49 protein-coding genes, 5 tRNA genes and 3 pseudogenes (1 of these 57 running past the window's edge) are annotated in these 57,167 nt (G+C 59.4%); 24 read left to right on the top strand and 33 right to left on the bottom strand.

Translation table 11 applies throughout. The annotated features are described in order from the left end of the window. The 8 genes from truA to leuC form a co-directional block, all read right to left on the bottom strand. A protein-coding gene (gene truA, locus AC1DRN_RS17980; RefSeq protein WP_095943676.1) for a tRNA pseudouridine(38-40) synthase TruA crosses the window boundary here: on the bottom strand, positions 1-407 show its 5' end (the start). The gene continues 418 nt to the left of window position 1, outside the view; 407 of the gene's 825 nt are visible here — the first part of the coding sequence; it begins with the start codon at positions 405-407; its stop codon lies off the left edge, out of view. Positions 408-716: 309 nt separating this feature from the next. Next, positions 717-3,320, bottom strand: a complete 2,604-nt coding sequence (locus AC1DRN_RS17975; RefSeq protein WP_223457084.1) for a motility hub landmark protein FimV — start codon at positions 3,318-3,320, stop codon at positions 717-719. 205 nt (positions 3,321-3,525) lie between these two features. Beyond that, positions 3,526-4,536: an aspartate-semialdehyde dehydrogenase gene (locus AC1DRN_RS17970; protein ID WP_223457082.1), complete on the bottom strand. Its 1,011-nt coding sequence runs from the start codon at positions 4,534-4,536 to the stop codon at positions 3,526-3,528. 259 nt (positions 4,537-4,795) lie between these two features. Then, positions 4,796-5,908 (bottom strand): aspartate-semialdehyde dehydrogenase, encoded by a 1,113-nt coding sequence (gene asd / locus AC1DRN_RS17965; protein WP_007975660.1) that lies wholly within the window; start codon positions 5,906-5,908, stop codon positions 4,796-4,798. A gap of 66 nt (positions 5,909-5,974) precedes the next feature. Continuing rightward, the gene (gene leuB, locus AC1DRN_RS17960; RefSeq protein WP_223457080.1) at positions 5,975-7,057 is read right to left on the bottom strand and encodes a 3-isopropylmalate dehydrogenase; all 1,083 of its coding nucleotides are present in this window, start codon (positions 7,055-7,057) and stop codon (positions 5,975-5,977) included. A gap of 79 nt (positions 7,058-7,136) precedes the next feature. Continuing rightward, entirely contained in the window at positions 7,137-7,904 is a 768-nt protein-coding gene (locus AC1DRN_RS17955) for a class I SAM-dependent methyltransferase (protein WP_223457078.1), read from the bottom strand. 144 nt (positions 7,905-8,048) lie between these two features. Beyond that, positions 8,049-8,693, bottom strand: coding sequence for a 3-isopropylmalate dehydratase small subunit (leuD, locus tag AC1DRN_RS17950; RefSeq protein ID WP_157711688.1), 645 nt, complete (start codon positions 8,691-8,693; stop codon positions 8,049-8,051). Between the two features lie 11 nt (positions 8,694-8,704). Further along, complete coding sequence (leuC, locus tag AC1DRN_RS17945) at positions 8,705-10,123, bottom strand: 3-isopropylmalate dehydratase large subunit (protein WP_223457076.1); 1,419 nt, start codon at positions 10,121-10,123, stop codon at positions 8,705-8,707. Between the two features lie 147 nt (positions 10,124-10,270). Between leuC and AC1DRN_RS17940 the strand changes: the two genes are divergently transcribed. Continuing rightward, positions 10,271-11,161 (top strand): LysR family transcriptional regulator, encoded by an 891-nt coding sequence (locus AC1DRN_RS17940; RefSeq protein WP_223457074.1) that lies wholly within the window; start codon positions 10,271-10,273, stop codon positions 11,159-11,161. A 67-nt stretch (positions 11,162-11,228) separates the two neighbouring features. Further along, on the top strand, positions 11,229-14,507 hold the full coding sequence (locus AC1DRN_RS17935) for a sensor domain-containing protein (RefSeq protein ID WP_223457072.1): 3,279 nt from the start codon (positions 11,229-11,231) through the stop codon (positions 14,505-14,507). 171 nt (positions 14,508-14,678) lie between these two features. Here AC1DRN_RS17935 and AC1DRN_RS17930 read toward each other — a convergent pair whose 3' ends face one another. From AC1DRN_RS17930 to gltX, 10 genes are all read right to left on the bottom strand, one after another. Beyond that, positions 14,679-15,125, bottom strand: a complete 447-nt coding sequence (locus AC1DRN_RS17930; RefSeq protein WP_223457069.1) for an Hsp20 family protein — start codon at positions 15,123-15,125, stop codon at positions 14,679-14,681. Positions 15,126-15,254: 129 nt separating this feature from the next. Further along, complete coding sequence (locus tag AC1DRN_RS17925; protein ID WP_108217793.1) at positions 15,255-16,214, bottom strand: tRNA dihydrouridine synthase; 960 nt, start codon at positions 16,212-16,214, stop codon at positions 15,255-15,257. Between the two features lie 129 nt (positions 16,215-16,343). Beyond that, positions 16,344-16,805: an acyl-CoA thioesterase gene (locus tag AC1DRN_RS17920; RefSeq protein ID WP_223457067.1), complete on the bottom strand. Its 462-nt coding sequence runs from the start codon at positions 16,803-16,805 to the stop codon at positions 16,344-16,346. A 48-nt stretch (positions 16,806-16,853) separates the two neighbouring features. After that, positions 16,854-17,687, bottom strand: coding sequence for an alpha/beta fold hydrolase (locus AC1DRN_RS17915; RefSeq protein WP_223457065.1), 834 nt, complete (start codon positions 17,685-17,687; stop codon positions 16,854-16,856). Between the two features lie 29 nt (positions 17,688-17,716). Further along, positions 17,717-18,256: a TetR/AcrR family transcriptional regulator gene (locus tag AC1DRN_RS17910; protein WP_223457063.1), complete on the bottom strand. Its 540-nt coding sequence runs from the start codon at positions 18,254-18,256 to the stop codon at positions 17,717-17,719. Between the two features lie 184 nt (positions 18,257-18,440). After that, positions 18,441-18,516, bottom strand: a tRNA-Glu gene (locus AC1DRN_RS17905). Between the two features lie 80 nt (positions 18,517-18,596). Beyond that, positions 18,597-18,672 (bottom strand) — tRNA-Ala (locus AC1DRN_RS17900). Between the two features lie 53 nt (positions 18,673-18,725). Beyond that, positions 18,726-18,801 (bottom strand) — tRNA-Glu (locus AC1DRN_RS17895). Between the two features lie 79 nt (positions 18,802-18,880). Continuing rightward, a tRNA-Ala gene (locus AC1DRN_RS17890) sits at positions 18,881-18,956 on the bottom strand. Positions 18,957-19,159: 203 nt separating this feature from the next. Next, positions 19,160-20,641: a glutamate--tRNA ligase gene (gltX, locus tag AC1DRN_RS17885; protein ID WP_223457061.1), complete on the bottom strand. Its 1,482-nt coding sequence runs from the start codon at positions 20,639-20,641 to the stop codon at positions 19,160-19,162. 219 nt (positions 20,642-20,860) lie between these two features. Between gltX and AC1DRN_RS17880 the strand changes: the two genes are divergently transcribed. Both AC1DRN_RS17880 and AC1DRN_RS17875 read left to right on the top strand, forming a co-directional pair. Further along, entirely contained in the window at positions 20,861-21,949 is a 1,089-nt protein-coding gene (locus tag AC1DRN_RS17880) for an HlyD family secretion protein (RefSeq protein WP_223457059.1), read from the top strand. Further along, on the top strand, positions 21,939-23,489 hold the full coding sequence (locus AC1DRN_RS17875) for an MDR family MFS transporter (RefSeq protein WP_263289519.1): 1,551 nt from the start codon (positions 21,939-21,941) through the stop codon (positions 23,487-23,489). The genes AC1DRN_RS17880 and AC1DRN_RS17875 overlap by 11 nt, the downstream gene beginning before the upstream one ends. A gap of 103 nt (positions 23,490-23,592) precedes the next feature. Here the strand turns inward: AC1DRN_RS17875 and uvrB are convergent, their stop codons facing one another. Beyond that, the gene (gene uvrB / locus AC1DRN_RS17870; RefSeq protein WP_223457057.1) at positions 23,593-25,608 is read right to left on the bottom strand and encodes an excinuclease ABC subunit UvrB; all 2,016 of its coding nucleotides are present in this window, start codon (positions 25,606-25,608) and stop codon (positions 23,593-23,595) included. Positions 25,609-25,943: 335 nt separating this feature from the next. On the opposite strand from uvrB, the gene AC1DRN_RS17865 reads away from it, so the two are divergent. Both AC1DRN_RS17865 and AC1DRN_RS17860 read left to right on the top strand, forming a co-directional pair. Next, positions 25,944-27,140: an amino acid aminotransferase gene (locus tag AC1DRN_RS17865; RefSeq protein ID WP_223457055.1), complete on the top strand. Its 1,197-nt coding sequence runs from the start codon at positions 25,944-25,946 to the stop codon at positions 27,138-27,140. A 238-nt stretch (positions 27,141-27,378) separates the two neighbouring features. Further along, a complete protein-coding gene (locus tag AC1DRN_RS17860) occupies positions 27,379-27,588 on the top strand; it encodes a hypothetical protein (RefSeq protein WP_223457053.1) in 210 nt (69 codons plus the stop codon). Here AC1DRN_RS17860 and AC1DRN_RS17855 read toward each other — a convergent pair. Then, positions 27,585-27,815, bottom strand: coding sequence for a hypothetical protein (locus AC1DRN_RS17855; protein ID WP_223457051.1), 231 nt, complete (start codon positions 27,813-27,815; stop codon positions 27,585-27,587). The two genes, AC1DRN_RS17860 and AC1DRN_RS17855, sit on opposite strands and share 4 nt — an antisense overlap. Before the next feature lie 227 nt (positions 27,816-28,042). On the opposite strand from AC1DRN_RS17855, the gene AC1DRN_RS17850 reads away from it, so the two are divergent. Beyond that, positions 28,043-28,118, top strand: a tRNA-Asn gene (locus AC1DRN_RS17850). A 98-nt stretch (positions 28,119-28,216) separates the two neighbouring features. Here the strand turns inward: AC1DRN_RS17850 and AC1DRN_RS17845 are convergent. Together AC1DRN_RS17845 and AC1DRN_RS17840 are read right to left on the bottom strand one after the other, a co-directional pair. After that, a complete protein-coding gene (locus AC1DRN_RS17845; RefSeq protein ID WP_223457049.1) occupies positions 28,217-31,366 on the bottom strand; it encodes an efflux RND transporter permease subunit in 3,150 nt (1,049 codons plus the stop codon). Continuing rightward, complete coding sequence (locus AC1DRN_RS17840; protein WP_223457047.1) at positions 31,363-32,472, bottom strand: efflux RND transporter periplasmic adaptor subunit; 1,110 nt, start codon at positions 32,470-32,472, stop codon at positions 31,363-31,365. Before AC1DRN_RS17840 ends, AC1DRN_RS17845 begins: the two co-directional genes overlap by 4 nt. A 217-nt stretch (positions 32,473-32,689) precedes the next feature. Here AC1DRN_RS17840 and AC1DRN_RS17835 point away from each other — a divergent pair. Further along, positions 32,690-33,746, top strand: a pseudogene (locus tag AC1DRN_RS17835) (TolC family protein). Positions 33,747-33,799: 53 nt separating this feature from the next. Here the strand turns inward: AC1DRN_RS17835 and AC1DRN_RS17830 are convergent. From AC1DRN_RS17830 to AC1DRN_RS17820, 3 genes are all read right to left on the bottom strand, one after another. Continuing rightward, complete coding sequence (locus AC1DRN_RS17830; RefSeq protein ID WP_457266245.1) at positions 33,800-35,071, bottom strand: OmpP1/FadL family transporter; 1,272 nt, start codon at positions 35,069-35,071, stop codon at positions 33,800-33,802. 199 nt (positions 35,072-35,270) lie between these two features. Beyond that, a complete protein-coding gene (locus AC1DRN_RS17825) occupies positions 35,271-35,897 on the bottom strand; it encodes a TetR/AcrR family transcriptional regulator (protein WP_223457043.1) in 627 nt (208 codons plus the stop codon). A gap of 115 nt (positions 35,898-36,012) precedes the next feature. After that, complete coding sequence (locus AC1DRN_RS17820; RefSeq protein WP_223457041.1) at positions 36,013-37,530, bottom strand: nucleobase:cation symporter-2 family protein; 1,518 nt, start codon at positions 37,528-37,530, stop codon at positions 36,013-36,015. Positions 37,531-37,786: 256 nt separating this feature from the next. On the opposite strand from AC1DRN_RS17820, the gene AC1DRN_RS17815 reads away from it, so the two are divergent. Together AC1DRN_RS17815 and AC1DRN_RS17810 are read left to right on the top strand one after the other, a co-directional pair. Beyond that, a complete protein-coding gene (locus AC1DRN_RS17815; RefSeq protein ID WP_223457039.1) occupies positions 37,787-38,068 on the top strand; it encodes a BrnT family toxin in 282 nt (93 codons plus the stop codon). Between the two features lie 3 nt (positions 38,069-38,071). Beyond that, on the top strand, positions 38,072-38,377 hold the full coding sequence (locus tag AC1DRN_RS17810; protein ID WP_477786765.1) for a BrnA antitoxin family protein: 306 nt from the start codon (positions 38,072-38,074) through the stop codon (positions 38,375-38,377). A 55-nt stretch (positions 38,378-38,432) separates the two neighbouring features. Here the strand turns inward: AC1DRN_RS17810 and AC1DRN_RS17805 are convergent, their stop codons facing one another. Continuing rightward, positions 38,433-39,263, bottom strand: coding sequence for an arylamine N-acetyltransferase family protein (locus tag AC1DRN_RS17805; protein ID WP_223457035.1), 831 nt, complete (start codon positions 39,261-39,263; stop codon positions 38,433-38,435). 175 nt (positions 39,264-39,438) lie between these two features. On the opposite strand from AC1DRN_RS17805, the gene AC1DRN_RS17800 reads away from it, so the two are divergent. Then, positions 39,439-39,777: a hypothetical protein gene (locus AC1DRN_RS17800; protein ID WP_223457033.1), complete on the top strand. Its 339-nt coding sequence runs from the start codon at positions 39,439-39,441 to the stop codon at positions 39,775-39,777. 35 nt (positions 39,778-39,812) lie between these two features. On the opposite strand, the gene AC1DRN_RS17795 is transcribed toward AC1DRN_RS17800, so the two are convergent. Both AC1DRN_RS17795 and AC1DRN_RS17790 read right to left on the bottom strand, forming a co-directional pair. After that, the gene (locus AC1DRN_RS17795; protein WP_223457031.1) at positions 39,813-41,219 is read right to left on the bottom strand and encodes a DUF1254 domain-containing protein; all 1,407 of its coding nucleotides are present in this window, start codon (positions 41,217-41,219) and stop codon (positions 39,813-39,815) included. A 112-nt stretch (positions 41,220-41,331) separates the two neighbouring features. Continuing rightward, a complete protein-coding gene (locus AC1DRN_RS17790; protein WP_411740681.1) occupies positions 41,332-42,930 on the bottom strand; it encodes a sensor domain-containing diguanylate cyclase in 1,599 nt (532 codons plus the stop codon). A 179-nt stretch (positions 42,931-43,109) separates the two neighbouring features. Here AC1DRN_RS17790 and AC1DRN_RS17785 point away from each other — a divergent pair, with 179 nt between their 5' ends. Next, positions 43,110-43,577, top strand: coding sequence for a hypothetical protein (locus AC1DRN_RS17785; protein WP_223457027.1), 468 nt, complete (start codon positions 43,110-43,112; stop codon positions 43,575-43,577). 410 nt (positions 43,578-43,987) lie between these two features. On the opposite strand, the gene AC1DRN_RS17780 is transcribed toward AC1DRN_RS17785, so the two are convergent. Then, on the bottom strand, positions 43,988-45,742 hold the full coding sequence (locus AC1DRN_RS17780; RefSeq protein WP_223457025.1) for a L,D-transpeptidase family protein: 1,755 nt from the start codon (positions 45,740-45,742) through the stop codon (positions 43,988-43,990). An 85-nt stretch (positions 45,743-45,827) separates the two neighbouring features. Between AC1DRN_RS17780 and AC1DRN_RS17775 the strand changes: the two genes are divergently transcribed. The 8 genes from AC1DRN_RS17775 to AC1DRN_RS17740 all read left to right on the top strand — a co-directional run bounded on the left by AC1DRN_RS17775 (position 45,828) and on the right by AC1DRN_RS17740 (position 52,222). Next, on the top strand, positions 45,828-46,529 hold the full coding sequence (locus AC1DRN_RS17775) for a murein L,D-transpeptidase catalytic domain family protein (RefSeq protein WP_223457023.1): 702 nt from the start codon (positions 45,828-45,830) through the stop codon (positions 46,527-46,529). Positions 46,530-46,636: 107 nt separating this feature from the next. Further along, complete coding sequence (locus tag AC1DRN_RS17770; protein ID WP_223457021.1) at positions 46,637-48,358, top strand: copper resistance system multicopper oxidase; 1,722 nt, start codon at positions 46,637-46,639, stop codon at positions 48,356-48,358. 10 nt (positions 48,359-48,368) lie between these two features. After that, positions 48,369-49,232 (top strand): copper resistance protein B, encoded by an 864-nt coding sequence (locus tag AC1DRN_RS17765; protein WP_223457019.1) that lies wholly within the window; start codon positions 48,369-48,371, stop codon positions 49,230-49,232. 52 nt (positions 49,233-49,284) lie between these two features. Further along, entirely contained in the window at positions 49,285-49,668 is a 384-nt protein-coding gene (gene copC / locus AC1DRN_RS17760) for a copper homeostasis periplasmic binding protein CopC (protein ID WP_223457017.1), read from the top strand. Positions 49,669-49,671: 3 nt separating this feature from the next. After that, the gene (gene copD / locus AC1DRN_RS17755) at positions 49,672-50,595 is read left to right on the top strand and encodes a copper homeostasis membrane protein CopD (protein WP_223457016.1); all 924 of its coding nucleotides are present in this window, start codon (positions 49,672-49,674) and stop codon (positions 50,593-50,595) included. A 219-nt stretch (positions 50,596-50,814) separates the two neighbouring features. Then, positions 50,815-51,054 carry a type II toxin-antitoxin system RelB/DinJ family antitoxin gene (locus AC1DRN_RS17750; protein WP_223457013.1) on the top strand — a complete coding sequence of 80 codons (240 nt, stop codon included), beginning with the start codon at positions 50,815-50,817 and terminating at the stop codon, positions 51,052-51,054. Further along, positions 51,044-51,331, top strand: a complete 288-nt coding sequence (locus tag AC1DRN_RS17745; protein WP_457266246.1) for a type II toxin-antitoxin system RelE family toxin — start codon at positions 51,044-51,046, stop codon at positions 51,329-51,331. The genes AC1DRN_RS17750 and AC1DRN_RS17745 overlap by 11 nt, the downstream gene beginning before the upstream one ends. A 105-nt stretch (positions 51,332-51,436) precedes the next feature. Then, positions 51,437-52,222: a transporter substrate-binding domain-containing protein gene (locus AC1DRN_RS17740; RefSeq protein ID WP_477786764.1), complete on the top strand. Its 786-nt coding sequence runs from the start codon at positions 51,437-51,439 to the stop codon at positions 52,220-52,222. A gap of 266 nt (positions 52,223-52,488) precedes the next feature. Here AC1DRN_RS17740 and AC1DRN_RS17735 read toward each other — a convergent pair whose 3' ends face one another. Then, entirely contained in the window at positions 52,489-52,710 is a 222-nt protein-coding gene (locus AC1DRN_RS17735; RefSeq protein WP_223462689.1) for a hypothetical protein, read from the bottom strand. A 105-nt stretch (positions 52,711-52,815) separates the two neighbouring features. After that, positions 52,816-53,196: a DUF6124 family protein gene (locus AC1DRN_RS17730; RefSeq protein ID WP_223462688.1), complete on the bottom strand. Its 381-nt coding sequence runs from the start codon at positions 53,194-53,196 to the stop codon at positions 52,816-52,818. 594 nt (positions 53,197-53,790) lie between these two features. On the opposite strand from AC1DRN_RS17730, the gene AC1DRN_RS17725 reads away from it, so the two are divergent. The 3 genes and pseudogenes from AC1DRN_RS17725 to AC1DRN_RS17715 all read left to right on the top strand — a co-directional run. Then, the gene (locus AC1DRN_RS17725; RefSeq protein ID WP_223462687.1) at positions 53,791-53,937 is read left to right on the top strand and encodes a hypothetical protein; all 147 of its coding nucleotides are present in this window, start codon (positions 53,791-53,793) and stop codon (positions 53,935-53,937) included. Positions 53,938-53,943: 6 nt separating this feature from the next. Beyond that, positions 53,944-54,363, top strand: a complete 420-nt coding sequence (locus AC1DRN_RS17720) for a type II toxin-antitoxin system YafO family toxin (RefSeq protein WP_223462686.1) — start codon at positions 53,944-53,946, stop codon at positions 54,361-54,363. A gap of 1 nt (position 54,364) precedes the next feature. After that, positions 54,365-54,559, top strand: a pseudogene (locus AC1DRN_RS17715) (transporter substrate-binding domain-containing protein); the annotation flags it as partial. 69 nt (positions 54,560-54,628) lie between these two features. On the opposite strand, the gene AC1DRN_RS17710 reads toward AC1DRN_RS17715, so the two are convergent. Then, positions 54,629-54,850 (bottom strand): hypothetical protein, encoded by a 222-nt coding sequence (locus tag AC1DRN_RS17710; RefSeq protein ID WP_223462685.1) that lies wholly within the window; start codon positions 54,848-54,850, stop codon positions 54,629-54,631. Positions 54,851-55,315: 465 nt separating this feature from the next. On the opposite strand from AC1DRN_RS17710, the gene AC1DRN_RS17705 reads away from it, so the two are divergent. Beyond that, positions 55,316-55,585, top strand: coding sequence for a short-chain dehydrogenase (locus AC1DRN_RS17705; protein ID WP_115947664.1), 270 nt, complete (start codon positions 55,316-55,318; stop codon positions 55,583-55,585). Between the two features lie 287 nt (positions 55,586-55,872). Here the strand turns inward: AC1DRN_RS17705 and ltrA are convergent. After that, a pseudogene (ltrA, locus tag AC1DRN_RS17700) lies at positions 55,873-56,731 on the bottom strand (group II intron reverse transcriptase/maturase); the annotation flags it as partial. Between the last annotated feature and the right edge of the window lie 436 nt (positions 56,732-57,167).

Here is a 57,167-nt window from a genome sequence, read left to right as displayed (position 1 = left end):
CAGGTCACTTCTTCGTTCAGGTGTGCGGGGCGGATCTGATCGTTGTAGATCACATAGCGATAACGCCGGGCAATGGCCTTGAACCGCGCATGGAAATGCGCTGGCATGACCTTGGCCCAACTGACACTGACGTCGTGGGGCAAGTTGATGTTGGCGCCCATGGTCCAGGCCTTCATCGAACGCTCGACCTGGGTGTCGAAATGCACCACCTGTCCGCAGGCATGCACCCCGGCATCGGTACGCCCGGCGCACATCAGCGAAACGGGTGAATCGGCGACTTTGGACAAGGCGTTTTCGAGGGTTTCCTGCACGGTGAGCACCCCGGACGCCTGGCGCTGCCAGCCGCGGTAGCGCGAGCCCTTGTATTCGACGCCCAGCGCGATGCGGAAAAAGCCGTCGGCTGCCATTTCGGCGGCCGGGTTATCTATATTTGCCAAGGAGGGACAGCCTGCTGATGTACCAAAGGCGGGCATTATAAGGCCGACTGGAGGGGATGCCAGTACAACTGAGGGACTGGAGTGAATGTTAGGGCCTCATCGCGAGCAAGCTCGCTCCCACAGGGGATCTTTAGTGGATGCACATTTTGTGGTCAACACAAAACCATTGTGGGAGCGGGCTTGCCCGCGAAGGGGCCACCGCAGACGACATCAATTCATGGACCAAACAAAAACGGCAGCCTCAATAGGCTGCCGCTCTGTTTACAACCTACCGAACACTCAAGCCAGGCGCGAAAGCATTTCCTCGGCTTCACTCTTCTGCTCGGCACTGCCTTCGCTTACCACTTCATTGAGGATGTCGCGGGCACCGTCGCTGTCGCCCATGTCGATATAGGCCTGAGCCAGATCGAGCTTGGTGGCGGCTTCGTCAGTGCCCGAGAGGAAGTCGAAGTCATCATCGTCGCCCAGCGCGGCATCTGCTTCGGTGAAGGTCGGCTCGCCGATGCTGTTGGACAGGCTCTCCAGCTCGGCGTTGACATCATCCAACTCTGCTTCGAACGCATCCGGCGCGTCCATTTCATCGGCCAGCGACAGGTCGAAATCGGCCGGTAATTCCAGATCATCCAGTGCAACCTCGGGAACAGCCGGGGTTTCGGCGACCGGAAAGTCCTTCACGCCTTCGTCCAGATCCAGCAGGAAATCATCTTCAGCCAGTATCGCCGGCAACGGTTCTGCACCGAGATCCAGGTCCAGGTCGAAGTCCGACAGATCATCGAGGTTTTCCTTGATTTCAGTCTGTTGCTGCAACACCGACTCAAAACTCAGATCGTCATCCAGCGGGAATTCATCCAGGTCTGCCAGCGCCGCCACTTCAGGCTCCGGCGCAGGTGCCGGCGCCACAGGCGTGATCGCGTCCAGATCATCCAGGCTCAGGTCGAAGGCGCTGTCGAGGTCATCCTCGAACGTCGCCGGTTCTGGCTCTGGCGCCGGTGCTTGCGGCTCATCGAGCAACAGATCCTTGACGTATTGCGCGTCCAGCTCGGCGGCAACGGCGGCTGCGGCGATACCACCGGCAGCCACCAGCGCCATGGCCGGGAAGCGGCTTTTGAGCTTTTCAACCTGGGCAAAGTTATCGCCATTGGCCACCAACTGACGCTCCTGGCCGACGAACGCATCGCGATCGCCTTGCTGGCCGTAGACTTCCATCAGTTTCAAGCGCAGGTCACTGCGCTTGGGCTCCTGCTTGACGCCGTCCTCCAGCAACGCGGCAGCCTGGTTCAAGCGACCGGCATTGATGTGCGACTGGGCCTGGCCCAGCACGTCGTCGGAACGCTCGGCAGCCGGCGCCACCAATGGCGCGGCGATCGGCGTGGTCATCACGACTGGAGCAACGACCGGCGCTGGCGCGGGAGCAGGCGTCGGTGCAGTCGCCAGCTTCACGCTCGGCGACGGAACTTCCAGGCCTTCGAAGCTGGTTTCCGGCAAGTCGAAATCGGCCGAGAACGGCTGTTCTTCGGCCAAGGCACGCGCCATGCGCATATGCTTTTCGGCTTCTTGCAGGGCTTTGCGGCGGCGCGCCAGCAACAGCAGCAAGAGCAGTAGAATCACCGCACCGCCACCCACCAGGCCCAGGAGCACCGGATTGGTCAGCAACTCATTGAATTTCTGATCGTCGGATGCTGCCGGTGTTGCCTCAACGGGCTTCTCGGCCGACGCCGGAGTTGCCTCGGACGCTGGTGCAGTGTCAGCCGGAGCAGGCGCTGCGGCCGGGTTGGCAGCAAGTTCGGCCGACATTGCCGGAGCCGTCGCAGCAGCCGGGGCGCCATTTGCGCCCTCGGCCTGCAACTTGGCCAATTGGTTGTTCTTCAGCTCGATCAGGCGCTGCAGCTTGTCCACCTGGCTTTGCAGGTCGGCCATGCGGCTCTTCAGTTCGGCATTATCACGACGACTGGTGTCGAGGCTTTCCTGGGTCACCGCCAGCTTGTTGCCGAGGGCCTTGGCATCGCCGACAGGACCTTTGCCACGGTTCTTGCCGGACTCGGCAGAAACCAGGCTCAGCTTGTCGGTGGCCGCTTGAGCCGGAGCACCATCGGTGCGTGCGCGATTGGTGGCGTCGAGCTGCTGCTGCCCTGCCCCGGGTTTCGCCACATAACGACGACCCTGACGCCAGGCCTTGTTTTGCGCGGCTACTTCGGCAATGGCCTTGGGTTGCGGCAGGCCGGCGCTCTGCGCCTGGTCCGGCAGGCGCAGCACCTGGCCGGTTTTCAAGCGGTTGATGTTGCCGTCAATGAAGGCGTCCGGGTTCAGCGCCTGGATGGCGAGCATGGTTTGCTGGATCGAACCGCCATTACGCGCCTTCGCGGCGATTTCCCACAGGGTATCGCGCGGTGTGGTGGTGTATTGGGACGCCTTGGTCGCACCGGTTACGGGTGCGGCAACCGTTGACGTCGGTTGCGCAGCCGCTTCAGCGGTTTGCGGCGAGAATTTGGACGGATCGAGCAGCACACTGTAGTCGCGCAGCAAACGACCGTTCGGCCACATGACCTGAACCAGGAACTTCACCATGGGTTCGGAGAGTGGCTTGCTGGAGGTCACGCGCAGGATGCTTTTGCCGCTGGCGTTTAGCACCGGGGTGAAGGTCAAGTCGTTCAGAAACGCCTGGCGGTCGACACCGGCCTTGGCGAAATCGTCTGGTGAGGCCAGGCTCGGCACCACTTCGGCAGCGGTGAGATCCTTGACATCGAGCAGCTCGATTTCCGCTACCAGCGGCTGGTTGAGCGTCGATTTCAGGGTCAACTCCCCGAGCCCGAGGGCATGCGCCATACCGGAGGACAGCGCCGAGGCGGCCGCTATTGCTAACACCAGTTTGCGAACTTGAACCATTAGCTCATCCTTAGTTTGAACATTCCTCGGCCAGCGAGAAGGTATTGATAGTCGCTGCCGTAAGGCATTGCGCGCAACGGCGAGAGTCGTCGCGCGCGGTCATTTCATTAATGCCCGGCAAAGCCCCGCAGAGCGGCTCGCCTTCAGCACTCCGGCAAGCATAGGCTCGCCCGGAATCAATCGACAAATTGTTGCAAAGTATCTTTTACAGCAGGTCTTTAAGCAACAACTCAGCCAGCTGCACAGCGTTGAGCGCCGCGCCTTTGCGTACGTTATCTGACGTCAGCCACAGATTAAGTTCCGACGGGTCGTCGATACCCTGGCGAACCCGACCGACGTAGACCACATCCTGCCCTACCGCATCGCCCACCGGGGTCGGGTAATCGCCGGCTTCCACCAGCTCGATGCCGGGTGCGTCTTCCAGGGCCGCATTGATTTTCACCAGGTCGATTTCACTCGCGGACTGCAGGGTCACGCTATAGCTATCGCCAAAAAACACCGGGGCTTGAATGCAAGTGACAGAAATCTTCAATGACGGCCGCGCCATGACCTGACGCAGCTCACGCACCAGGCGCTTTTCCAGCAACGTATGGCCTTGCTCATCCGGTTTGCCGACCTGGGCCAACAGGTTGAAGGCCATCTGCCGATCAAAGAATTTCGGCTCCAGCGGCCGCACATTCAGTAGCTCGGCGGTCTGCCGCGCCAGCTCGCTCACGGCTTCGCGGCCCTGGGCCGATACCGCCAGGCTGGCGGTCAAGCTGATGCGCTGCAAATCGAGCAAATCCATCAGCGGCGCGAGCACCACCGCCAGCGTGGTGGCCGACGGACTTGGACTGCTGACCTGAAACGGTTTTTTCAAGCCAGCCAACACCTGAGCGTTCGCCTCAGGCACGACCTGCGGCGCCTTTTCGGCCGGCAAGGCACCGGAGAGATCGATCACCGAGCATCCGGCATCGGTCGCGCGGGAAGCAAAACTCAACGAAACCGCCGGGCCGGCCGCGAAAAACCCAAGCTGCACCTTGCTGAAGTCGAACTCATCGACTTCCCGCACCCGCACGTTCTTGCCGCGAAACGGTACGGAACTGCCGGCCGATTCGCTGCTGGCCAACAGGTGAAGGGTGCCGATCGGGAAATCGCGCTCTTCGAGAATCTGCACGAGCGTTTCGCCGACAGTACCGGTGGCGCCGATCACGGCAATATCAATGGACTGGCTCATGGGTTTTACCTCTGGCGAAACGGGGGGAGCGGCACTTTACCGGGTGACTGGCATGCAGGCAATTCTGTGGTGCCTGACCTGGCCCCATCGCGAGCAAGCTCGCTCCCACAGGGGCTGATGGTGTACACAAAATTTCTATTCAACTCCAACTCTCTGTGGGAGCGAGCTTGCTCGCGATGAGGCCGGCACTGACGACGCTACTTGCATAAAAAAACCCGCACCTCTTTCAAGGCGCGGGTTCTTTCATTGCATCAACCGATCAACGCTCGAGCAGGATCCGCAGCATGCGGCGCAGCGGTTCGGCCGCGCCCCACAACAACTGGTCGCCAACGGTGAACGCGCCGACGAACTGCGAACCCATGTTCAGCTTGCGCAGACGGCCAACCGGGATGTTCAGGGTGCCGGTGACCTTGTTCGGGCTCAGCTCCTGAATGCTGGTCTCACGGCTGTTCGGCACCAGCTTGACCCAAGGGTTGTGCTGGCTGATCAGCCCTTCGATATCAGCGATCGGCACATCTTTGTTCAGCTTGATGGTCAGCGCCTGGCTGTGGCAGCGCATGGCGCCGATACGCACACAGATGCCATCGACCGGGATCGGGCTCTTGAAGCGACCGAGGATCTTGTTGGTCTCGGCCTGGGCCTTCCACTCTTCGCGGCTCTGGCCGTTCGGCAGTTCCTTGTCGATCCACGGAATCAGGCTGCCGGCCAGCGGTACGCCGAAGTTTTCGGTCGGGTACGCGTCGCTGCGCATGGCTTCGGCAACACGACGGTCGATGTCGAGGATCGCGCTGGCCGGATCGGCCAGTTGATCGGCAACAGCGGCGTGGGTCGCGCCCATCTGCTTGATCAGTTCACGCATGTTCTGCGCGCCGGCACCGGAGGCCGCCTGATAGGTCATGGCGCTCATCCACTCCACCAGACCGGCTTCGAACAGGCCACCCAGGCCCATCAGCATCAGGCTGACGGTACAGTTGCCGCCGATGTAGTTCTTGGTGCCCGCGTCCAGTTGCTGGTCGATGACCTTGCGGTTCACCGGGTCCAGAACGATCACCGCGTCATCCTGCATACGCAGGCTGGAAGCGGCGTCGATCCAGTAGCCCTGCCAGCCGGCTTCACGCAGCTTGGGGAAGACTTCGCTGGTGTAGTCGCCACCCTGGCAGGTCAGAATCACGTCGAGGGTTTTCAGCTCTTCAATGCTGTAAGCGTCCTTGAGCGGAGCAATGTCCTTGCCCACGGACGGGCCTTGGCCACCGACATTGGAAGTGGTGAAAAACACCGGCTCGATAAGATCGAAATCCTGCTCTTCCAGCATCCGCTGCATGAGCACGGAACCGACCATACCGCGCCAACCGATCAGACCTACACGTTTCATCGCAACTACACCTTCTTGAAATGTGGGCCGCTGCTTTGTAATGAATTTGGCAGCGGGCCCGAGAGATTACAGATTCCGCAGCGCGGCGACTACTGCGTCACCCATTTCCTGCGTACCGACTTTAGTGCAACCGGCCGACCAGATGTCGCCCGTGCGCAAACCCTGATCCAGCACCAGGCTGACGGCTTTCTCGATGGCATCGGCCGCGGCCTGCTGATTGAAACTGTAACGCAGCATCATCGACACCGACAAAATGGTCGCCAGCGGGTTGGCAATGCCCTTGCCCGCGATGTCCGGCGCCGAACCGTGGCACGGCTCGTACATGCCTTTGTTGTTGGTGTCCAGGGACGCCGATGGCAGCATGCCGATGGAACCGGTGAGCATCGAGGCCTGGTCGGACAGGATATCGCCGAACATGTTGTCGGTGACGATCACGTCGAACTGCTTCGGTGCGCGCACCAGCTGCATGGCGGCGTTGTCGACGTACATGTGGCTCAGTTCGACTTCAGGATAATCCTTGGCCACTTGCTCGACCACTTCACGCCACAGCTGGCTGGAGGCCAGTACGTTGGCCTTGTCCACCGAGCACAGCTTCTTGCCACGCACCATGGCCATGTCGAAGCCGACACGGGCGATACGACGGATTTCGCTTTCGCTGTACGGCAGGGTGTCGTAGGACTGACGCTCGCCGTTTTCCAGGGTGCGGGTGCCACGAGGCGCGCCGAAGTAGATGCCGCCGGTCAGTTCGCGCACGATCAGGATGTCCAGCCCGGAAACGATCTCCGGCTTCAGGCTGGAAGCCTCGGCCAGTTGCGGGTACAGGATCGCCGGACGCAGGTTGCCGAACAGGCCCAGTTGCGCACGGATTTTCAGCAGGCCGCGCTCAGGGCGGATGTCACGCTCGATGGCATCCCATTTCGGGCCGCCAACGGCGCCCAGCAACACGGCGTCGGCCGCGCGGGCACGCTCCAGGGTTTCGTCGGCCAGGGGCACGCCGTGCTTGTCGATGGCAGCGCCACCGATCACATCAAAGCTCAGTTCGAAACCCAATGCGAACTTGTCGCTGGCCAATTCCAGTACCTTGACCGCTTCGGCCATGATTTCCGGGCCAATACCGTCACCTGGGAGAATCAGAATCTGCTTGCTCATGCTTTCCTCATGTCATCAGTCGGTGCGCCCTGGGGCGCTCCCGGAAAAATTCTATCGTTCGGCGCTCTTCTTTCAGAGCTTATCGTTCAGCCATCAGCACCAGTACATCGGTACTGAACGAACCATCGGCCTCAATCTCGAAATATTCGCGTACTTCATTACCCATCGACTGCTGCAACTCGCGGATCGCCGCGCGCATCACTTCAGGCGTGCGCATGCGCTCGACCCAGCTGTTGTACTCCAGGCGCAGGCGCTGACGAGTGGTACTGCGCGTGTGCAGCCCCGCCTCGCTGACCTGGCGCAACCACTCGCCGGCGGAATAATCGCGCACATGGCTGGTGTCGCGCAGCACTTCGACGCTTTGCAGGTAAGTGTCGAACAGCGGGCTACCCGGTGACAATACGTCGACGAACGCCGCCACACCGCCCGGTTTCAACACCCGGCGCACTTCCCGCAACGCCACGCCGAGATCGCTCCAATGGTGCGCCGAATAACGGCTGAAGACGAAATCGAATTCGCCATCGGCGAACGGCAGGCGCTCGGCGGCACCGTTGACCGTGGACACGTTGCTCAAACCACGATCGATGGCGGCAGCGGTCACCACATCGAGCATCTGCTGCGACAGGTCGTAGGCCACCACTTCTTTCACCAATGAGGCTACGTGAAAGCTCACGTGACCTGCGCCGCAGCCAAGGTCCAGCACCCGTGCCTCGCCCTGCCCGGCCAGCTCAGCCTGCAGCAGCGCGAATTCGGTGCCTTGAGCGTGTACGGCGCTGCTCAGGTAGGCCGCAGCCTGTTCACCGAATTGCTTCTGGACTACCTGGGTGTGCTGGGCGGTGCTGGTCATGGGGACTTCCTTTTGGGGGTGAGTCTTGGGGTGTCTTTTCTGGCCTCATCGCGAGCAAGCTCGCTCCCACAGGTTTTGTGAACACCGCAAATCCAATGTGGGAGCGAGCTTGCTCGCGATGACGGCATTACGCCTTACGCAAAATCAAGCGTCGCGAAACAACCACGGCTGGCTAGCCCGGTGCTTGGCCTCAAACGTCGCAATCGCCTCATGGTCCTGCAACGTCAGGCCGATATCGTCCAGGCCGTTGAGCAGGCAATGCTTGCGGAACGCGTCGATTTCAAAGCTCAGCACCTTGCCGTCAGGGCGGGTCACGGTCTGGGCTTGCAGATCGACCTGCAACTGATAACCCGGATTGGCCTCGACCTGCTGGAACAGTTCGTCGACTTCGGCATCGCTCAGGATGATCGGCAGCAAGCCGTTCTTGAAACTGTTGTTGAAGAAGATGTCGGCGTAGCTCGGCGCGATGATGCTGCGGAAACCGTATTCCTCCAGCGCCCACGGCGCGTGTTCACGGCTGGAGCCGCAACCGAAGTTTTCGCGGGCCAACAGTACGCTGGCGCCTTGATAACGCTCGGCGTTAAGGACGAAGTCCTTGTTCAGCGGACGCTTGGAGTTGTCCTGGTAAGGCTGGCCCACATCCAGGTAACGCCATTCATCGAACAGGTTCGGGCCAAAACCCGTGCGCTTGATCGACTTCAGGAATTGCTTCGGAATGATCTGGTCGGTGTCGACGTTGGCACGATCCAAAGGCGCGACAAGTCCAGTGTGCTGGGTAAAAGCTTTCATGCTGTGCTCCTTTAGATCAATTCACGGACGTCGATGAAACGACCGTTCACAGCGGCTGCGGCGGCCATGGCCGGGCTGACGAGGTGAGTACGACCACCAGCGCCCTGACGACCTTCGAAGTTACGGTTGGAGGTCGAAGCGCAGTGCTCGCCGGACTCCAAACGGTCCGGGTTCATCGCCAGACACATCGAGCAACCCGGCTCGCGCCATTCGAAACCAGCCTCGAGGAAAATCTTGTCCAGGCCTTCCGATTCAGCCTGGGCCTTCACCAGGCCCGAGCCCGGCACGACGATGGCCTGCTTGATGGTCGAGGCCACTTTGCGGCCCTTGGCGATCACGGCCGCCGCACGCAGGTCTTCGATCCGCGAGTTGGTGCAGGAACCGATGAACACGCGGTCGAGCTGAATGTCGGTGATCGCCTGGTTGGCGGTCAAACCCATGTATTTCAAGGCACGGACGATGGAGTCGCGCTTGACCAAGTCCATTTCCTTCGCAGGATCCGGCACGTTCTGATCCACCGCCAACACCATCTCAGGCGAAGTGCCCCAGCTGACTTGCGGCTTGATCTGGGTGGCATCGAGCTCGACAACAGTATCGAACTTGGCGTCGGCGTCAGACACCAGGTCTTTCCAGGCTTCGACGGCCAGATCCCATTCCGCGCCTTTCGGTGCGAAAGGACGACCCTTGACGTATTCCACGGTTTTTTCGTCAGCCGCTACCAGGCCCACACGAGCGCCGGCTTCGATGGACATGTTGCAGATGGTCATGCGGCCTTCCACGGACAAGTCGCGAATCGCACTGCCGGCGAATTCGATGGCGTGGCCGTTACCGCCGGCGGTGCCGATCTTGCCGATCACGGCGAGCACGATGTCCTTGGCGGTCACGCCGAACGGCAATTGGCCTTCGACCCGTACCAGCATGTTTTTCATTTTCTTGGCGACCAGGCACTGGGTGGCGAGCACATGCTCGACCTCGGAAGTACCGATACCGTGCGCCAATGCGCCGAATGCGCCGTGGGTCGAGGTGTGGGAGTCGCCGCAGACCACGGTCATGCCCGGCAAGGTCGCGCCCTGCTCCGGGCCGATGACGTGGACGATGCCCTGGCGAACGTCGTTCATCTTGAACTCGACGATGCCGTATTCATCGCAGTTGTCGTCGAGGGTCTGCACTTGCAGACGCGAGACCTGGTCAACGATGGCGTCGATGCCGCCCTTGCGCTCCGGCGTGGTCGGTACGTTGTGGTCCGGGGTCGCGATGTTGGCATCGATGCGCCATGGCTTGCGCCCGGCCAGACGCAGGCCTTCGAAGGCTTGCGGCGAGGTCACTTCGTGGATGATGTGACGATCGATGTAGATCAGCGCAGAGCCATCGTCGCGCTGCTTGACCAAATGCGAATCCCAGAGCTTGTCGTAGAGCGTTTTGCCGGCCATCAGACGGTTCCTCATCAGCTTGTTTCTATGCCCCGGGTCTTGAAGTGCTCAATAACCCTCTGGCTTGTGAGGCTGATCCTATGGGGTTACATTAAATAACTCAAATTCATATTTTTTATGCTTTGGATAACCAACTGGAATACAACCATGGACCTGGCCAACCTCAATGCCTTTATAGCCATCGCCGAAACCGGCAGCTTCTCCGGCGCCGGCGAACGGCTGCACCTGACCCAGCCGGCCATCAGCAAACGCATCGCCGGGCTGGAGCAGCAATTGAAGGTGCGGCTGTTCGATCGCCTGGGTCGTGAAGTGGGCCTGACCGAAGCCGGGCGCGCCCTGCTGCCGCGGGCCTACCAGATTCTGAATGTTCTCGATGATACGCGCCGCGCCCTGACCAACCTCACAGGCGAGGTGACCGGTCGTCTGACCCTGGCCACCAGTCACCACATCGGCCTGCACCGCTTGCCGCCTTTATTAAGGGAGTTCACCCGACGTTATCCCGAGGTGGCGCTGGATATTCAGTTCCTCGATTCGGAAGTGGCCTACGAGGAAATTCTCCATGGCCGCGCCGAACTGGCGGTCATCACCCTGGCACCGGAACCCCATGCGCTGGTCAAGGCCACCCCGGTGTGGGACGACCCGCTGGATTTCGTGGTCGCCCCGGAGCATTCGCTGCTCAATAGCGGCAAGGTCAGCCTGGCGGACATCGCCCGGCACCCGGCAGTATTCCCCGGCGGCAACACGTTTACCCACCACATCGTGCAACGGCTGTTTGAAGCCCAGGGCCTGACGCCAAACATCGCCATGAGCACCAACTATCTGGAAACCATCAAGATGATGGTCTCGATTGGCCTGGCCTGGAGCGTTTTGCCGCGCACCATGCTCGATGACCAGGTAGCACGCATACCTTTACCGGGCATACAGCTCACTCGCCAGCTAGGCTATATCCTGCACACGGAACGGACGCTGTCGAATGCTGCGCGGGCCTTCATGGCCTTGCTGGACGCTCAACTCGATCCGCCAGGGACTCAAGGCTAACTTGTGCTACTCCTATAGAGCCGAGAATTCCTGCAACAAAGGCCCAAACTCAGCCCAAGGCTTGCCAATGCCGAAATCTGTAGACCGTATTCCGCCGATGCCGCGAATTCAGGCACTTGATCCGAAAAGCTCCGAACAGAGCTGGGAAAGTGCCTCGCAATTACTGGCCGCGCTCAACGGTGCGCGCCTGGGCGCCTGGTATTGGGACATCGAGCGCGGGCAGATCAGCTGGTCCCGGGGCACGCAGGCGCTGTTCGGCTTCGACCCCCGCAAACCATTGCCATCGGATCTGGAATACCTCGACCTGCTGCCCCCGGAAGATCGCGCGAAAACCCTTCGCGCCTTCCACGCGGTCATTGCTGGCGCGCCACTGGAGCAAGCGATGCATCACCGCATCCGCTGGCCCGATGGCAGCCTGCACTGGCTGGAAATCAACGGCAGCCTGTTGCCGGACAAGCACGGCAGGCCACGGATGATCGGCGTAATCCGCGAGATTACCCACCAGCGTCAGCGCGAACAGGCGTTGAGCAGCTCGGAAAAACGCTTCGCCACACTGTTCCACCTGTGCCCGAACATGGTCCTGCTGACCCGCCAGGAGGACGGCCTGATCTCCGAAGCCAACCAGTATTTCGAAAGCCTGTTCGGTTGGCCGGTACAAAACGCGATCGGCCGCACCACCCTGGAACTGGGGTTGTGGGTGTATCCCGAGCAACGGGCCGATCTGGTCAAGGCCACCAAGGCCAAAGGCGACCTGGTAAGCATGGAAGTGCAGTTTCGCGCCAGCAATGGCCAGATCCATGACGGTATCCTCAGTGCGCAAAAAGTCGAGCTCGAAGGCCAGCCCTATCTACTGAGCACGTTCCTGGACACTACCGAACGCAAAGTCGCCGAACATGCCCTCAAGGACAGCCAGGAACGCCTCGACCTGGCCCTGGACTCCGCGCAGCTCGGCACCTGGGACTGGCACATTCCCAGCGGCATGCTCTACGGATCGGCACGGGCCGCCCAACTGCACGGCCTGGACGCCAAACCCTTTCACGAGTCCTTCGACGAGTTTTTCGAAGGCGTGCCCGGCAACGAACGCGACACCATGCGCGACGCTTACCGCAGCCTGCGTGAAGGCCCGGCCGGCAACTATCAATTGACCTACCGCGTGCAATTGCCCGACGGCAGCTCGCGCTACCTGGAAAGCCGCGCCCGCCTCTACCGCGATGACAACGGCGTGCCGGTGCGCATGGCCGGTACATTGCTCGACATCACTGACCAGGTGGAGCGCGAACAACGGCTGGTGGCCTCCGAAGAGAAATTCGCCACACTGTTCCAGGTCAGCCCCGATCCGATTTGCGTCACCCACCAGGACAGCGGCCAGTTCATTGAAATCAACTCCAGCTTCACCCAGACCTTCGGCTGGAGCACCGCCGATGTGATCGGCCGCAGCGCCGACGAAATAGGCCTGTGGGACGCTTCAGCGAAAAGTCTGCGACGGATCGAACAAGTGATCCGCGAACAAGGCCTGAACAACGTCGCCATACTCGTCCAGCACAAGGACGGACAGGTCCTGACCTGCGTGATTTCCAGCCGCCAGATCAGCGTCGGCGACCAGCCCTGCATCGTCACCACGCTGCGCGATATCACCCAGCAACAGCGCTCGGAAGCGGCGCTCAAGGCCAGTGAAGAGAAATTCGCCAAGGCGTTCCACTCCAGCCCCGACGCCATCACCATCACCGAGCGCGACACCGGACGCTATCTGGAGGTCAACGACGGTTTCTGCCGCCTGACCGGTTACCGCGCCGAAGAAGTGGTGGGCCGCACGGTGTATCAGGTGGGAATTTGGGCCGAAGAAAAACAACGCTCGGCGCTGCTCGCCGAATTGCAGATCAAGGGTCGGGTTCATCACCAGGAAATGCTCGGGCGCAACAAGCGCGGCGAACTGCTCACCGTCGAAGTCTCGGTGGAACCGATCACCCTCAATGAAACCGCCTGCCTGCTGTTGACCGCGCGGGACGTCAGCCTGCTGAAAAACGCCGAAGCGCAGATTCGCCATCTGGCCTACCACGACTCACTGACCAACCTGCCCAATCGGGCGCTGCTGATGGATCGGCTCAGTCAGCAAATTGCCCTGCTCAAACGCCACAATTTACGTGGTGCGCTGATGTTCCTCGACCTGGACCACTTCAAGCACATCAACGACTCCCTCGGGCATCCGGTGGGCGATACCGTGCTGAAAATCATCACCGCGCGCCTGGAGGCCAGCGTGCGCATGGAGGACACCGTTGCGCGTCTGGGCGGTGACGAATTCGTAATACTGCTCAGCGGTCTCGAAGGCTCGCGCAGCGAGGTCAGCGATCAGGTACGCGAACTGGCCGACACCATCCGCGAACTGCTGTCCGAACCGATGTTCCTCGACGGCCAGCGCCTGCAAGTGACGCCAAGCATCGGCATTGCGCTGATCCCCGATCACGGTTCGACCCCGACCGACCTGCTCAAGCGCGCCGACATCGCGCTCTATCGCGCCAAGGACTCGGGGCGCAATACCGCGCAGATGTTCCACAACACCATGCAGAAGGCCGCGAGCGAACGCCTGCGCATGGAAACCGACTTGCGCCTGGCGCTTTCCCGGGGTGAGTTTCGCGTGCATTACCAACCCCAGGTCGACGCCCGGGGCGACCGCATCGTCGGTGCAGAGGCCTTGGTGCGCTGGAATCATCCGGAGCTCGGCAGGCAGTCACCCACCGAGTTCATCAAGGTGCTGGAAGACAGCGGACTGATTCTGGAGGTCGGCACCTGGATCCTCGACGAAGCCTGCCAGGCCTTCAAACAACTGATCGACAAAGGCTTGATAGACCCTTACAAATTCAGCTTGTGCGTGAACATCAGCCCGCGCCAGTTCCGCCAGAACGACTTCGTCGAGCGCGTCGAAAACAGCCTGTCCAGCTATGGCCTGCCCTGCTCCCTGTTGAAACTGGAAATCACCGAAGGCATCGTCATCCAGAACCTGGAGGACACCATCAGCAAAATGCGCCGCCTGAAAAAACTCGGTGTGAGCTTCGCCATGGACGACTTCGGCACCGGCTATTCCTCGCTGACGTACCTCAAGCGCTTGCCGGTCGACACCCTGAAAATCGACCAGTCGTTCATCCGCGACGCCACCAGCGACCCGAACGACGCCGAGATCATCCGCGCCATCGTCGCCATGGCCCACAGCCTGGATTTGAAGGTGATTGCCGAAGGGGTCGAAACAGCGGAGCAGCTGGAGTTCTTACAGGGGCTGGAGTGCCATTTCTACCAAGGGTATTTGCACAGTCAGCCGTTGCCGGTGGAAGAGTTCCAAAAACTGCTGAAATAACACCACTCCTGTAGGAGCGAGCCTGCTCGCGATGCACGCGAACGATTACGCGTGCTGGCTGGAAAAATCCGGTTTCCTTCACATGAGTGCAAAAAAAGACCCCGACAAGTCGGGGTCTTTTTGTTTCGGCCGGCTACCTGATCAATCACACGACCCGGCTTCGGGCTCGGCTCAGTGTTGCAGAGCCTTCTTCTGCGTGCCGTTGATCGGGATGCGCTTGGCTTTCGCCTCTTCCGGTACCACCCGCAACAGGTCGATGCTCAACAGACCGTTGCTCAGGCCGGCAGCCTTGATCTCGATGTGGTCCGCCAGGCGGAAGGACAGTTTGAAGGCACGCTGCGCAATGCCCTGATACAGATAAGTGACGTCTTCGTTCGCGTCGCGTTTGCCGCCACTGATGGTCAGCACGCCTTTCTCGACTTCGAGCTCCAGATCTTCTTCCTGGAAACCTGCCGCGGCAATGACGATGCGGTATAGATCGTCGCCGTGTTTTTCCACGTTGTAAGGTGGATAGGTGCTGCCTGGCTCATTGCGCAAGGCGGTTTCGAACAGGTCGTTGAAACGATCGAAACCTACCGAGGAACGGAACAGTGGTGCCATCGAAAATGTAGTTGCCATGATTCAAATCTCCTGAAAACAATCAGCAAGGTTTTTTGTCTCCGCGACCCGAATTCGGCATCGCGTAATCCTTAGATAGGGACCGCTGATTGCATTTCAAGAGATTTTTTTCAGCTTTTTTTAAAAATTTCAGGCTGCTTCCGCCACGGGCAGACCCAGCAAATGCGAGACATTATCCAGCTCGGTCTCACGGCGCAGCACGGTGAACAGCTCTACCGCCTCGGGATAATTGCGGGTCAGCATCGCCAGCCATTGCTTCAAGCGACCCGGCGATTGACGCGGCGTCATCTGCGCTTTGGCTTGCAGCCAGAAGTCCTGGATCAGCGGCAGCAACTCGGCCCAGGTCATCTCGACCACCTCCTCCCCGGCCCGCGCTGCAGCGATCTGCCGGGCGAGATCCGGGCGCGAAACCAGGCCACGACCGAGCATGATGTCTTCAACGCCGCTGATCTCGCGGCAACGCCGCCAGTCTTCGACGCTCCAGATATCACCATTGGCGAACACCGGCACCTTGACCACATCCTGCACGCGAGGGATCCATTCCCAGTGCGCTGGCGGCTTGTAGCCATCCACCTTGGTCCGCGCGTGCACCACGATATGTTCCGCACCGCCTTCGGCCAGGGCCGTAGCGCACACCAGCGAACCGTCCGGGCTATCGAAGCCCAGGCGCATCTTGGCGGTCACCGGAATGTGCGCGGGGACGGCGCGGCGGACGTGCTCGACGATCTGGTTGAGCAGCTCGGGCTCCTTGAGCAGTACCGCACCACCACGGGATTTGTTGACGGTCTTGGCCGGGCAGCCGAAGTTCAGGTCGATCACTTCGGAACCCAGCTCGCAAGCCAGCGCGGCATTTTCCGCCAGGCACACCGGATCGGAACCGAGCAATTGCACACGCAGCGGCACACCGGAGGCAGTCCGGGCACCGTTGAGCAACTCCGGGCCGAACTTGTGGAAATAGGCAGGTGTCAGCAACTGGTCGTTGACCCGAATGAACTCGGTCACGCACCAGTCAATACCACCCACGCGGGTCAGCACATCGCGCAGGATGTCGTCGACCAACCCCTCCATGGGCGCCAAAGCAATTTGCATGAAAAACACACTCGAGGAAAAACGTGCGGCAGTTTACTGGATATCGCAAGCAAACTGCAGAACAACGCAGACCCTGTGGGAGCGAGCTTGCTCGCGATTCAGGCGACACGGTTTATCCGGCACACCGCATTATCGTTCATCGCGAGCAAGCTCGCTCCCACATTGAGTTAACGCCGGGCCATAGCCCTCGATGAACTCCGCCGGCATGCGCTTGGGTTTGCCGCTCGACAGCTCGATACAGACGAAGGTGGTTTGCGCGCGCAGCAAGGTCGAATTGTCGCTGGGTCGCTTCAACTGGAAATGCCGGGTCATTCTCAGGCGCTGATCCCAATCGACAATCCAGGTCGCCAACTGCAACTCATCGCCCTCATAGGCTGCCGCCTGGTAATCGATCTCGTGGCGCACCACCGCCATCGCCCGGTCCAGCCGCCGGTATTCGACCAGGTCCAGGCCCAGGCGCTGGGAGTGGCGCCAGGCACAGCGTTCGAGCCAGGTCACGTAGACCGCGTTGTTCGCGTGCCCCAACCCGTCTATGTCCTCGGCGTCCACTTGCAGATCAATGATAAATGGCGTTTCCCGATCCCAGCCCATGCCCCACTCCCGGTCATATCGATTCGACCGGGGCAGTGTAACGGATGCTCAAGCGGATTGGCGCGATTGCAGACGGCGACCGGCCAGCAGTGATAACACGCCATCAATCACCCGAGGGTCAGCCAGCACCCGCTGATGCCCACCTTCTTGCAGGCGCAGCAAACGGCTGTCGAACCAGGCTTCGTGGATCAGCTGAGACTCCTTGACCGAGACCATGCTGTCATCTTCGGCGTGGACGATCAGGCCGGGCATATCGAGTTGATAATGGGCGACATCCAGCGTCGCGGCGCGCATGCCGACGTCTTGCTCGACCTGGCGAATGAATGCCGAGCGGGCTTTCGGTGGCAGTCCGACGTAGCGGGCGAATCCACGCAACACACCAAGGATCCGCGCCGGGGCGGCGATGGTGACCAGGGTTTCCGTGCGCAGACCCAACTGCACCGCCAGCATGGCGCTGGCGCCCCCCATGGAGTGGCCGATGACCGCTTGCAATGGCGGCAATTCGGCGGCGGCTTCGAGCATGGCACGAGCAAAGAGCACCACATTCGCCTCGCTGCCCGGTGAGCGGCCGTGAGCCGGACCATCCAGGGCGACCACGGAGTAACCGGCATCGACCAACGCAGTGATCAGGCTGGCAAACTGCGTTGGCCGCCCTTCCCAACCGTGCATCAGCAATACGGCCGGGCCCTGCCCCCAACGTAACGCCGAGAGCCCGAAACGCAAGGTGATCCGCTCGGACTTCGCCAACAGCGGCAGCTCCCAGTCACGGGGCGGCAGATCTCGCGGTGTCATGAAGGCCAGTCGCATTTTGCTAGCGACCAGTTTCGGGGCAAACCAGCCCAAGGTGCCATTAACGCCACGAACCCACTTTAACGCGCTCATCGCATTCTCCTCAGGCCGCAGCCTTCAGGTCAACGCACTGCCGATTTGGCGGCACGCAGTAATCGATCGGACAACTCTCCCGGCCCCAGCGCCCGCGCCAGAGCCAGCCCACCCACCATCAAGGCCATGTCGGCCAGGGCTTTTTCGGTTTCTTCAGGACTGGCCGCCAACTGCGCAACCATCATTTCCACATGTTCATTCAGAGCGACACGAAACGCTTCCGGCAGCCGCCCCAGTTCGCCGACCGATGCCGGGATCGGACAGGCCGATTCGGAGGAATCACGGTGCTTGCGCGACAGGTAAAACGCTGCCACCAGAGTGCGGCGCTCTTCGCCGGTCAACTCCGCGTCCATGTCGGCAATCAGGTCGCGGCGGTGACCGAGCAATTGCTTGAACGCCTCCAGCATCATCGCGTCCTTGCTTTCGAAGTGTGCGTAGAAGCCGCCGACCGTCAGGCCCGCCGCGCCCATCACTTCGCCCACGCTTGGCTCGGCCGGGCCGCGCTGAATCAGCGCTGCGCTGGCGGCCTTGAGAATGCGTTCGCGGGTTTGAGCTTTTTTATCGTTCATCGTCGCCTCCGAATATTACGATTGAAATATTATTCTCATAATAAATTTTAGCAAGTCATGGGTGTGACCGCTGGTCTGAAGAACAGTTTTTTTGGAAATGGAGGAATTTGGCCAAACGCCAGACAAACAAAAGGGCCATTCAATAATTGAATGACCCTTATAAATCCCGCAGAGCGGGTAATCGTGGCGTCCCCTAGGGGACTCGAACCCCTGTTACCGCCGTGAAAGGGCGGTGTCCTAGGCCACTAGACGAAGGGGACACAAACCCTTCTATACAACTGATCAGTGCTGAGAGCTGATCGATTCAAGGCCGGTGTGGCCAGACCTTGAACTGTAAAATTGGTGGAGCTAAGCGGGATCGAACCGCTGACCTCCTGCATGCCATGCAGGCGCTCTCCCAGCTGAGCTATAGCCCCGGATTTTTCGCCTCGCGGCGGAGCGACATCTTGCAACATCGCTTCTGTAAAACTGGCGTCCCCTAGGGGACTCGAACCCCTGTTACCGCCGTGAAAGGGCGGTGTCCTAGGCCACTAGACGAAGGGGACGCAAACCCTTCCATACAACTGATCAACGCTGAGTGTTGATCGCTTCAAGGCCGGTGTGGCCAGACCTTGAAGTGTAAATTGGTGGAGCTAGACGGGATCGAACCGTCGACCTCTTGCATGCCATGCAAGCGCTCTCCCAGCTGAGCTATAGCCCCTCATCGTTGATGTCATCGCTGAGGACGGGGCGAATCTTAAGGGCGTATCGAAAGTCTGTCAAACTTATTTTTCAAAAAATTTAAAATTTTTTGCCGACATAACAATCACTTACCGCCCTCCCCCCGGAAAATTGGGGGTCTGAGGACCACTGCGCGCCCAACGACGGGCATGCACAATGGCCATCAGTCCTTCAGCAAGCGTGTCAGGCGATAGCGCCCAACAGCTTTTCCCACTCCTTGTTTTCTTTCTTCGACACGCCGCCCAGCAGGTCAATGGCCTGGCGCAGACGGAAACGGGTCAAGTCCGGCCCGAGGATTTCCATCGCATCGAGCACCGACACCGAGCTGGCCTGGCCAGTGATCGCAGCGAACATCAGCGGCATGGCATCACGCAGCTTCAACTCCAGGGATTCGACCACTGCCTGAATGGTCGCGGTGATGCTGTCCTTCTCCCACTGACGCAGGCTTTCGAGCTTCCACAGGATCAACTGCATCAACTGGCGGACCTGATCGCCCGACAGTTTCTTCGATTCGAACAGTTTGGCATCGGGGTTCACGCCACCGGCAAAGAAGAACCCGGCCAGCGGTGCCACCTGGCTGAAAGTTTCGACCCGGCCCTGCACGTGCGGCGCGATCTTCATCATGTACTCGGAATTGAACGCCCACTTCTGCACCCGTGCGGCGAACTCTTCCACCGGCAGGTCGCGCAGCCACTGGCCGTTGAGCCACGACAGCTTCTCGATGTCGAAGATCGGCCCGCCGAGGGACACGCGCTTGAGGTCGAAGTTGTCGACCATTTCCTGCAACGAGAACTTCTCGCGCTCGTCCGGCATCGACCAGCCCATGCGGCCCAGGTAGTTGAGCATCGCTTCGGGCATGAAGCCCATGCGCTCGTAGAACGTCACCGAAGTCGGGTTCTTGCGCTTGGACAGCTTGCTCTTGTCCGGGTTACGCAGCAGCGGCATGTAGCACAGCTCCGGTTGTTCCCAGCCGAAGTACTCGTAAAGCAGGATCAGCTTCGGCGCCGATGGCAGCCACTCTTCGCCGCGCAATACATGGGTGATGCCCATCAGGTGATCGTCGACCACGTTGGCCAGGAAGTACGTCGGCAGGCCGTCGGTCTTCATCAGGACTTGCATGTCCATACGGTCCCACGGGATTTCAACGTCGCCGCGCAGCATGTCCGGCACCACGCAGACGCCTTCGCTCGGTACTTTCATGCGGATAACGTGGGGCTCACCAGCCGCCAGGCGACGGGCGACTTCTTCCTTGGACAGCAGCAAGGCGCGGCCGTCGTAGCGCGGGGTTTCGCCACGGGCCATTTGCTCGGCGCGCATCTGGTCCAGTTCTTCGGCGGTGCAGAAGCACGGGAACGCATGGCCCAGGTCGACCAGTTGCTGGCAATACTTCTGATAAATATCGCCGCGCTCGCTTTGACGGTATGGACCGTGCGGGCCGCCGACGTCCGGGCCTTCGCTCCAGTCGATCCCCAGCCAGCGCAAGGCGTCGAAAATCTGCTGTTCGGACTCGCGGGTCGAACGCAGTTGGTCGGTGTCTTCGATCCGCAGGATGAACTCACCGCCGTGCTGCTTGGCAAAGCAGTAGTTGAACAAGGCGATGTAAGCGGTACCTACGTGGGGATCCCCGGTAGGCGATGGCGCGATGCGAGTGCGGACGGTGGTCATGGCATGTCTCGAAAAGAAAAAAAGCAAAGTTCAAACAAGGCGCGAATGGTAACAGGCGACACCCGCCCGGCTCCAGCGAACAGGGCATTTAAGCCAAGGTTGCGGCTGTAACGCCCGTATGCCGCGGATATCGGTCGATGGCATTTACCGTTTATCGGCTGTATGCCAGATTTGCCTGCTGATAACTTCTCTTACAATTTCTCAACTACAGTTTTCCCCATGCCTGCCCAACTCAAGCGTCGCCTCTTCACCTTCCTGCTGATGGTCCTGTTGATTGCAGGGGGCCTGTTTGCCCACTGGTTCTTCAAGGGGCGCTTTTATGAAAGCACCGACAACGCTTATGTCCAGGGCGAGATCACCCGTGTGTCGAGCCAATTGGGCGCGCGCATCGATCAGGTACTGGTGCAGGACAACCAGCATGTCGAGAAAGGCCAGTTGCTGATCAAACTCGAAGGCGACGACTTCCGCCTCGCTGTCGACCGCGCCAACGCAGCCCTGGCCACTCGCCAGGCCGAACGCCTGCAAGCCCAGAGCAAACTGACCCAGCAGGCCAGCCTGATTGCCGCCAGCGAAGCGCAAGTCGCGTCCAGCCAGGCCAGCCTGGGTCGCTCGCAGATCGATCTGACCCGCGCCGAGACCTTGCGCAAACCCGGCTATGTCTCGGAAGAACGGGTGACCACCCTCTCCGCCGAATCCCACATTGCCCGCTCGCAAGTGGCCAAGGCCCAGGCCGACGCGCAAAGTCAGCGCCAGCAGGTCAATGCACTGACCGCCGAGATCAAACGCCTCGACGCACAGATTGCCAACGCCGAAACCGATCTGGCCCAGGCTGAACTGAACCTCACCCGCAGCGAAATCCACGCCCCCATCAGCGGTCTGATCGGCCAGCGCGCTGCACGCAATGGCCAATACGTGCAGGCCGGCGCTTACCTGTTGTCGATCGTGCCCGATGAAGACATCTGGATTCAGGCCAATTTCAAGGAAACCCAGATCGGCCATATGCAGCCCGGCCAGAAAGCCGAGCTGACCTTCGACGCCTACAGCGACACGCCGATCGAAGCCCGGGTCGACAGCCTGTTCGCCGCATCGGGCGCGCAGTTCAGCCTGTTACCGCCGGATAACGCCACGGGCAACTTCACCAAGGTCGTACAACGGATTCCGGTAAAACTGACCTTCGCCGCGGACAACCCGCTGCGCGGCAAGATTCGTCCGGGCATGTCGGTGACCGCCAAGGTGAACATCAAGGACGCCCCTGAAGATGTCACCACCAAAGTGAGCAGCAAAGACGCCGCTGACAATGGCCGGTGATCAACTGATCCGCCCGGTCGGCGAACCGACCCGGCGGGACTGGATCGCGGTGATGAGCGTGATGCTCGGTGCCTTCATGGCGGTGCTCGACATCCAGATCACCAACTCCTCGCTCAAGGACATCCAGGGCGCGCTGTCGGCGACCCTGGAAGAAGGTTCGTGGATTTCCACCTCGTACCTGGTGGCGGAAATCATCATGATTCCGCTCACCGCCTGGCTGGTGCAGCTGCTGTCGGCGCGACGCCTGGCCGTGTGGGTGTCCCTCGGGTTTCTCGCGGCCTCCCTGCTCTGCTCCATGGCCTGGAGCCTGGAAAGCATGATCGTGTTCCGCGCCCTGCAAGGGTTTACCGGTGGCGCGCTGATTCCGCTGGCGTTCACCCTCACCCTGATCAAACTCCCGGAACACCACCGCGCCAAGGGCATGGCCATGTTCGCCATGACCGCCACCTTCGCCCCCTCCATCGGCCCGACCCTTGGCGGCTGGCTGACGGAAAACTGGGGCTGGGAATACATCTTCTACATCAACATCCCGCCCGGCCTGATCATGATTGCCGGCCTGATGTACGGCCTGGAGAAGAAAGAAGCCCACTGGGAATTGCTCAAAAGCACCGACTACGCCGGCATTCTCACCCTCGGCGTCGGGCTTGGTTGCTTGCAGGTATTCCTGGAGGAAGGCCATCGCAAGGACTGGCTGGAGTCGAACCTGATCGTGACCCTGGGCAGCATCGCGCTGGTCAGCCTGATCACCTTTGTGATCGTGCAGTTTTCCAAACCCAATCCACTGATCAATCTCGGCATCCTCGGCAACCGCAACTTCGGTTTATCCAGCATTTCCAGCGTCGGAATGGGGGTCGGGTTGTACGGTTCGATCTACCTGCTGCCGCTGTACCTGGCGCAGATCCAGAACTACAACGCCCTGCAGATCGGTGAAGTGATCATGTGGATGGGCATACCGCAGCTGTTTCTGATTCCGCTGGTGCCCAAACTGATGAAGTTCGTCTCGCCGAAATGGCTGTGCACGCTGGGCTTCGGACTATTCGGATTGGCGAGTTTCTCTTCGGGCGTGCTGAACCCGGACTTTGCCGGGCCACAGTTCAATCAGATCCAGATCATCCGCGCCCTGGGCCAGCCGCTGATCATGGTCACCATCTCGCTGATCGCTACCGCCTACATCCTGCCTCAGGATGCGGGATCGGCATCGAGCCTGTTCAACATCCTGCGCAACCTCGGCGGCGCCATCGGCATCGCCCTGCTCGCCACCCTGCTGGATGCGCGGACCAAGGTTTACTTTGACTACCTGCGTGAATCGATCGTGCCGAGCAATCCGCAGGTGGCCGAGCGCATTGCCTCGTTGACCGACCGACTGGGCAGTGAAACGGCGGCACTGGGCAAACTCAGCGAAATTGCGCATCAACAGGCGTCGATCATGGCCTATAACGATGCGTTTCATTTTGTCGGGATTGCGCTGGGGATCAGCATGCTGGCGGTGTTGCTGACCAGGAAATTGCCGGTGGGGTTGAAGGCTGGGGAAGCGCACTGAGACCGAGTTGCCCCAATCGCGAGCAGGCTCACTCCTACAGGGWTCAMWKTGAWCCCTGTAGGAGTGAGCCTGCTCGCGATGAGGCCAGTTCAGGCACTAAAGATCAAACAGTCAGTAGGCGCTCGCGCAACTTGGTAATCTCGTCGCGCATCTGCGCCGCTGCTTCAAACTCCAGATCACGCGCCAACGCATACATCTTCTCTTCCAGGGCCTTGATACGCTTGGCGATCTCGCCCGGCGAGCGCAATTCCGCTTCGTACCTGGCGTTTTCCTCGGCGGCCTTGGCCATGCCTTTGCGCTTCTTGCTGCGCGAACCGGGCACGGTGGCACCTTCCATGATGTCGGCAACGTCCTTGAACACGCCCTTCGGCGTGATGCCATTGGCCAGGTTGAACGCAATCTGCTTGTCGCGACGACGCTCGGTTTCGCCGATTGCCCGTTCCATGGAACCGGTAATGCGGTCCGCATAGAGAATCGCCCGGCCATTGAGGTTACGTGCCGCGCGGCCGATGGTCTGGATCAGCGAGCGCTCGGACCGCAGGAAGCCTTCCTTGTCGGCATCGAGGATCGCTACCAGCGAGACTTCCGGCATGTCCAGACCTTCGCGCAACAGGTTGATGCCCACCAGCACATCGAAGGTGCCCAGGCGCAGGTCGCGGATGATCTCGACCCGCTCCACGGTGTCGATGTCCGAGTGCAGGTAACGCACGCGCACGCCGTGGTCGGCCAGGTAATCGGTCAAATCCTCGGCCATGCGCTTGGTCAGCGTGGTGACCAGCACCCGCTCCTCGACTGCGACGCGCTTGGTAATTTCCGACAGCAAGTCGTCGACCTGGGTCAGTGCCGGGCGGATCTCGATTTGTGGGTCCACCAGCCCGGTCGGGCGCACCACCATGTCAATGACGCGCCCGGCGTGCTCGGCTTCATAGTTACCTGGCGTCGCCGAGACGAAAATCGTCTGCGGGCTGATGCTTTCCCACTCATCGAAACGCATTGGCCGGTTGTCCAGGGCCGAGGGCAGGCGGAAACCGTATTCGACCAGGGTCTCTTTACGCGAGCGGTCGCCCTTGTACATGGCACCGACCTGCGGAACGCTGACATGGGATTCGTCGATCACCAGCAAGGCATCGGCCGGCAGGTAATCGTAAAGGGTTGGTGGCGCCGCGCCGGCTTCGCGGCCGGACAGATAGCGCGAGTAGTTTTCGATGCCGTTGCAGTAACCCAGTTCGAGGATCATCTCCAGATCGAAACGGGTGCGCTGCTCCAGGCGCTGGGCTTCCACCAGTTTGTTGTTGGAGCGCAGGTATTCCAGGCGCTCCTGCAACTCGACCTTGATGCCTTCGACCGCGTCCATCAGGGTTTCCCGTGGCGTCACGTAGTGGCTCTTCGGGTAGAAGGTGAAACGCGGCAGTTTGCGAATGACTTCGCCGGTCAGCGGATCGAACGCCGACAGGCTTTCCACTTCATCGTCGAACAACTCGATGCGGATCGCCTCGAAATCGGATTCCGCCGGGTGGATATCGATCACATCGCCACGCACGCGGAAGGTCGCGCGGGCAAAATCCATGTCATTGCGGGTGTACTGCAGGTCGGCCAGGCGTCGCAGCAATTCGCGCTGATCGAGCCGGTCGCCGCGATCCACGTGCAACACCATCTTCAAATAGGTTTCCGGACTGCCCAGACCGTAGATGCAGGACACCGTGGTGACGATGATCGCGTCCTTGCGCTCGAGCAAGGCCTTGGTCGCCGACAGACGCATCTGTTCGATGTGATCGTTGATCGAGGCGTCTTTCTCGATGAAGGTGTCCGAGGACGGCACGTAGGCTTCCGGCTGGTAGTAGTCGTAGTAGGAAACGAAATACTCCACCGCGTTGTTCGGGAAGAACGCCTTGAACTCACCGTACAACTGCGCCGCCAGGGTCTTGTTCGGCGCCAGCACCAGGGTCGGGCGCTGCACCTGGGCAATGACGTTGGCGATGCTGAAGGTCTTGCCCGAGCCGGTCACACCGAGCAGCGTCTGGTGCGCCAGCCCGGCTTCGATACCCTCGACCATCAGGCGGATGGCTTCCGGCTGATCGCCGGCGGGCTCGAAACGGGTGACTAGCTGGAATTCAGACATGAAATACCTCTGGATCACTCTTGCCGGCAAAACCGGCACGAACGAGAAAGACCGCAAACGACCGATGTCGCCCGAGGAAAAAACTGGATTGTGCTCAATGTGGAGCCGATTGCCAGCGCTTTCAAGGCAAACGTCCTACATCCGGTAAAGTCTCCGACACGACCAATCGACTAACGGTCGAAAAATAATCGGAAAAACTTAACCGAAAAGCCGAATCGCCTGTCGCCAGCAATCGCCGATGGCCTCTATACTAGCTCCCCGTTTGTGCACCGCTCTAGTGCATTCGGCTGGAGCGCGACACGTCCCTCCACTCTCCATTCAGAGCCGCCGCAATAATGAGCCTGTTCTCCGCTGTCGAAATGGCACCACGCGATCCAATCCTGGGCCTCAACGAAGCATTCAACGCCGATACCCGGACCAACAAAGTCAACCTGGGGGTCGGTGTTTACTGCAACGAGGAGGGGCGAATTCCACTCCTGCGCGCCGTTGTCGAAGCCGAAACCATTCGCGCCGCTCAACACGTTTCCCGTGGCTACCTGCCAATCGACGGCATCGCCGCCTACGACCAGGCCGTGCAGAAATTGCTGTTCGGCAACGACTCGCCGCTGATCGCCGCTGGCCGCGTGATCACCACCCAGGCCGTTGGCGGTACAGGTGCTCTGAAAATCGGTGCCGATTTCCTCAAGCAACTGCTGCCGAACGCCGTTGTGGCAATCAGCGATCCGAGCTGGGAAAACCACCGCGCCCTGTTCGAAACCGCGGGTTTCCCGGTGCAGAACTACCGTTACTACGACGCCGCGACCCACGACGTGAATCGCACCGGCATGCTGGAAGACCTGAACGCGCTGCCAAACGGCTCGATCATTGTGCTGCACGCCTGCTGCCACAACCCGACTGGCGTGGACCTGAGCCCGGCCGACTGGAAAAACGTCCTGGAAGTCGTTAAAACCAAAGGCCACGTGCCGTTCCTCGACATGGCGTACCAAGGTTTCGGCGATGGCATCGACGAAGACGCCGCTGCCGTGCGTCTGTTCGCCGAGTCGGGCCTGACTTTCTTCGCTTCCAGCTCGTTCTCCAAGTCGTTCTCGCTGTACGGCGAGCGCGTAGGTGCCCTGTCGATCGTCAGCGAATCGAAAGAAGAAAGCGCGCGCGTGCTGTCGCAAGTCAAACGCGTAATCCGCACCAACTACTCCAACCCGCCGACCCACGGTGCCAGCGTTGTCGCTGCGGTGCTGAACAGCCCGGAACTGCGCGCCCAGTGGGAAGCCGAACTGGCCGAAATGCGCCTGCGCATCCGCGGCATGCGCACTCAGATGGTCGATCTGCTGGCACAAAAAGCGCCTCAACGCGACTTCAGCTTCGTCGGTCGTCAGTGCGGCATGTTCTCGTACTCCGGCTTGAGCGTTGAGCAGGTTCACCGCTTGCGCAACGAGTTCGGCATCTACGCCCTGGACACCGGCCGCATCTGCGTGGCCGCGCTGAACCAGAGCAATATCAAGGCCGTTACGGATGCCATCGTTCAGGTGATCTGAATCGCGTCGTGATACGAAAAACGGGAAGCCATTAGGCTTCCCGTTTTTTATTTGTCGCAGATAAATCTCAAAGCACGGGCTCAGCCCTCTAAACTCCACACAATCCAAAATGTGGGAGCGAGCCTGCTCGCGATAGCGATGTACCAGTCACCATTGATGGTGAATGTGCTGTTGCCATCGCGAGCAGGCTCGCTCCTACAGGTTTTGTGTACACCCTGGAATTCCTGCGAGAACCCACATGAAAAACGATGACCTTCGCGCTGACCGCGATGACCTGGATGACCTGGATCACTTCGTCCCGCGCGCCCCGACAAAACGCGGCAACAACCTGGTAATGCAAGTCGCTGCTGGCGTCTTTCTCGGTGGTCTGGCGCTATGGCTGGTGCAACTGGGCGCCACGGCGCTCTACGCCAAACTGATGCTTGGCACGATTACCTTCGGCGGTTAAGCCAGCTCGGTCGCACGCTGACTGACCGCATCGTCATAGGCGACGTAGAGCGATTCGGCGATCTGACTCTTGATCGCCTTGGTGCTTTCCAGCCCGAGGACGAAACCTTCCGCCTTGCCACCCGCGCGGCTCAATGCTTCAGCGGTGCCGGCCTGAGTGATGGCGTCGAACAACTTTTCGGCGTGGGGGCCGACACCTTTGGGCAGGCTGATCTGAGAGATGCTCATGGGTGCACCCCATGGTATCGAGGTGTGAGGGTCAAATGATTCATGGCGCATACCTTTTCGGCGAATGGCCGGCAGCGCGTGTCACCACTTCCGGGCGGCCATGGTAGACCTCTGGGGCGATCCTGGTAACCGCCAATCGCCGCTAAACCACCGCCCGTCCCGATGATTCGCTCCAATTGTTATTCGATGCTTGACTTCTCTTTTTGAATCATTAAGATACGCGCCATTCCGCGATAGCTCAGTTGGTAGAGCAAGTGACTGTTAATCACTGGGTCCCTGGTTCGAGTCCAGGTCGTGGAGCCAGACAAGGTTCCAGAGAAGGCTTTCAAAATCTCTGAAACCACCGAAAAACCCGCCTTCTCAGGCGGGTTTTTTCGTTTTGGCGTTCTGTCGGATATGACCTACAGCTTTGTGGTCAGGTGAGCGGCGAGAGGACGGGGTGGCGTCCTCTCCACCAGGTTTGCCTGCTTATTCGCTGCTTCAGTTTGACCCGTATTGTCAGGACGGATCTTGAACCAGATGGCGTACATCGCTGGCAGGAACACCAGCGTCATGATGGTTCCGACGAAGGTGCCTCCGATCAGCGTGTAGGCCAGYGTCCCCCAGAAGACGGAGTGTGTCAGCGGAATGAATGCCAGGATTGCCGCCAGCGCCGTCAGCAGTACCGGGCGGGCACGTTGTACCGTGGCTTCGACCACTGCGTGAAACGGGTCCAGCCCTTCTTGCGCGTTGTGGTGGATTTGCCCAATCAGAATCAGCGTATTGCGCATCAAAATGCCCGAAAGGGCGATCAGGCCGACCAGCGCGTTGATACCAAACGGCTGCTGGAAGATAAGCAGTGTCGGCACCACACCAATCAACCCCAGTGGCGAGGTGAGGAACACCATGATCATTGCCGAGATCGAACGCACCTGGACAATGATGATCAGCAGCGTCAGGGCAATCATGATCGGGAATAACGGCAACATCGCTTTACCGGCCTTTCCCGACTCCTCGATGGCACCCGCCTGCTCAATCCGGTATCCGCCAGGCAGCTTGTCGATGACCGGCTGCAGCTCCTTCATGATCACGCTCGAGACGTCCGGTGGCTGCAAGCCTTCGGCAATGTCGCCGCGCACGGTAATGGTCGGCGTGCGGTCGCGACGTCGGAGGATCGGATCCTCCATACGCACATCGACCGCTCCCACCTGGGACAACGGAATCCGCTGACCCGCCGCGCCCACCAACGTGAAGCCTTCTATCTTGGCGGGATCGAGCCGGATATCACCCGCTGCGCGACCAACCACCTGCACCGAGCGAATGTCCTCACGAACCGCGGTGATCGGTACTCCGGCCAGCAGGAACTGCAGTTGCTGCGCGACTGAGTTTGACGTCAACCCCACCGCCTCCAGGCGATCCTGATCCAGAGCGAAATGCAGCGTCGGCGTCAGCGCTCCCCAATCGGTGTTGACGGTTCTCATCATCGGGCTCGACTGCAACACGTCCTGTACCTGGCCCGCAATCTCGCGCAACTTTGACGGATCAGGTCCCATCACCCGGTAGGCAACAGGGAATGGCGAGTACGGCCCAAAAACGAGCTGCGTCACCCTGACACGCGCTTCTGGGGCAAGTCCCTCAGCTGTCGCTTCGCGGATACGGAACTTGAGGGTCTCGCGCTCCTCCTGGCTGTCCGTCAGCACCACAATCTTCGCGAAAGACGGATCGGGGAGTTCCGGCGCCATCGCCAAATAGAAACGCGGCGCGCCTTGCCCGATATAAGCTGTGACGATTTTTGCCTCACCCTGCTTTTGCAGCCAGGCCTCTATCTTGGCAGTGGTGGCGCTGGTCTGCTCAATGGAGGTCCCATAAGGCATTTGCACTTCAATCAATACCTCGGGACGGTCCGAGGTAGGGAAGAACTGCTTCTTGACCAGGCTCATGCCGAGGATCGCCACGACAAACGAAGCGACGACAGTACCGGCCACCAGCCATTTGCGAGCGATGACTCGCGTCAAAACCTGGCGGAAGCGGTTGTAGTTGGGGGTGTTGTAGATGGCCGCGTGACCACCCTCGACTTTCTTGATGTTCGGCAGCATCTTCACCCCCAGGTATGGGGTAAAAGCGACCGCAACCACCCAGGAGGCAATCAGGGCAATGCCCACGATCCAGAACATGTTGCTGGTGTACTCGCCGGCTGTCGATTGCGCGAAGCCGTTGGGCATAAAGCCGATAGCCGTCACCAGCGTACCGGAAAGCATCGGCGCGGCCGTATGACTCCAGGCATACGCGCCAGCTTTGATGCGGTCGTAGCCCTCTTCCATTTTCACCACCATCATTTCGATAGCGATGATGGCGTCGTCCACCAGCAGTCCGAGCGCCAGAATCAACGAGCCGAGGGTAATACGGTCAAAGTTCTTTCCAGTGGCCGCCATCACCACAAACACCACGGCCAACGTCAATGGCACAGCCGCAGCGACCACAACGCCTACACGCCAGCCCATGCTGAGAAAGCAGACAAGCATCACCACAAGCAGCGCGACGAAAAATTTGACCATGAACTCGCCGACGGCCGAACTGATATTTACAGATTGATCGGTGACCTTGGAGAGCGTCATGCCCAAAGGCATGCCTTCATTTATCTTGACCGTCTCCGCGTCCAACGCCTTGCCGAGGTCAAGGCCGTTCCAGCCCTCACGCATCACGATCCCCAGCAACAAGGCCTCTTCACCGTTATTGCGCACGAGAAAGGTTGCCGGATCTTCATAACCACGTTCGATCGTCGCCACGTCAGAGAGTTTGAGCGTGCGCCCCTGAACCGCAATGGGTGTGTCACGAATCTTTTGCACCTTATCGAAGGCGCCATCCAGCCGGAGGAAGACCTGTGGCCCATTGGTTTCGATCGAACCCGCGGGCGTGAGCACGTTTTGATTATTCAGCGCGGCAAAGATGTCCTGAGGAGATACGCCCAAGGTGGCCAGCCGATCATGGGAAAAGGAAACAAAGATACGTTCGGGCTGCTCCCCAATAATGTTGACCTTCTTCACGCCCGGCACATGCAACAGTTGTTGGCGCAACGACTCTGCATCACGCACCAACAGTCGCTGCGGCTCGCCTTTGGCTTTCAGGGCGAAAAGCGCAAATGTCACGTCCGAAAACTCGTCGTTGACCATTGGCCCGATGACACCTGCCGGCAGCTTCCTGGCCTCGTCGTCGAGCTTTTTACGCGCCTGATAGAACTCCTCCTGCACTTGCGAGGGCGGCGTACTATCGAGCAGCGACACCATCGTGAAAGCAAGGCCAGGACGGGTATAGGTTTCCGTGCGGTCGTACCATTTCAGTTCTTGCAGGCGTTTTTCAAGTGGCTCTGCTACCTGATCCTGCATCTCCTGCGCCGTGGCGCCCGGCCACGCGGTAATGACCGTCAACTGCTTGACCGTAAACGGAGGATCTTCCGCACGCCCCAGCTGAAAGAACGACAAGATGCCCGCAACGGCAATCAGGAAGATCAGAAACACCGTGATAGAGCGCTCACGAACGGCGATCGCGGAAAGATTGAAGCGCCCCTCGCTCATGGACGACCCCCGGCAACTTTGACGTCATCCTGTTGAGGCAATCTCACCTCTTCACCTTCGCGCAACAGATGTGCGCCTAACGCTACGATCTGCTCGCCGACCTTGAGGTCACCCGCGACTCGCACTGTGTCATCGCTCAAGCCCAGGACTTGTACAGGTCGCCAGGCCACCTTCGCCGGTGTACCGGCGATGACCCACACGCCAGTGCCTTGGCCTGGGTCATAAACGGCAGCGATCGGTACTTGCAGCCCCTGCCCTTGCGTGGAGCCTTCAGCGATCCGAAGCGTGACGGTCGAACCTATCGGTGCATTGGCCAGCGCGCCCTCAAGCACATACCGCGCCTCGAAGGTACGTGTCATTCGGTCGGCCGAGTCAGAAAGCAGCCTCAGCTTCGCTGTAACAGCATCCGTGGCATTGCCATAAAGCGTCGCCTGCGCGGTGGATCCTGCTGCGGGGCGCAACGTCTCGGGCAGGTGCACGATGGCTTCGCGCTGCCCTGCCCGCGCCAGTCGAACCACAGGCTGTCCCGGGCTGACGACTTGTCCGGGCTCGGCGAGCGTCTCCACCACCACGCCGTCGGAATCCGCCAACAGCACCGCATAACCAGAAGCATTGCGGGCTACATCAGCCTGCGCTTCAGCGGCGCCAAGCTGCGCCTTTGCGGTATCCGCTGCGGCTTTGATCTGGTCATAGGCCGATGCGGAAATAGCACCTGCGGCGACCAGGTTGCGATATCGAGCCTCGTCATCTGCTGTCTGTTTGGCTCGGGCCCGAGCGGCTATGACTGACTCTTGCTGTGCTCGCGCCTGCAACCCCAGGTCGATTGGGTCAAGGCGCATGAGTGGCTGACCACGTTTAACGGTTTGACCGGTGTCAACCAGACGCTCAAGCACCTTGCCTGATACCCGAAAACCCAGATCGCCCTGGACGCGGGCAGCCACGACACCAGTGAAAGAACGTGAGGCGTCGGAGGAACCCTGAACCGCTGCGGACCTGACCAGAGGGGCATGCGTGCGCGGATCTTCAACGGTGGATGAGTCGCCACATGCCGTCAGGACGAGAGGCAACAAGCAAGCGGCAATGGAGAAAGGTCGAAGCCGGCGCATAGGTTCCCTTACTTGAAAATAGGACGAGCGCCACATTCTCAGCCTAGTGACTATATGTGTCAATAGTCACAAACCATGGAACATCCAGATTCTCAAGCTCAACATGGAACCGCCGTTATCCATGAGAAAAACCAAAAATATGCTCAAATCACCTTAATTGACAGAGCGTGACTATTACGTGACATGGTCACAAACATCCTCTATTGAAGGAATCTCAATGCCTCCCCTCCGTCCAATTGCTCTTTTGGTCAGCGCCAGCTTATTGGCAGGTTGCGCGGTCGGTCCGGACTACCATCGTCCAGACGCTCCGCTTTCGGATCGTTACCTGGGTCAGCCTTCTGTCGAACAGCGGCGTGGAGCGACGTCGACCAGCCTTGTAGCCTGGTGGGAAGGCTTTGGTGATCCAGTGCTGACCGACTTCATCTCCAAGGCGCTTGAGCAGAATCTGGACCTGGCGCAAGCGTCGGCGCGAGTCACGCAGGCGCGGGCCGGACTAGGTGCTGCAAATGCCGCTCTACTCCCCTCTGGGAACATCAGCGGACAGGCCGCGCGCTCCTACCAGTCAATCGAGACGCCGCTCGGCCAGGTGTTGAACTCAACGCCTGGCAATGATCGGTACGCAACTGGCAAGTGCGGGGAGCATTCCTGTAGCGCCGCAGATAAAGGCGATGGGAACGCCGGCCGATTTGCTGCGCCGCCGGCCAGATCTCATTGTGGCTGAGCGCCGTCTTGCGGCCTCAAACGCACGCATCGGGGAGGCGATTGCCGAGTACTACCCGAAATTCTCCCTTAGCGCATTGCTGGGCAGTGCCACGGCTGTATCCGCAGGCAACCTTTTTACCGGCGGCGCCAGCCAGTCGGCGGGCGTATTGGGACTGCGCCGGAGACTCTTCGACTTCGGTCGCATAAACGCCGAAATCGACCAGGCCAAGGGACAGGAAGCCGAAACCCTGGCCGCTTACCGTCAGTCTGTGCTGCGCGCCACCGAGGATGTCGAGAACGCGTTGTCCTCACTGGTGAATCGGGAAGCTCAAGCAACCATCCTCACCGCTGGAGAGGCGTCTCTGACACAGGCTCGCCAATCGTCGTTCATTGCCTATGAGAATGGCACCGCCAGCCTGATCGATGTCCTGCACGCTGACGAGACGATGCTGCAGGCTTCTGATGCCCGGGCGCAAGCACGAACGGAATCGGCACGAGCGGCGGTTGCGGCATTCAAGTCGCTGGGTGGTGACTGGCAACCTCCTGAAGCCCAGGCTGTTGCGACACGATGAGCTGATAAGGTGACGTGCTCCCGACCGGACACTCATCGTGTAACGGCATTCAACTAGAAGCGGTAACTGACGGAAGCACCGAGCCCGCTCGCACTGTTCTTGTATTTGGCACCGTATGCACCTCTGGTCGGCGAGGTCTGGTTGACCTGCACGCTCTCCTCCCACAGGTAGGAATAAGCAACATCGATCGTGACGTTGTCCGCCGGAGTCCAGCCAGCACCGAAGCTGATAACCTTCCGGTCGCCTGTAGGAATGCGTGGCCCCCGGTTTGTGTTGTTGGTGGGCGACTGATCAACCGAAAAACCTGCGCGAAGTACCCATTGGTTATTCAGTTGGTACGCCGTACCAATAGCGTGTGCCCATGTATCGTGCCAATTCTGTTCTTCGGTAATGGTGCCCAGCGCGCCGCTCAACGCAGGGGGTAAACCTGTGTTCTCGATGGTTAATTCCTTGAAGCGACTCCAGCGAGTCCAGGTGCTCCCCAAGTAGAGGGTCCAGTCGTTATCAAGCTGATGAGTCACCGAGAAATCCACTGACTCTGGTGTATTCACATCCAGCGAAGCGTCATAACTCCGGCCGCTGACCCCCAACACGCTAAAGATGCCGTCAGTGACCTTGGTCTTGGCATCCAGTTGATAACTGACTTTGGAATGGTAGGTCATGCCCAAACGGGTTCGGTCTGTAGCCTGCACCAGGATACCGGCGTTGAAACCGAGGGCCGTGTCGTCGCCAGTGCTTTTGAGTTTTCCGTCGTTGCGACCAGGACTGAGTGGGTTGGGCACCATCCCGGATATCTCACCGCTGATACGGTTGATGGTGGGACCGAACCCGATCGAAACCTTGTCGTTAAAGGCATAGCTGACGGTGGGCTGGAACGTAAGTGTCGTGACCTCGCTTTTGTTGGCGTAGTAACGCCCGGCATAACCGCTGCCATAATCGGTCATCAGACCGAACGGTACATAAAAACCAACACCGAACGCCCAATGCTCATCGATGGGTTTGACGTAGTAACCCATAGGCACCGTGGTCGTGGGCACCATATCACCATCTTCCTGACCTCCGAATGTACTGCGGGTCTGGCTTATGTCGGACTTCGCGAAAAGAGTCGCCGCCCCCACGCTGACCTGCTCTCTTTTCAAGCGGGACATTCCCGCGGGATTACCGAAGACCGTGCTCGCATCTTCAGCGGAGGAGGAGCGACCGGCAAACCCGGATCCCATCCCACTGATGCTTTGTTCATTGAGAGCGAAGCCGCTTGCAAAAACGCTTGAGGATGCGAGCACGACAGCAAGGCCCAATGGGCTCTTGAGCAATATTGTTTTCATTGTTTGAACTCTATGGGTATCACTGAGATGAAGCAGTAGAAGCGACGGATCCCCATACTTATTCATGTGACCAATTCAGTCAATAGTCACAAATCATATAAATAAAATGCCCTTCGAAAGATGGGAAGAAGGGCAAAGTGAGAAGCCGTTTTGATGATCGGGTGCTGACCCGGGTATGCCGTAACCGTTTAGCCGAAGGTCAAGGCATGAGGCTACGCAAGATGAGGTTGGAGGTGAGCGTGGGCGCTTGCTCGACGAAATCGAGGTTGTACTGCAACAGCAAAGGATTGACGAATGGCCGCAGCGCGAGATGTATCGATTCTACCGTCTCGTCCAGCGGAGTCTTGCGTTCAAATTCGCCAATTTCTCGCCCTTCCCGCACGATTTGCAACACGAAGTGTTTGATCCGTGCGTCATAAGCCTGCGTACTGGGCCAGCTTTCCGACGCCGCGAACGCTGCAATGTCATAGAGTTTTCGGTCGTTGAAGAACAGATTCACACCTGTGGCGATCACCGTCTTGACCAAGCGTCGAAAGCGCTCCGTCGGCGACAGGTCTTCTACATTGACAGCCTGCTCCACAGCCGCGACGATTTCTGCCAGGCAATTTGCGCAGATGGCTTCACCGATCGCCTGCTTGGAATCAAAAAATTTGTAGATGTAGGCCTTTGAAAATCCGATGGCCTTGGCCAGGTCGGAAACCGTGGTTTTGCCGTAGCCGTACTGACTGAAATGCTCATTGGCCGCCGCGACAATCTGGTCTCGAATGTCGTGATCGGCTGGGCCACGGGGGCTGGGCGAAGATGAAGATATTGATGGCTGATTCATGAGCACAGCTTACTCACCCTATCGAAGACTGACAACTTGTGACCGATTAGTTTTATAGTCACAAAGCCGATCTGTCTATTCAACAGATCGGCCCTTTTTTCAGTCTCCGTGAACGTCAGACATGCTCGCTGCTTTTTAAGTGCGCCGCGCGTGGCTCGCCATGCCCGTGATCCACCTCGACCACCGGAATCTCCTTGCCGTCGCAATCGTGCAGTTTACCGTCGCTGAAGTAGTCCCCTTCGCGCAACGCCGCCAGATCCTGATAACGCAGCACCCGCTCGGTACCGGCCGCAAACACCGATTGCTGGTCAGAGTTACCGGCGGTGAGATGGTTGAAGGTCAGGTTCAGCACGATAGCCATGATCGCTGACGAGCTGATGCCCGAATGGAAAATGGTCGCGAACCAGCTTGGGAAGTGATCGTAGAAGTTCGGCGCCGCGATCGGGATCATGCCGAAGCCGATGGAGGTGGCGACAATGATCAGATTGACGTTGTTGCGGTAGTCGACCTTGGACAAGGTCCGAATGCCGCTGGCCGCAACAGTGCCGAACAGCACGATGCCGGCGCCACCCAGTACCGAGGTCGGCACGGCGGCGATAACCCGGCCCATGAACGGCAGCAGGCCGAGGATCACCAGGAACAGACCGCCAGTGGCCACCACGTAGCGGCTCTTGATGCCGGTGACAGCCACCAGGCCGACGTTCTGGGCGAAGGCGCTCTGGGTGAACGAACCGAAGATCGGCGCGAACATGCTCGACAGCATGTCGGCGCGCAGACCGTTGCCCAGGCGCTTGGAATCGACCTTGGTGCCGATGATCTCACCGACGGCCAGAATGTCCGCCGAGGTCTCCACCAGCGTCACCATCACCACGATGCACATCGACAGGATCGCAGCGAAGTGAAAGGTCGGCATGCCGAAGTGGAACGGCGTCGGGAAGCCGAACATCGGGCCCTGGGTTACGGACGAGAAATCCGCCATGCCGAGGAACACCGCGATGATCGTGCCGATCACCATGGCCAGCAGAATCGACAGGCGGGAGATGGTCGCACTGCCGATTTTGCTCAGCAGCAGCACCAGCACCAGCGTTACCGCCGCCAGGCCGATGTTCGCCACGCTGCCGAATTCCGGTGCATGGCTGTTGCCGCCCATGGCCCAGCGCGCGGCTACCGGCATCAGCGTCAGGCCGATGGTGGTAATCACGATGCCGGTCACCAGCGGCGGGAAGAACCTGGTGATACGCGAGAACACCGGGGTTATCAGCAATCCGATCAGGGACGCCGCTATCACCGCACCCAACACCGACTGAAACCCGCCCTCCCCGCCACTGCTGACAATCGCCACCATGGTCGCGACGCCGGAGAAGGACACGCCCTGTACCAGCGGCAATTGACAACCAAAAAACGGTAAACCCAGGGTTTGCAGCAACGTTGCCAGCCCCCCCGCAAACAATGAAGCAGCAATCAACAAACCGATGTCCGCCGGCGAGAGCCCGGCCGCCTGGCCGATGATCAATGGCACCGCGACAATACCGCCATACATGGTTAGAACATGTTGCAGGCCATAAGCCATATTCGCGCCGATCCCAAGATTTTCGTCCTCGGGCCGTTGGTGTGAAACATGGGGCGTTTTCATGGTAGGGGGTTCCCTGGTTTTTGTTATTCGCACACTGTATTCAATAGTCGTGACAAATGTCTATAGAGTTGTATACAACTTATCAGTCACAAAATGGATACCTGTCCATTTCCACCTGCTACCCACCCTCCAGGCCCCGCCAAAAAACCTTGAAATACATCCCTCCCTGTCCAAACTCGGGTGCTGACTAGTCTTTCGAATTCCTGGCGACCATCGGTAAGGCCCGCCCCTTTTTTATACATATAAAGTATGCATAATGAAGACATTCGAAATTCAGGTCCACAAGGCAAAGAACGCAGCCAACAAACTCAAGCACCAAGGCATCAGCCTCGCAGAGACTGAACCGGTATTCCAAGACGAACGAGCGCTGACCATCGAGGACAACCACCATGATGAACAACGCTGGATCACCCTGGGGCTGGATGCCAAAGGTCGATTGCTGGTCGTCGCGTACACCCATCGCGATCCGAATTTCGTTCGAATCATTTCCGCGCGCATCGCCACCAAAAGCGAGCGCCGTCAGTACCTGGAGGCATGACCGATGAAAGACGAATACGATTTCAGCAACGCCAGGCGCGGGGCCGTGGTGCCCGCCAAAGGCAAGACCCGCATTACCATCATGCTCGATGACGCGGTCATCGAAGCCGCCCGGGCCCTGGCAGAAAACGAGGGATACGGTTACCAGACGGCGATCAACAATACGTTGCGCCGGGCCCTGCTCAACGAAGGCAAGACCACACACCTGAAAAAAACCYTCACCCCTGCCGAACTCAAGGGCCTGGAGCAGAAACTGGCAGAGGCCTTGCGCGAAATTCAACGGGTGATGGAGCCGGGTGTTCGGCCCTGAAACACCAAGGGCCGATCAATCGGATCAGCCCTTGTTGATGTCTACGATCGGCTCGCTATTGCGGCGCTGCGATCAATCGTTCCAGCGTCCGCGCCAATTGCGCCTGTTCCGGTACGCGAATGCCGAACTCGCTACCCAGCAGGCCAATCAGTTCCTGCACATCCGTCACCTCCCGCCGCTCGCTGTCCTGGCCAATCCGGTGAATCGCGAAGTTGCCGTTGTTGAGCGTACGCCGCCACCCTTCCCCGGTGCGCGCCACCATCAACTGCTTGACGAAAGACGACTCGGGGTGGGTCGAGACGTACCAGTTGCCCACGGCAAAATCGATATCTTCCTGGCGTTGCAGGTCGAAGATGTACATTGCTCGCCATTCCCCCGCAACGTTGGCGCGCAGGGTAAAGCCGTCGACGTGCAGGTCGATGCGATACGGCTCGTGAGGGGTGAGTTGTTCGGCGCGGGAATCGAGCAACAGCGGCGCGGTCGGTACCATGCCGCCGAAGCCGACGTCGGTGATGTAGCGCACGTCATCGATGATGACCAGGCTCAAGCGATGGGTCCGGGCAGTCCAGGCGCCCTCCGGCTGGCCCATCACCACCCGGCCGCTGATGGCACGGGCGTCGAAACCCAGCGCTTGAAGCAAGGCCAGAAACAGGTTGTTGAGTTCGTAGCAGTAACCGCCACGACCGTCATGCAAGACCTTCTGCTCGATAGACGGCAAGTCGATCAGCACCGGTTCGCCGGATAATGTGGTGAGGTTTTCAAACGGGAAAACGCCGGTATGGCGCAGTTGCAGTTGGCGCAAGGTTTCCAGGGTCGGTGCCGGAGGTGCATCGAAGCCCAGGCGTTGCAGATACAAAGCACGGTCAGTCAGGCGTGGCTCGCTCATCGTTCAATCCTTTTGCACGCAAGCGGCGGATTGCTCCGCCAGTGGCCGCTATGTATACGGGATCAAGCACTGCCGACGACAATTGATTTAGCCAATCACCGGAAATGAAACATTCAACGGCGCTTGCGCAGCCCCTACACAAGCATCAGGTAACGACTCATCCCTGGAGACGACCATGATGAACATCAGAATGACTTCGCTACTCTTGGCGGGATTGTTGTCGGCAACGCCCCTGGCTACCTTGGCGGCGTCCGGCAATGGCACTGGCACTGGCACTGGCGCGACCGGTACGACTTCGGGCGCCACCCGCAACTCAACCATGCTGCCAGACAACAACAGGCCCGGCGCACCCTCGGGTGACTACAGCCGCAGTCATGGCCCCGGCTCGTCAATCGGCAGCACCGGAGTCAATGGTCCGGGTAGCGGCGCGGGTGGTGGAACCGGCGCCCCCGGAGGTGGAACCGGTGGCGCGGGTGGCGGGACGGGCAGCTGGACAGGCAAAAGCAGCCGATGAGGTACAGTCATTGCCTGCTTTTTGTCACCTGAGGCTTACATCGGCTTGACCGCCGGCGGGTTCCATTTGCCATTCAGCGCCTCGGCTTTCGGGCCGTACAGACGCATGGTCAGGTTGAACGGCCCTTTGGGTGCCGGCAGCCAGTTGGCCTCCAGATCCTTGCCGGGGCTTTCGTTCTGGAAATAGAGGTCCAGCGAGCCATCGGCGTTGGCCTTGAACGGCATCCAGCTACTGACCGCAAAACGATTGAGCGAGTTGCCGACCTGGAAACCTTCCGGGTCATACAGGGTGATCGACCAGAAGGCGCTCACCGGCGGCGTCTCGTCCTTGCTGAAATGCAGCACGTATTTGTTCGCACCATCGAGAGACTTGCCGTTGCTGTCGCCGATGTTCAACGGATAAATCGCATCCTCGGGCAGGTTGGCACCGAGCCCCACTTGCGTAACGATGGCGCGCTTGAGGTAGTAGTTGCCGTAGACGCCCATGGTGTCGGTGTTCATCGACCAGCCATTGACCTCCCGCGCCAGGGTCGGCACCTTCCAGGTCATCAAGGCCTGCGCATCCTGCGGCACCGTTTGCAGCGCGGCCTGGATCTGCGGGTCCAGCGCGTCCATGTCGAACGGCTTGCCGGCTTCGATGCCGATACGCTTGAGCTGCGCCAGCATTGGCTGGTCGGTGCTGTGCGGCGGGTTCACCTTCAGCAGTTCGGCAGCGTAGGTGAAGTAATTGGCAGCCGACATGGAGTCGACCTGAATCTTCGGCGGCGTTTTCATGTCCACCGCCGGGTCGATTTTCACGGTAACGGCTTCAGGCTCCTTGCCCAAGCGGGACAACGGCGTCACCGTGTAGCCGGCCTGGATCTTGTGCACCGCCGCGTAATCCGCCGCACCGTCGGTCTTGGTACGGCCGATGACCCAGACAAAGGGCGTGGGTGCCAGCAGATGACTCATCCCGGCGGGCACCGTGCCGGTCCACCCCGGCGGCGTCACCAAAAATTGCCCGGCCTTGGTGCCCGTGGTGCGCCAGCCCGGCGACGCGAACACGTCAGTCCACATATCGAGCATCGGCAACAGGTAGAAACGCCCGTCGGTATCCGGCGCGGCGATCACCATCGGTTCCTTGGTCAAATCCAGCCAGGCAATCGAATACAAGGTGTCGAAATTAGCGCGCACCACCCCTTTGAACTCGGCAGGCGGGTACTGCGGCACACTCACAAACATGTTCATCGGGCCTTTGCCGAATTCCTTGCCCGGTTCGATGTTGGTGAATTGCTTGCGGGTAATGTCCATGCTCAGCAGCGGGTAAAAATAGATGTAGGCATCCACGCCGATTGCGTGAGCTTCTTCGGCGGTGATTTTCGATTGCGCGTGGCTGGCCAGCGGGAAGATGGCAGCGGCTGCGACGGTCAGAGCAACGGCTGTCAACGCTTGCGGTAGCAACATGTTGGCGATCGTCCGTGCGAGGGGGAGCCTGCCGGATTCGGCAGCGCTAACGGAACTCTAGACGATCAATTCCGCCAGGCCCTAGAGGCGGACCAGCGGCAGGAAAAGCACTTCAACGATCGGAGCGCATCAACGCCTCGACTCCACCGGCCATCGACAACGTTGCCACGCGGTTTCGCCCCGAACGCTTGGCCTGATACAACGCCGCATCCGCCCGTTCGACAAACACGTCCATGCTGTCACGCCCCGACGGCACGAACGAATAGCAACCCAGACTGACCGTAACGTAGCCATTGGGCGAGCCGGTGTGGCTGATGCTCTTGTCAATGACGCTGCGGCGGATCTGCTCGGCAATCGTCATGGCCCCGTGGATGTCGGTGTCGGGCAGCAGCACCGCAAACTCTTCACCGCCGTAACGCACCGCCAGATCGGCCTTGCGGTGGCAGCAACTCTTCAGCGCCCGTGCCACTTCGGCCAGGCAGTGATCCCCCACCACATGGCCGTAGGTATCGTTGTAGCGCTTGAAGTAATCGATATCGAGCATGATCAGGCTCAAGGGGCTGGCCTGCCGGGCGCCGCGCCCGAACTCGATGCCCAGCGCCCGCTCGAACAGTCGGCGGTTGGCCAGCCCGGTCAGGCTGTCGTGAGTGGCGATCAGCTCCAGTGCTTGCTGGGCCCTGCGCAAATCCGCCTCGACCCGCTCTCCAACACGCACCTGATGCAGGAACACCCACCCGAACAATCCTACGCCCAGCAATACCAGGGCTACGATGAGGCTGGAGTGAAACGCCGTGTCGTACCAGTCCGCGAGAATGGATTCCGTGGACGACGCAGCGGCGACCACCAACGGATAGGCCTCCAGCTGTCGGTAACTGTACATGCGTGTCACACCATCGATGATGGAGGTGAACAGCGCATTGCCGGAGGTGGTCAGCGGCAGGAACTTCTGGAAAATCTCGGTCTGGGCCAGCGACACGCCGATCTGCGCCTCTACAAAAGGTCGACGCGCCAACAATGTGCCATCGGTCAAGCCGAGAAACATCGAGCCATTGTCGTCGAGGCTGAAACTTTTGAAGAACTGGTCGAAGTACGACATCTTGATGCCGGCCAGCAGCACGCCCTGGAAATGCCCGTTCCTGTCGTTGACCCGTTTGGAAACCGGAATGATCCACTCGCCGTTTTCCCGACTGCGGATGGCCGGGCCGATATGCGCCACCGACGATACGTTCTGCTGGTGATACTTGAAGTATTCACGGTCCGCGACCCCGGCACCCCGGGGCAGGTTTTCAAACGAGGTCACCACCCACTGGCCCTTTTGGTCGAACAGCAGGATGCCGTGCAACTGATCCAGCGCCTGCACCCGCCGGGCGAACGTCTGCTGCAAGCGTGGTCGCTGGTCCGGGCCGAAACCGTCGACCTGAATCCAGTCCACCAGACTGGTCAGCACCAGGTCGGCCTTCATGAAGGTGTCTTCGGCTTGCTGCGCCATGGCCCGCGTCAGGTTCGAAGACGCCACTTGCGCGTCGCTCAGATCATGTTGACGAGACTGTTCCAGTTGCAGGTAGAGCAAACCGCACAGGCACAGACACACCGTGGCAATGAACAACACCGCGGCCTTGCGCAGCGGTATGCGTTTCAATGCGACGCCAGGGGCGTGGTCCGGATTGTTCAAGCCTGTGGGCAAAAGTTCATCCTGTCGGGGGCAAGGCATGGGCACCGACCCAAAGCCCTCAATCTTTGTGGGCCGTAGTTTACGGGGTTATCCATGACAAATGGCGGCCATTTGCCCAGTGGTACCACACCTGCCCTGTGCCGCAAACATGACCCAAGGCAAGCGCGCCCCCGCATCTACGAGCTACGATTAGTCTGAACTCCACACAGGGAATCGACATGAGCAAGGCAGACGAGCTCGCGGCAAAATTGAAACAGACACGGCTTACCAGTGCGGATCAGGCGATCGATGCCTGGCCGGGCCAGGTCTACGAACTGTATCAACGGATAGAAACCTGGCTGCTGCCCTTGACCGAAGCGGGCCTGGTCCTGCGGCGCAACCCCACCCACGTGTTCGAGAGCCACCCCAATGGCGACTCTTACAACTACGCCATTGACCAGTTGGTGATTGCCGGCAACGGGCACAGCCTCACCTTTGACCCGGTTGCGCGCTTCACAGCAGATGGCGATGGGCGGGTCGAGATCCACACGACAGGCAATGAACTCGCCCTGTTGCGCACCGTGGACGAACACGGTGAAACACACTGGTGGCTACAAACGATCGAGCAGGCCACAGCGCAGCTGGATGCGGTGGCGCTGACGGAAAGCGATCTGCTGGCAGTGGTGCAACAAGGGCTGGCGCTTTAGAGGCTGATGCCAGTCGGTCAAGCATTTGAACACCGCAAACCTTGTGGGAGCGAGCTTGCTCGCGATGGCGGACTGTCAGACACATTGATTTTGAATGTGCGACCGTCATCGCGAGCAAGCTCGCTCCCACARGGATTGCAGTGTTCAGACTGATCGGCATTACGTTCCAAAGTCGCCCTTTTTCCAACCGCTGGTTACAGTTGGTTCTGCCCCTTCACCACCAGCGGCATCTCTGCACGACGCAAATCCAGTAGGTACGCAATGCTGTTCAGTTAAGCGAATGTGGTCCTCTGTAGGAGCGAGCCTGCTCGCGATGGTCGTTAACGATAACGCGTACTTACTGGCTAAACGCGGCGTTCTTGAGTCCATCGCGAGCAGGCTCGCTCCTACAAGGTCCGGGGTGTGATTCATTACTGTTGGTTCTGCCCCTTCACCACCAGCGGTACCTCTGCACGACGCAAATCCAGGGCGGGCAACTTCGTAGGCTGGCTCAAGCCTTGCAGCACCCTGGCGTCGTAATCATAAATATCGGGCTTGAATGTCACCCGCCCGTCCTTGCTCAGGTCCACGGTCCAGTAAGCCAACAGCACCGGCACTTTCACCGGTAGCTGGATATTCTCGGTCCTGCCATTGGCCAACTGCTTCTGAATGCCGGCGCTGTTCCAGCGCACCGGGTCGTTGAACAACAACTCGACCAGTTGCAACGGGTTTTCCACGCGGATGCAGCCTGAACTGGTGGCCCGAACCGTTTTGGCAAACAGTTCGCGGTGCGGCGTGTCATGCAGGTAAATCGCATAGTCGTTGGGGAAGCGGATCGCCACCTGCCCCAGCGAACTGTCGGGCCCGGCATCCTGACGCAGGTGGATGCCTCGCGGGTTGCTCCAGTCAACGCTCGACGGATCGAGCACATTGCCTTCGCGATCAAGTACGCGAATCCGGTTGGCCTCCAGATAGCCCGGATCGTTCTGGACTTTTGGAATCACGTCCTGCTTGAGAATGGTCGGCGGCACGGTCCAGGTCGGGTTGAACGTGATGTAGGTGATTTCGGCCTGGAACACCGGCGTACTGCGCACCGGTTTACCGACTTGCACCCGCGAACGCCAGATCGGCTGACCGTCGCGGTACATCGCCACCTTGTATCCGGCGATATCGACGATCACGAACGTGCCCTGAAGCTTGTACAGCAGCCACCGGGCGCGCTCCATGTTGACCCGCACCTGATCGATCCGCGCCTCGACCGGCACGTTCAGTGCCGCCAGCGTCGCCGCCCCCGCCACGCCATCAGCCCCCAGGTATTGCTCGGTCTGATACTTCTTCACCGCGGCAATGACCTTGTCGTCGTAACCGGCCTTTTTCGACAGGTGCGGGTCCAGATATCCGCCCGCCACCAGACGCGCACGCAATTGTGCGACAGCCACGCCGTCCATGCCGGGCTTGAGCGATTGCCCTTCAGTGACTTTCGGCCAGCCGCCCGCATCACGGACCTGGCGCAACCGGGCCAGGCCCTCACGCAAGTTGCGGTAAATCTCTTCCTGAGGAGGCGCCTCGGCAAAGGCACGCGCCACGTCATGGGCATCGAGGGCGGCGAACAGGTTGTTCATGTCCCCGCGGGCAGCGCCGCCGGCAGGCTCGAAATTCCAGTGAATGTCCAGCCGCGACGGATCGACCTTGCCCCGCCGCAGTTGCAGCAGCGCGGTGATGAACGTGCGGGTCGCCGCCATGTCGAACATCGCCCGTTGCGCCGTGGAAGGCACGGCCGCTGCCAGCGACTCATGGGCCTGGGTTAGCTCGCTGATGCGAAAATCCGCCGGATTCAGGCCGTCGATCCGGGTGTCTTCAAGACTCTTGAGCAACTGGGCCACATCACGATCGTCTGTCCACGCCGCGCGATAGTTGCGATGCATATAGAAATCCAGCACCACCCGGCTGACATCCACGCGCTGATGGCGCCTGGAAGTGAGCAACGGCGGAAAGGCCGAGCGCAGCGGTTCCAGTGTTGCCTGAATCGCCTGGCCGACCGCATCGTCGGGCGCTGCGGCATCGATTGTGCTGCTTGCCGCAGATACCGGCTCAATCGGCGAAGTTTGCCCAAACGTCGCACCGCTGATCAGAAAGCCCATAAAAAATATGCGGCTTATGACGAATGACCTTGTTAATTGCACCATGGATAATCCTTAATCCCCCGTTTCAAACGGCTAGCTTTCCGCTCGCCGCTAGCTAGACTCGAAATTATCATGATGAGACCCGACTATGGCGCTAAACCGCTTTGGCCCTTTATTTGCCATTTTACTGACGTGCCTTTCAGTAACGTCAGCCTACGCCGATTCGCTTGAAAACGCGCTGGTCAAAGCCGCACCAGGCGCCGACGCCAAAGTGATTGCCCTGGCCGTTCGCGCGACCCAATGCAGCCGCGCCCAAGGTGTCGCCCCCGCCCAAAGACTGGCGGTGATCGATTATTCCCTGCCCTCGACCGAACAACGTCTGTGGGTCTTCGACCTTAAACGGCGCAAGTTGCTGTTTCACGAACTGGTCGCCCATGGCCGCAACAGCGGTGAAAACATGGCCACGCTGTTCTCCAACCAGAATGAAAGCCACGCCACCAGCCTCGGCCTGTTCCGCACACAAGAGAGCTACCGCGGCCAGAACGGTTACTCGCTGCGCATGGAAGGCCTGGAGCCAGGCTTCAACGATAACGCCTTTGACCGGGCCATCGTCATTCACGGCGCGCCCTATGTCAGCCCGGTGCTGGCCCGAGCCAATGGCCGGATCGGTCGCAGCCTGGGTTGCCCGGCCGTCAGACCGGCGATTGCCCATCGTCTGATCGATTCGATGAAGGACGGGCAGCTGTTGTTCTCCTACTACCCGGACCAGCGCTGGTTGAAGTCGTCTTCCTACATCAACTGTGGCAGCGACACCGTGGCTTCAAGGGAAAAGTCCACTTCACGCCAGTAAGCAATGCCCTTACCTGTCAAAACTGTAATCCCCGCCTCAGCCTGCTGAAAGGCACCGCCCGTTAGCCTCGTCGACAAGTTCACAGGCTGACGGGCGGAACACACGGCATGCACTCCCACACATCAAGACGCACCTTCGTCAAAGGGCTGGCCATCAGCGGGCTCTTCGGCGGCCTCGGGTTATGGCGCACGCCGGTCTGGGCGATCAGCAGTCCCGGCGAACCGCAGGTGTTGGCGGGCAGCGACTTCGATCTGTTCATCGGCGAATCTCCGGCGAATTTCACCGGTAACCCGCGCACCGCCACGACCATCAACGGCGGCATTCCCGGCCCGCTGCTGCGCTGGCGTGAAGGCGAAACGGTGACGCTGCGGGTGCGCAACAAACTCAAGGACAGCACCTCCATTCACTGGCACGGCATCTTGCTGCCGACCAACATGGACGGCGTGCCGGGGCTGAGCTTCAAGGGCATCGAGCCGGGCGGCATGTACGTCTACCAGTTCACCGTGCGGCAGAACGGCACCTACTGGTATCACAGCCATTCGGGCTTTCAGGAACAATCCGGCGTCTACGGCCCGCTGGTGATCGACGCCAAGGATCCGGAGCCGTTCCAGTACGACCGCGACTACGTGGTGATGCTCAGCGACTGGACCGACGAAGACCCGGTCGGCCTGATGAAGACCCTGAAAAAACAGTCCGACTACTACAACTTCAACAAACGCACCGTGGGCGACTTCATCCACGACGTCAGCGAAAAAGGCTGGGGGCCGACCGTCGCCGACCGCAAGATGTGGGCCGAGATGAAGATGAACCCCACTGACCTCGCGGACGTCGGCGGCGCCACTTACACCTACCTGCTGAACGGCCAGGCGCCGGACACGAACTGGACCGGGGTGTTCCGCCCGGGGGAAAAACTGCGGCTGCGCTTCATCAACGGCTCGTCCATGACCTACTTCGACGTGCGCATCCCCGGCCTGAAAATGACCGTGGTCGCCGCCGATGGCCTGCACGTCAAACCGGTGAGCGTCGACGAGTTTCGCATTGCCGTGGCGGAAACCTTCGACGTCATCGTCGAGCCGACCGAAGCAGCCTACACCCTGTTCGCCCAGGCGATGGATCGCACCGGATACGCACGGGGCACCCTGGCGGTGAAGACAGGACTAGTCGCGCCGCTGCCGCCACTGGACCCACGCCCTCTGGTGACCATGGATGACATGGGCATGGCCGGCATGGGTATGGCCGGCATGGACCACGGCAGCATGGCGGGCATGGATCACGGCAGCATGGCCATGGGCGACATGCCCGGCATGCAATCCCACCCGGCCTCGGAAACCGACAACCCGCTGGTGGACATGCAAGCCATGTCCACCTCACCGAAACTCGACGACCCCGGCATGGGCCTGCGCAACAACGGTCGCCGCGTGCTCACCTACTCCGACCTGCACAGCACCTTCGAAGACCCGGACGGCCGCGAGCCCGGCCGCACCCTGGAACTGCACCTGACCGGGCACATGGAAAAATTCGCCTGGTCATTCAACGGCGTGAAGTTTTCTGATGCAGAGCCGCTACGCCTCAAGTACGGCGAGCGGCTGCGGATCGTGCTGGTCAACGACACGATGATGACGCACCCCATCCACCTGCATGGCATGTGGAGCGACCTCGAAGACGAGAACGGCCAGTTCATGGTGCGCAAACACACCATCGACATGCCACCGGGCTCCCGGCGCAGCTATCGGGTCACTGCCGACGCGCTCGGCCGCTGGGCCTATCACTGCCATCTCCTGTACCACATGGAAATGGGCATGTTCCGTGAAGTTCGCGTGGAAGAATGAGGCGCACCCCATGATTCGATTCACCCCGTTTTTTTTCGCACTCGCGACCTCGACGGCGATGGCCGCCAGCGATGACATGCAAGGCATGGATCACAGTCAGATGAACCACGGCCAGATGCAAGGCATGGACGAGGGCCAGATGCAGCCCGCCGCGCCCAGCGAAAGTCGCACACCGATCCCGGTGCTCACCGATGCCGATCGCGCTGCGGTGTATGCCGATCCCGCCGGTCACCACGTACATGACAGCACGTTCAATTCATTCTTCCTCGCCGACAAACTGGAATGGCAGGACGCCGATGACGGCAGCACCCTGGTCTGGGATTTATCGGGCTGGATTGGCGGTGACATCGATCGCCTGTGGCTGCGCTCCGAAGGCGAACGCAGCAATGGCGTGACCGAGGACGCAGAAATCCAGGCGCTGTGGGGCCACGCCATTTCCCCGTGGTGGGACGTCGTCAGCGGCGTGCGCCAGGACTTCAAACCCGGCGCCCCGCAAACCTGGGCCGCGTTCGGCGTGCAAGGCATGGCGTTGTACAACTTCGAGGCCGAAGCCACGGCCTTCATCGGCGAAGGCGGCCAGAGCGCCGTGCGGCTGGAAGGCGACTACGACATCCTGCTGACCAATCGGCTGATCCTGCAGCCAACCGTCGAACTCAACGCCTACGGCAAAAACGACCCGCAACGGGGCATCGGCGCGGGGCTGTCCAACACCGAAGCCGGCCTGCGCCTGCGCTACGAAATCCGCCGGGAATTCGCGCCCTACCTCGGCGTCACCTGGAACCGCACCTACGGCAACACCGCCGACTTTGCCAATGACGAAGGCGAGGACCGCAGCGAAGCACGCCTGGTGCTCGGTGTTCGGCTGTGGTTCTGAACAGACTCACCTCAAACCAACAACAACCGCTTCAAGCGGTAAAGGACCTTGCATGCGCATCTTAAAACCCACCGCTATCGCAGTCGCGTTGCTCAGCGGCCTGCTTGTTAGCACCCTCGCTCAAGCGCACCCCAAACTACTCTCCTCCACCCCGGCGGAAGGCGCGGCCGGTACGCCACCCGACAAGATCGAACTGCACTTTTCCGAAAACCTCGTCACCCAGTTTTCCGGCGCAAAACTGCTGATGACCGAAATGGCCGGCATGGCCCATGACCCGATGCCAATCAAGGCCAAAGTCAGTGGCGGCAGTGATCCGAAGACCATGTTCATCATTCCGACAGCGCCCTTGACTGCCGGCACTTACAAGGTCGAATGGCGCGCGGTGTCGTCGGACACCCATCCGATCACCGGCAACGTCACGTTCAAAGTGAAATGATCGATGAGCGACTCGGCCAACGTCGTGCTGCGGTTTGTGTTGTATGTGGATTTGATGCTGTTGTTTGGCGTGGCGCTGTTCGGGCTCTACAGCTTCAAAGGACAGGAACGGCTATCCGGGACGGTGCTGCCCTTTCGCCGATTATTGACGGCAACAGCCGGACTCGGCGCACTGCTGTCCATCACCGGCATGGTGCTGATGGTTCGCGCCATGAGCGGCGAGTCAGACGTTACCGAGTTGCGCCCTCACATCGAGATGATGCTGTTCGAGACCGACGTCGGGTTGGCCTGGGCTGCGAGGATGATTGCATTGACGGTCGCGGGTCTGGCGTTGATGCTCAACCCACGCGCCCCCGGCATCAGCCTGGTAATCGCCGCCACGGCCGGCGGCATCGCCCTCGCCAGCCTGGCCTGGAGCGGGCACGGCGCCATGGACGAAGACAGTCGCCGTTACTGGCACTTCACCGCGGACATCCTGCACCTGCTGATAGCGGGCGCCTGGCTCGGTGCGTTGCTGGCGTTTGCCCTGATGGCGCAAACCCGGGCTCTGCAAACCGAAGCACACATTCGCTTACTGGCCCTCGCGGTCAAGCGATTCGAGCTTGTCGGTGCGCTGATCGTTGTGATCATCACCCTGACGGGCGTGGTGAACTACCTGTTTATCGTCGGGCCGAAGCTCGATGAGGTTTTACTCAGCCATTACGGAATTTTGCTGGCGATCAAAGTACTGCTGTTTGCCGGAATGCTGGTGTTGGCGGCGTTGAACCGCTTTCATCTTGGCCCCTTGCTGGAGCAGTCGTTACGAGAGGGCCAATATCGCGCGGCGGCCCATGCACTTCGACGCAGTGTGGTAGTGGAAATGGCCGCAGCGGTGTTGATTGTGGGGGTGGTGGCGTGGCTGGGGACGTTGAGTCCGGAAGTGGAATGAGCCATCTTCAGGGGGAAATCTCTGACACTTAAGTACTGATTTAAATTTGGGCCACCCAGGCCTGGGCAAAGGCCCAGGCGTTGGGATCTTTGCTGGTTGGCATTTTCATCCTCCCGAGTACGAATTTTCTCTAAATTAGCCGTACGTCTCGGCGGACTTGCCAATGAGGAACTCTTGATTCAATGTAATGACAAATGTCATTACATGAGAATCTATCCCATGGCATCTATCAACATCCGTATCGATGACGACCTCAAGGCTCGCGCCTATCTCGAACTGGAAAAGCTCGGCGTCACGCCTTCCGAACTGATGCGCCAGACCCTGCAATATGTAGCGGAACGTGGTCAGTTGCCTTTCAAGCCTGTCTTGATGACTGAAGACGATGAGGCTTTATTGGCCACCGTGCGGGAACGGCTTGCATCTCCTCAACGAGTAAAGGTTTCTATAGATGACCTATAGCCTTGAGTTTGATGCCCGTGCATTGAAGGAATGGCAAATACTTGGCGACACAGTCCGACAGCAGCTCAAAAAGAAGCTGATGGAGATCCTGAACAATCCACGCATTGAAGCTAACCGCCTGCATGGTTTTCCCGACTGCTACAAAGTCAAACTACGTAGCAGCGGTTACCGCTTGGTCTATCAAGTGATTGACCAGGAAATTACTGTGTTTGTGGTAGCCGTGGATAAACGGGAACGTGAGCAGGTTTATCGCAAAGCGGCTGAACGCTTGAAGTAATGACGCAAGGTGGTAGCCATTTATGGGGGCGCTGATTTTTCACACCGGTGAAAGTTTCACTACACTCCCCCTTCAAAACCACTCCAGCACAAAAGTCCGATAACAATGAAGAAAATCAACAGAGCAATGATGCTCGGCGGCTTGCTCGCACTCTCCCTTGGCGCCCAGGCAGAACCTTCGCACCTGGACAGCGTCATACAACAGGGACAATTACGCGTTTGCACCACCGGTGACTACAAGCCCTACACCCTCAAATCAGAGGACGGCGAGCATTCCGGCATCGACATCGCCATGGCCCGCGCCTTGGCCGACAGCCTTGGCGTCAAGGTCGAGTGGGTGCCCACCACCTGGAAAACCCTGATGCCCGACATGCTCGCCGGCAAGTGCGACATCGCCATGGGCGGCATCTCGGTCACCCTGGAGCGGCAGAAAARAGCCTTCTTCAGCAACATCCTCGACGTCGACGGCAAAATCCCGCTGGTGCGCTGCGAAGACCAGGCGCGGTACCAGACCGTCGAACAGATCAACCAACCCTCGGTTCGCCTGGTCGAACCCGCCGGCGGCACCAACGAAGCGTTTGTCCACGCCTACCTGCCCAAGGCGCAATTGCAACTGCACGACAACGTAAGCATCTTTCAGGAACTGCTGGATAAAAAAGCCGACGTAATGATCACCGACGCATCGGAGGCGCTGTATCAGCAGAAGCTCAAACCGGGCCTCTGCGCGGTCAACCCCACGCACTACCTGCAATACGGCGAAAAAGCCTACCTGCTGCCCCGCGACGACATCACCTGGAAGCTGTACGTCGATCAATGGCTGCACCTGGCCAAGGCGACGGGCAATTATCAGAAGATTTTGCGGCAGTGGCTGGCGGTGCCTGACGCGAAGTAATGGGGCATTCTTTCCCGCACAAAAAAGGGCGCTCCCGTGGGAGTAATGCCACTCAGTCAAGCACCGGACACTGTGGGAGCGAGCTTGGTCCGGGCGGCGTTCCGACGATGACGGTTGGACAGTCACACATGCGGTGCCTGACAGTCCGCCATCGTCGGAACGCCGCCCGGACCAAGCTCGCTCCCACAAGGTTTGCGATGTTCAAACACTTAACTGACTGGCATTACTCCCGTAGGAGCGCCCTTTTATCATTGCGTGTCCGCATATCAATCGTCGTGCAACAATCCCGAACTGTATTCGCCGAAGCTATTGCCGAGCGCGCTGCCATGGAAATTCATCTTGGCGGCATTGCTGTTGGTCGGCCCCGGGCCAAAACCGGCCGGCTGCACCGAGTCGATCGAATAATCGCTATGGGAGCTCGCACCGGAACAGGCACTCAGCAACAAAGCACCGGCAATCAGCGAAACTTTGACGAGGTTTGCGATCATTTTTTTATTCCTGTGGGTTGAGGCGCGAGGACGTGACCTCCAGCGGTCATCCTATGCCTCACTTCAACGACACATCATGAAACTTTTCGGCAAGTCAGCGTTGGTTCAGGAACCGTGCGCACCTGGCGATACCTCACCCCCACTGCCTTGCGGATCGACATTGTCCAATGCTCGATTCACCAACAACTCCCCGACCACCGCCAGTTGCTGAATCGACAGCGCCAAACTGCGGGTTGAACCTTCGAGCTTGCAAGCCAGGTCAGTCGTCAAGACGTTCAACGATGCAAGGGTTTCGCAGGCATGACACAGGAGCGTTTCAGTATCGACATTGGGAAGAATGGTGAACACATGGCAGACGGGATCAGCGTGGTTCGGGTTTCGCAGGCGTTTGCTGACCACCCGCTGAGAGTCAGTGGATAGTTGAGGAAGATCGAGAGAATCGGAAGCCATTGCGGTTTCCGGAGGGTCAGGCGTGATCTTTTTCATCGTTTTCGTTCCTAGAATTAACCAAAGGAACTGCCAGCATCACTTCCACATGATGGGGTGGCAGCTGTGCACGGGTGTGGAAGACCGGGGATCTAGGAACCCGACGCACTCGAAAGTGCCCCGCGCACAGCCGCCATAATTTAACAGCAGACATGAAAAAAGCGCCTGCTTAAATTTAGGTGGCGCCCTGTGCGCCTAGATCTTGTGAAGGGCTTCCACACCCTTGTCGCTGAATTTGCAGCGACGGAGGGAGGTTAGCCGGGTGATCAGCGGGAGGGCAATATGGGCAATGGGGACGCGACTTGAGGGAAATCTCCTACTTTTTCGTGATGTTATCAACACAATACCCAGCACCTGCCCCGGTGCCGTTGGTTCAGCTACGGCACATCGGGGCCGGAGCGAGACAAACTCATTAAAAAAGCGATGTCCTACACAACACTCAGAAATGTCCATGCGCTCAAGTATTGCTGCACTTTTGTCCCGAAGACTATAGTCCAAGCTACACCCGCATAGCATGCCGACCCGCTCGGTTTGCCCGGATTCCATTAATCAAATAAGCTGACCAGCATGCATACACATCCATCGGAGGCGCCCATGGCCACCACCAAAAAAACCGACAAGCCTCGCAGAAAGGTCATCCATAAAGAACTGACGTTTCTGGATGTGCGAGAGGCCGCGCGTGATGGGCAGAAGGTATTCGATGCGTTTGTGATTACTGGCAAGCTTCCTATTACAAAGTAGGCCTGGATGCCGGCAGTCAAAATCGCGGCAATTTTCCAAATAGTAAAACACTGGGAAACAATTGCCGCACAGTTCTACAACTACAAACTATTCGGCGATCTGCCTGACATTTTCGGTAGAGACGAAAGACTTGATCTGAGCGAAATGCATAATGTTCACCTCGCGAGCTCAGAAAAAACACAAACCCGCTGGGCAAAAATCAGTCGCCAGTATTATCGAACCTCACGTGCTGATGATCCAGACAATGACTTCTGGCTCATCTACGCCTACTACGACTTCAGAGATGAATATCTGCTGCTGACAGTTATCGGGCCGGATGCTCACAATCGAAAGGAATGGGGTTCGTTCTTACGCATGATGCGTGGGGAAATCGTAGAGCCCTGGATTGTAGGGCGAGTCACTTTCCCTGACCTGGATGATCTTTGATAAACAGAAGCTCAAACCCGGCCTGTGCGCCGTCAACCCCACGCACTACCTGCAATACGGCGAAAAAGCCTACCTGCTGCCCCGCGACGACATCACCTGGAAGCTGTACATCGATCAATGGCTGCACCTGGCCAAGGCGACGGGTAATTACCAGAAGATTCTGCGGCAGTGGCTGGCGGTACCTCGCGCGAAGTAATGGACCGTATTTATCGCACAAAAAAGGGCGCTCCCGTGGAAGCGCCATTTTTTCATTGCGGACCGCGTATCAATCGTCGTGCAGCAACCCTGAACTGTATTCGCCGAAGCTATTGCCGAGCGCGCTGCCATGGAAATTCATCTTGGCGGCATTGCTGTTGGTCGGCCCCGGGCCAAAGCCGGCCGGCTGCACCGAGTCGGTCGAATAATCGCTATGGGAGCTCACACCGGAACAGGCACTCAGCAACAAAGCACCGGCAATTAGCGAAACTTTGACGAGGTTTGCGATCATTTTTTTATTCCTGTGGGTTGAGGCGCGGGGGACATGACCTTTGGTGGTTATCCTATGCCTCATTTCAACGACACATCATGAAACTTTTCGGCAAGTCAGCGTTGGTTCAGGCAATGCGATGTCTTAAAAAACGGTGCCACTGCTCAAAAAGAGCAGCGTCCTACACGACATCAGGAATTGTCCGTACACTCCGCCATTGCTGCGCCTTTGCCACGAGTCCTATAGTCCGGCCCACGCCCTCACGGCGTGTCGGGTTTGGCGACTCGATTGCAATTGAACTGAAGTCTTCGACCATTTCGGAGCGCTTCGGAACGCACCTAGCTGCCTGTTTTATGGTGGCTGTGCGCGGGAGACCTCAGGGTCTGCCGGTTTCTCCATTGCCCGGTTCGCCAACCCGCGTACGGCTACCACCCTCGTTTGGCGACGATTGAGTGATAGCTCTCATGAACTAATGGAGCTTCACTTATGAATGAGTACATCGCTTTAACCAGCAATGCCGATGACCTGCCCTCGCTGTTCGTCAACACCACACAACCTCTGCATTCACTGCTCAGCACCGCCAGCTATAGAATTCGAGCTGTGACGCAGATTCTTGAAAATCTTGCAATGCGTGGTGACATCACCAGCGATACGGTGGTTCTCAGCGACTTTGCGTTGTTGTGCTGCGTGCCGTTGCGCGATGGTTGTGATGTGTTGGATGTGATTGCGCGGCGGATGGATTCAGAGCCGTCCTGAAATCAGGAGGGGCGTTCTACTTGGGCGAAAAAACGGCACCTTCCGGTGCCGTTCGAATTTCGCAGTCCTGCTTTAACTTACCCTGCCCAGTGTCCCGGCCTTGTCACATAGGTCCACCAGGCTACGACGGGAAATGCCGAGAGGACGCTAACAGCGTCGCGACGCTCAAGGCAGGGTCAAAAGAACGATTAAGAAGTTTCGTCAAAAGGAAATGTCTTTTTCCTACAACAGCCTTCAAAGGAGCTTTTATAGAGAAATGGAAGTTCGTTTTGTGGTTCCAACAATCGAGCACGACGACTGCGCACATAAATGTTGACGTCGTTGGCATAGCGTACAAAGCGATGGCCCCGCCGTTCCAGCTCGCGGTCGAGTTCATTGAGCAGGATGTTCGACAACAACGGCGAGAGCGGGCCGCCTTGCGGCGTGCCTTCCTGCCGTCGGCTGACGAGCCCGCCTGACATCGTTCCCGCTTCGAGATAACGACGGATCAGCGTGAGCACACGTTTATCTTCGATTTGGCGCTCAATGTAGGCCATCAATACATCGTGTGTTGACTCGATCAAAGAACTTCTCCAAATCGAGTTCCACGCACCAGCGGTGACCCGCCGCCACCTGGTTACGAGCTGTTTCGATGGCTTGGTGAGCGCTTCTGCCCGGACGAAAGCCATAGCTGGAGTCCGAAAACAACGGATCAAAGATCAGCGTGAGCTGTTGCAGCAGGGCTTGTTGGATCAGGCGATCCACAACGCTGGGGATACCCAGTTGTCTTGTCCCGCCTTTGGGTTTGGGGATGTCGACGGCGCGTACCCCTTGCGGGTGGTACTCGCCGGCCAGCAACCGAGTCTTGAGGATCGGCCAATACTGTTTCACATAGCCCGCCAAYTGGTCGACCGTCATGCCATCGGCACCCGGCGCACCCTTRTTGCTGACTACGCGTTGATACGCGCGCTTGAGGTTGGCCGGTGCAAGCACCCGCTCCATCAGCGTGTCCGGCTCCGCGGTCGTCCACGCCACAGACGCCGTCGATGTTTGCGCCCTGTCAGCCCTCATCCTCGGATACCGTCCAGGACYTGGGGTAACAGTTTTCTCTKGGAGAATATTCTGCGTTTCAACATTCGACGAGACTCTGACGCCTACTGGCGGCATAACCTGTTCGGCCCTTGGTGACGSGGTTATTCGCCACTTACTACGGCYTCRGCTGRCTTCKGYRSGCTCATCCCGTCGCCTCTCGACGCTCGGTAGCACARTGGCAAACSTRCAGATCTCCCAGGGTAATTCGCGYGACCTTCCTGCTTATGCCTGTCGGATCTACGTCACAGCGTTCYGTGCAAGWATYGGGCKTTGAAGATRYTKGCCTTCTTACCCCGCTGCGCCGCCTCTATCCGCTTCCTGTTCGTCAGGCCAGCATTTTGCCTCGGGCTTCCTTCAGATTCGCAGTCACCCGCRACACCCTTGCCTCTGGCTAACACTTCCCCTTGCCGGGTGTGTAGAGGACTTTCACCTCCAAGTCACCAGCGAGGCCACCACAGCCAAGCTGGTTGCGCTTACGCGCAACGCGCCATGCCTGGCGCACAAGCAAAAG

This window comes from Pseudomonas sp. P5_B3 (genome assembly GCF_056400405.1).
Note: the sequence above shows the minus strand (reverse complement) of the source record. Positions and strands in the feature narration are given on the sequence as shown.

Bases quoted from the DNA above. Each gene is read 5' to 3' on its own strand.
- AC1DRN_RS17975 (WP_223457084.1), bottom strand. From the start codon at position 3,320: ATGGTTCAAGTTCGCAAACTGGTGTTAGCAATAGCGGCCGCCTCGGCG.
- AC1DRN_RS17970 (WP_223457082.1), bottom strand. From the start codon at position 4,536: ATGAGCCAGTCCATTGATATTGCCGTGATCGGCGCCACCGGTACTGTC.
- asd (WP_007975660.1), bottom strand. From the start codon at position 5,908: ATGAAACGTGTAGGTCTGATCGGTTGGCGCGGTATGGTCGGTTCCGTG.
- leuB (WP_223457080.1), bottom strand. From the start codon at position 7,057: ATGAGCAAGCAGATTCTGATTCTCCCAGGTGACGGTATTGGCCCGGAA.
- AC1DRN_RS17955 (WP_223457078.1), bottom strand. From the start codon at position 7,904: ATGACCAGCACCGCCCAGCACACCCAGGTAGTCCAGAAGCAATTCGGT.
- leuD (WP_157711688.1), bottom strand. From the start codon at position 8,693: ATGAAAGCTTTTACCCAGCACACTGGACTTGTCGCGCCTTTGGATCGT.
- leuC (WP_223457076.1), bottom strand. From the start codon at position 10,123: ATGGCCGGCAAAACGCTCTACGACAAGCTCTGGGATTCGCATTTGGTC.
- AC1DRN_RS17940 (WP_223457074.1), top strand. From the start codon at position 10,271: ATGGACCTGGCCAACCTCAATGCCTTTATAGCCATCGCCGAAACCGGC.
- AC1DRN_RS17935 (WP_223457072.1), top strand. From the start codon at position 11,229: ATGCCGAAATCTGTAGACCGTATTCCGCCGATGCCGCGAATTCAGGCA.
- AC1DRN_RS17930 (WP_223457069.1), bottom strand. From the start codon at position 15,125: ATGGCAACTACATTTTCGATGGCACCACTGTTCCGTTCCTCGGTAGGT.
- AC1DRN_RS17925 (WP_108217793.1), bottom strand. From the start codon at position 16,214: ATGCAAATTGCTTTGGCGCCCATGGAGGGGTTGGTCGACGACATCCTG.
- AC1DRN_RS17920 (WP_223457067.1), bottom strand. From the start codon at position 16,805: ATGGGCTGGGATCGGGAAACGCCATTTATCATTGATCTGCAAGTGGAC.
- AC1DRN_RS17915 (WP_223457065.1), bottom strand. From the start codon at position 17,687: ATGAGCGCGTTAAAGTGGGTTCGTGGCGTTAATGGCACCTTGGGCTGG.
- AC1DRN_RS17910 (WP_223457063.1), bottom strand. From the start codon at position 18,256: ATGAACGATAAAAAAGCTCAAACCCGCGAACGCATTCTCAAGGCCGCC.
- gltX (WP_223457061.1), bottom strand. From the start codon at position 20,641: ATGACCACCGTCCGCACTCGCATCGCGCCATCGCCTACCGGGGATCCC.
- AC1DRN_RS17880 (WP_223457059.1), top strand. From the start codon at position 20,861: ATGCCTGCCCAACTCAAGCGTCGCCTCTTCACCTTCCTGCTGATGGTC.
- AC1DRN_RS17875 (WP_263289519.1), top strand. From the start codon at position 21,939: ATGGCCGGTGATCAACTGATCCGCCCGGTCGGCGAACCGACCCGGCGG.
- uvrB (WP_223457057.1), bottom strand. From the start codon at position 25,608: ATGTCTGAATTCCAGCTAGTCACCCGTTTCGAGCCCGCCGGCGATCAG.
- AC1DRN_RS17865 (WP_223457055.1), top strand. From the start codon at position 25,944: ATGAGCCTGTTCTCCGCTGTCGAAATGGCACCACGCGATCCAATCCTG.
- AC1DRN_RS17860 (WP_223457053.1), top strand. From the start codon at position 27,379: ATGAAAAACGATGACCTTCGCGCTGACCGCGATGACCTGGATGACCTG.
- AC1DRN_RS17855 (WP_223457051.1), bottom strand. From the start codon at position 27,815: ATGAGCATCTCTCAGATCAGCCTGCCCAAAGGTGTCGGCCCCCACGCC.
- AC1DRN_RS17840 (WP_223457047.1), bottom strand. From the start codon at position 32,472: ATGCGCCGGCTTCGACCTTTCTCCATTGCCGCTTGCTTGTTGCCTCTC.
- AC1DRN_RS17830 (WP_457266245.1), bottom strand. From the start codon at position 35,071: ATGAAAACAATATTGCTCAAGAGCCCATTGGGCCTTGCTGTCGTGCTC.
- AC1DRN_RS17825 (WP_223457043.1), bottom strand. From the start codon at position 35,897: ATGAATCAGCCATCAATATCTTCATCTTCGCCCAGCCCCCGTGGCCCA.
- AC1DRN_RS17820 (WP_223457041.1), bottom strand. From the start codon at position 37,530: ATGAAAACGCCCCATGTTTCACACCAACGGCCCGAGGACGAAAATCTT.
- AC1DRN_RS17815 (WP_223457039.1), top strand. From the start codon at position 37,787: ATGAAGACATTCGAAATTCAGGTCCACAAGGCAAAGAACGCAGCCAAC.
- AC1DRN_RS17805 (WP_223457035.1), bottom strand. From the start codon at position 39,263: ATGAGCGAGCCACGCCTGACTGACCGTGCTTTGTATCTGCAACGCCTG.
- AC1DRN_RS17800 (WP_223457033.1), top strand. From the start codon at position 39,439: ATGATGAACATCAGAATGACTTCGCTACTCTTGGCGGGATTGTTGTCG.
- AC1DRN_RS17795 (WP_223457031.1), bottom strand. From the start codon at position 41,219: ATGTTGCTACCGCAAGCGTTGACAGCCGTTGCTCTGACCGTCGCAGCC.
- AC1DRN_RS17790 (WP_411740681.1), bottom strand. From the start codon at position 42,930: ATGCCTTGCCCCCGACAGGATGAACTTTTGCCCACAGGCTTGAACAAT.
- AC1DRN_RS17785 (WP_223457027.1), top strand. From the start codon at position 43,110: ATGAGCAAGGCAGACGAGCTCGCGGCAAAATTGAAACAGACACGGCTT.
- AC1DRN_RS17780 (WP_223457025.1), bottom strand. From the start codon at position 45,742: ATGGTGCAATTAACAAGGTCATTCGTCATAAGCCGCATATTTTTTATG.
- AC1DRN_RS17775 (WP_223457023.1), top strand. From the start codon at position 45,828: ATGGCGCTAAACCGCTTTGGCCCTTTATTTGCCATTTTACTGACGTGC.
- AC1DRN_RS17770 (WP_223457021.1), top strand. From the start codon at position 46,637: ATGCACTCCCACACATCAAGACGCACCTTCGTCAAAGGGCTGGCCATC.
- AC1DRN_RS17765 (WP_223457019.1), top strand. From the start codon at position 48,369: ATGATTCGATTCACCCCGTTTTTTTTCGCACTCGCGACCTCGACGGCG.
- copC (WP_223457017.1), top strand. From the start codon at position 49,285: ATGCGCATCTTAAAACCCACCGCTATCGCAGTCGCGTTGCTCAGCGGC.
- copD (WP_223457016.1), top strand. From the start codon at position 49,672: ATGAGCGACTCGGCCAACGTCGTGCTGCGGTTTGTGTTGTATGTGGAT.
- AC1DRN_RS17750 (WP_223457013.1), top strand. From the start codon at position 50,815: ATGGCATCTATCAACATCCGTATCGATGACGACCTCAAGGCTCGCGCC.
- AC1DRN_RS17745 (WP_457266246.1), top strand. From the start codon at position 51,044: ATGACCTATAGCCTTGAGTTTGATGCCCGTGCATTGAAGGAATGGCAA.
- AC1DRN_RS17735 (WP_223462689.1), bottom strand. From the start codon at position 52,710: ATGATCGCAAACCTCGTCAAAGTTTCGCTGATTGCCGGTGCTTTGTTG.
- AC1DRN_RS17730 (WP_223462688.1), bottom strand. From the start codon at position 53,196: ATGAAAAAGATCACGCCTGACCCTCCGGAAACCGCAATGGCTTCCGAT.
- AC1DRN_RS17725 (WP_223462687.1), top strand. From the start codon at position 53,791: ATGGCCACCACCAAAAAAACCGACAAGCCTCGCAGAAAGGTCATCCAT.
- AC1DRN_RS17720 (WP_223462686.1), top strand. From the start codon at position 53,944: ATGCCGGCAGTCAAAATCGCGGCAATTTTCCAAATAGTAAAACACTGG.
- AC1DRN_RS17710 (WP_223462685.1), bottom strand. From the start codon at position 54,850: ATGATCGCAAACCTCGTCAAAGTTTCGCTAATTGCCGGTGCTTTGTTG.
- AC1DRN_RS17705 (WP_115947664.1), top strand. From the start codon at position 55,316: ATGAATGAGTACATCGCTTTAACCAGCAATGCCGATGACCTGCCCTCG.